Source organism: Mycobacterium paraseoulense, assembly GCF_010731655.1.
Lineage (GTDB): Bacteria > Actinomycetota > Actinomycetes > Mycobacteriales > Mycobacteriaceae > Mycobacterium > Mycobacterium paraseoulense.
This window is the reverse complement of record NZ_AP022619.1, coordinates 5598688-5654801: the sequence shown is the minus strand read 5'-3', so window position 1 is coordinate 5654801 and position 56114 is coordinate 5598688. Positions and strand designations below refer to the sequence as shown.

General features: G+C 65.9%; 57 protein-coding genes and 1 pseudogene (1 of these 58 running past the window's edge). 20 read left to right on the top strand and 38 right to left on the bottom strand.

Annotation, left to right across the window (positions count from 1 at the left end; all coding sequences use genetic code 11):
- From G6N51_RS26485 to G6N51_RS26435, 11 genes are all read right to left on the bottom strand, one after another.
- Window positions 1-1245: the 5' portion of an MCE family protein gene (locus G6N51_RS26485; protein WP_083175128.1), read on the bottom strand. It extends 195 nt beyond the left edge of the window; 1245 of the gene's 1440 nt are visible here — the first part of the coding sequence; its start codon is at window positions 1243-1245; its stop codon lies beyond the left edge, outside the window.
- A gap of 1 nt (window position 1246) precedes the next feature.
- The gene (locus G6N51_RS26480; protein WP_269475050.1) at window positions 1247-2371 is read right to left on the bottom strand and encodes a virulence factor Mce family protein; all 1125 of its coding nucleotides are present in this window, start codon (window positions 2369-2371) and stop codon (window positions 1247-1249) included.
- Window positions 2372-2382: 11 nt separating this feature from the next.
- Complete coding sequence (locus tag G6N51_RS26475) at window positions 2383-3669, bottom strand: virulence factor Mce family protein (protein ID WP_083175126.1); 1287 nt, start codon at window positions 3667-3669, stop codon at window positions 2383-2385.
- The gene (locus tag G6N51_RS26470; RefSeq protein ID WP_083175194.1) at window positions 3666-4982 is read right to left on the bottom strand and encodes an MCE family protein; all 1317 of its coding nucleotides are present in this window, start codon (window positions 4980-4982) and stop codon (window positions 3666-3668) included. The genes G6N51_RS26475 and G6N51_RS26470 overlap by 4 nt, the downstream gene beginning before the upstream one ends.
- On the bottom strand, window positions 4979-6007 hold the full coding sequence (locus G6N51_RS26465) for an MCE family protein (RefSeq protein ID WP_083175124.1): 1029 nt from the start codon (window positions 6005-6007) through the stop codon (window positions 4979-4981). Before G6N51_RS26465 ends, G6N51_RS26470 begins: the two co-directional genes overlap by 4 nt.
- A 35-nt stretch (window positions 6008-6042) precedes the next feature.
- Window positions 6043-7482, bottom strand: coding sequence for an MCE family protein (locus G6N51_RS26460; protein ID WP_163750841.1), 1440 nt, complete (start codon window positions 7480-7482; stop codon window positions 6043-6045).
- Window positions 7483-7486: 4 nt separating this feature from the next.
- Window positions 7487-8344 carry an ABC transporter permease gene (locus G6N51_RS26455; RefSeq protein WP_083172653.1) on the bottom strand — a complete coding sequence of 286 codons (858 nt, stop codon included), beginning with the start codon at window positions 8342-8344 and terminating at the stop codon, window positions 7487-7489.
- Window positions 8341-9105: an MlaE family ABC transporter permease gene (locus G6N51_RS26450; RefSeq protein WP_142275009.1), complete on the bottom strand. Its 765-nt coding sequence runs from the start codon at window positions 9103-9105 to the stop codon at window positions 8341-8343. The genes G6N51_RS26455 and G6N51_RS26450 overlap by 4 nt, the downstream gene beginning before the upstream one ends.
- A gap of 202 nt (window positions 9106-9307) precedes the next feature.
- Window positions 9308-9670, bottom strand: coding sequence for a DUF732 domain-containing protein (locus tag G6N51_RS26445; RefSeq protein ID WP_083172649.1), 363 nt, complete (start codon window positions 9668-9670; stop codon window positions 9308-9310).
- Complete coding sequence (locus G6N51_RS26440; protein ID WP_142275008.1) at window positions 9667-10164, bottom strand: CAP domain-containing protein; 498 nt, start codon at window positions 10162-10164, stop codon at window positions 9667-9669. The genes G6N51_RS26445 and G6N51_RS26440 overlap by 4 nt, the downstream gene beginning before the upstream one ends.
- Window positions 10161-10556: a SpoIIAA family protein gene (locus tag G6N51_RS26435; RefSeq protein ID WP_083172670.1), complete on the bottom strand. Its 396-nt coding sequence runs from the start codon at window positions 10554-10556 to the stop codon at window positions 10161-10163. The genes G6N51_RS26440 and G6N51_RS26435 overlap by 4 nt, the downstream gene beginning before the upstream one ends.
- A 186-nt stretch (window positions 10557-10742) precedes the next feature.
- On the opposite strand from G6N51_RS26435, the gene G6N51_RS26430 reads away from it, so the two are divergent.
- A complete protein-coding gene (locus G6N51_RS26430; RefSeq protein ID WP_083172647.1) occupies window positions 10743-12272 on the top strand; it encodes an Hsp70 family protein in 1530 nt (509 codons plus the stop codon).
- A gap of 7 nt (window positions 12273-12279) precedes the next feature.
- Window positions 12280-12945, top strand: coding sequence for a nitroreductase family protein (locus G6N51_RS26425; protein ID WP_083172645.1), 666 nt, complete (start codon window positions 12280-12282; stop codon window positions 12943-12945).
- A 26-nt stretch (window positions 12946-12971) separates the two neighbouring features.
- Here G6N51_RS26425 and G6N51_RS26420 read toward each other — a convergent pair whose 3' ends face one another.
- Window positions 12972-13436 carry a cyclic nucleotide-binding domain-containing protein gene (locus G6N51_RS26420; RefSeq protein WP_083172643.1) on the bottom strand — a complete coding sequence of 155 codons (465 nt, stop codon included), beginning with the start codon at window positions 13434-13436 and terminating at the stop codon, window positions 12972-12974.
- Window positions 13437-13752: 316 nt separating this feature from the next.
- Between G6N51_RS26420 and G6N51_RS26415 the strand changes: the two genes are divergently transcribed.
- Window positions 13753-14583 carry an oxidoreductase gene (locus G6N51_RS26415; protein ID WP_083172641.1) on the top strand — a complete coding sequence of 277 codons (831 nt, stop codon included), beginning with the start codon at window positions 13753-13755 and terminating at the stop codon, window positions 14581-14583.
- A 16-nt stretch (window positions 14584-14599) separates the two neighbouring features.
- Here the strand turns inward: G6N51_RS26415 and G6N51_RS26410 are convergent, their stop codons facing one another.
- From G6N51_RS26410 to G6N51_RS26395, 4 genes are all read right to left on the bottom strand, one after another.
- Entirely contained in the window at window positions 14600-16123 is a 1524-nt protein-coding gene (locus tag G6N51_RS26410; RefSeq protein ID WP_083172669.1) for an aldehyde dehydrogenase family protein, read from the bottom strand.
- A gap of 151 nt (window positions 16124-16274) precedes the next feature.
- Window positions 16275-17381, bottom strand: a complete 1107-nt coding sequence (locus tag G6N51_RS26405) for an NDMA-dependent alcohol dehydrogenase (protein ID WP_083172639.1) — start codon at window positions 17379-17381, stop codon at window positions 16275-16277.
- A 16-nt stretch (window positions 17382-17397) separates the two neighbouring features.
- Window positions 17398-18672, bottom strand: a complete 1275-nt coding sequence (locus G6N51_RS26400; protein ID WP_163750839.1) for a cytochrome P450 — start codon at window positions 18670-18672, stop codon at window positions 17398-17400.
- Between the two features lie 137 nt (window positions 18673-18809).
- Window positions 18810-20108, bottom strand: coding sequence for a sensor histidine kinase (locus G6N51_RS26395; RefSeq protein ID WP_232078489.1), 1299 nt, complete (start codon window positions 20106-20108; stop codon window positions 18810-18812).
- A gap of 36 nt (window positions 20109-20144) precedes the next feature.
- On the opposite strand from G6N51_RS26395, the gene G6N51_RS26390 reads away from it, so the two are divergent.
- Window positions 20145-20819, top strand: a complete 675-nt coding sequence (locus tag G6N51_RS26390) for a response regulator transcription factor (RefSeq protein WP_174814343.1) — start codon at window positions 20145-20147, stop codon at window positions 20817-20819.
- On the opposite strand, the gene G6N51_RS26385 is transcribed toward G6N51_RS26390, so the two are convergent.
- Entirely contained in the window at window positions 20812-21006 is a 195-nt protein-coding gene (locus tag G6N51_RS26385) for a ferredoxin (RefSeq protein WP_083172667.1), read from the bottom strand. The two genes, G6N51_RS26390 and G6N51_RS26385, sit on opposite strands and share 8 nt — an antisense overlap.
- A gap of 174 nt (window positions 21007-21180) precedes the next feature.
- On the opposite strand from G6N51_RS26385, the gene adhE reads away from it, so the two are divergent.
- Window positions 21181-23832, top strand: a complete 2652-nt coding sequence (gene adhE / locus G6N51_RS26380) for a bifunctional acetaldehyde-CoA/alcohol dehydrogenase (protein WP_083172633.1) — start codon at window positions 21181-21183, stop codon at window positions 23830-23832.
- Here adhE and G6N51_RS26375 read toward each other — a convergent pair.
- The 3 genes and pseudogenes from G6N51_RS26375 to G6N51_RS26365 form a co-directional block, all read right to left on the bottom strand.
- A pseudogene (locus G6N51_RS26375) lies at window positions 23820-24113 on the bottom strand (LLM class F420-dependent oxidoreductase); the annotation flags it as partial. The gene adhE and the pseudogene G6N51_RS26375 overlap by 13 nt on opposite strands.
- Before the next feature lie 81 nt (window positions 24114-24194).
- Entirely contained in the window at window positions 24195-24554 is a 360-nt protein-coding gene (locus G6N51_RS26370; protein WP_142275007.1) for a hypothetical protein, read from the bottom strand.
- A 247-nt stretch (window positions 24555-24801) separates the two neighbouring features.
- A complete protein-coding gene (locus tag G6N51_RS26365; RefSeq protein WP_083172629.1) occupies window positions 24802-25542 on the bottom strand; it encodes a sensor domain-containing protein in 741 nt (246 codons plus the stop codon).
- Between the two features lie 217 nt (window positions 25543-25759).
- Between G6N51_RS26365 and G6N51_RS26360 the strand changes: the two genes are divergently transcribed.
- Together G6N51_RS26360 and G6N51_RS26355 are read left to right on the top strand one after the other, a co-directional pair.
- Window positions 25760-26536: an enoyl-CoA hydratase/isomerase family protein gene (locus G6N51_RS26360; protein ID WP_083172666.1), complete on the top strand. Its 777-nt coding sequence runs from the start codon at window positions 25760-25762 to the stop codon at window positions 26534-26536.
- A gap of 35 nt (window positions 26537-26571) precedes the next feature.
- Window positions 26572-27867: an acyl-CoA dehydrogenase family protein gene (locus tag G6N51_RS26355; protein WP_083172627.1), complete on the top strand. Its 1296-nt coding sequence runs from the start codon at window positions 26572-26574 to the stop codon at window positions 27865-27867.
- Here the strand turns inward: G6N51_RS26355 and G6N51_RS26350 are convergent.
- From G6N51_RS26350 to G6N51_RS26330, 5 genes are all read right to left on the bottom strand, one after another.
- On the bottom strand, window positions 27864-28520 hold the full coding sequence (locus tag G6N51_RS26350; RefSeq protein ID WP_083172665.1) for an MspA family porin: 657 nt from the start codon (window positions 28518-28520) through the stop codon (window positions 27864-27866). The genes G6N51_RS26355 and G6N51_RS26350 overlap by 4 nt on opposite strands.
- 486 nt (window positions 28521-29006) lie before the next feature.
- Entirely contained in the window at window positions 29007-29966 is a 960-nt protein-coding gene (locus tag G6N51_RS26345) for a phosphotransferase family protein (RefSeq protein WP_083172623.1), read from the bottom strand.
- Window positions 29967-30740, bottom strand: a complete 774-nt coding sequence (locus G6N51_RS26340; protein ID WP_083172621.1) for an SDR family NAD(P)-dependent oxidoreductase — start codon at window positions 30738-30740, stop codon at window positions 29967-29969.
- Between the two features lie 83 nt (window positions 30741-30823).
- Window positions 30824-31252 (bottom strand): DoxX family protein, encoded by a 429-nt coding sequence (locus G6N51_RS26335; RefSeq protein WP_083172619.1) that lies wholly within the window; start codon window positions 31250-31252, stop codon window positions 30824-30826.
- Window positions 31249-32172, bottom strand: a complete 924-nt coding sequence (locus tag G6N51_RS26330) for an alpha/beta hydrolase (protein ID WP_083172617.1) — start codon at window positions 32170-32172, stop codon at window positions 31249-31251. The genes G6N51_RS26335 and G6N51_RS26330 overlap by 4 nt, the downstream gene beginning before the upstream one ends.
- 66 nt (window positions 32173-32238) lie before the next feature.
- Between G6N51_RS26330 and G6N51_RS26325 the strand changes: the two genes are divergently transcribed.
- The gene (locus tag G6N51_RS26325) at window positions 32239-32562 is read left to right on the top strand and encodes a DMT family transporter (protein ID WP_083172664.1); all 324 of its coding nucleotides are present in this window, start codon (window positions 32239-32241) and stop codon (window positions 32560-32562) included.
- A 2-nt stretch (window positions 32563-32564) separates the two neighbouring features.
- Here G6N51_RS26325 and G6N51_RS26320 read toward each other — a convergent pair whose 3' ends face one another.
- A complete protein-coding gene (locus G6N51_RS26320) occupies window positions 32565-33398 on the bottom strand; it encodes an alpha/beta fold hydrolase (protein ID WP_083172615.1) in 834 nt (277 codons plus the stop codon).
- A 347-nt stretch (window positions 33399-33745) separates the two neighbouring features.
- Here G6N51_RS26320 and G6N51_RS26315 point away from each other — a divergent pair, with 347 nt between their 5' ends.
- Window positions 33746-36181, top strand: a complete 2436-nt coding sequence (locus G6N51_RS26315) for a glycogen/starch/alpha-glucan phosphorylase (protein ID WP_142275010.1) — start codon at window positions 33746-33748, stop codon at window positions 36179-36181.
- A gap of 43 nt (window positions 36182-36224) precedes the next feature.
- Complete coding sequence (locus tag G6N51_RS26310) at window positions 36225-36842, top strand: hypothetical protein (RefSeq protein ID WP_083172613.1); 618 nt, start codon at window positions 36225-36227, stop codon at window positions 36840-36842.
- Here the strand turns inward: G6N51_RS26310 and G6N51_RS26305 are convergent.
- Window positions 36839-37660, bottom strand: a complete 822-nt coding sequence (locus G6N51_RS26305; RefSeq protein ID WP_083172611.1) for an SDR family oxidoreductase — start codon at window positions 37658-37660, stop codon at window positions 36839-36841. The genes G6N51_RS26310 and G6N51_RS26305 overlap by 4 nt on opposite strands.
- Window positions 37661-37780: 120 nt before the next feature.
- Between G6N51_RS26305 and G6N51_RS26300 the strand changes: the two genes are divergently transcribed.
- The 4 genes from G6N51_RS26300 (at window position 37781) to G6N51_RS26285 (ending at window position 43295) form a co-directional block, all read left to right on the top strand.
- Window positions 37781-39256 carry a hypothetical protein gene (locus tag G6N51_RS26300; RefSeq protein WP_083172609.1) on the top strand — a complete coding sequence of 492 codons (1476 nt, stop codon included), beginning with the start codon at window positions 37781-37783 and terminating at the stop codon, window positions 39254-39256.
- A 151-nt stretch (window positions 39257-39407) separates the two neighbouring features.
- Window positions 39408-39842: a hypothetical protein gene (locus tag G6N51_RS26295; protein WP_083172607.1), complete on the top strand. Its 435-nt coding sequence runs from the start codon at window positions 39408-39410 to the stop codon at window positions 39840-39842.
- A 217-nt stretch (window positions 39843-40059) separates the two neighbouring features.
- Window positions 40060-40458 (top strand): MmpS family transport accessory protein, encoded by a 399-nt coding sequence (locus G6N51_RS26290; RefSeq protein ID WP_083172605.1) that lies wholly within the window; start codon window positions 40060-40062, stop codon window positions 40456-40458.
- The gene (locus G6N51_RS26285) at window positions 40455-43295 is read left to right on the top strand and encodes an MMPL/RND family transporter (RefSeq protein WP_083172603.1); all 2841 of its coding nucleotides are present in this window, start codon (window positions 40455-40457) and stop codon (window positions 43293-43295) included. The genes G6N51_RS26290 and G6N51_RS26285 overlap by 4 nt, the downstream gene beginning before the upstream one ends.
- On the opposite strand, the gene G6N51_RS26280 is transcribed toward G6N51_RS26285, so the two are convergent.
- From G6N51_RS26280 to G6N51_RS26260, 5 genes are all read right to left on the bottom strand, one after another.
- The gene (locus G6N51_RS26280; protein ID WP_083172601.1) at window positions 43292-44032 is read right to left on the bottom strand and encodes an SDR family NAD(P)-dependent oxidoreductase; all 741 of its coding nucleotides are present in this window, start codon (window positions 44030-44032) and stop codon (window positions 43292-43294) included. The two genes, G6N51_RS26285 and G6N51_RS26280, sit on opposite strands and share 4 nt — an antisense overlap.
- A 341-nt stretch (window positions 44033-44373) precedes the next feature.
- Window positions 44374-44568: a long chain fatty acid-CoA synthetase Faa4p gene (locus G6N51_RS26275; RefSeq protein WP_083172662.1), complete on the bottom strand. Its 195-nt coding sequence runs from the start codon at window positions 44566-44568 to the stop codon at window positions 44374-44376.
- A 267-nt stretch (window positions 44569-44835) separates the two neighbouring features.
- A complete protein-coding gene (locus G6N51_RS26270) occupies window positions 44836-46050 on the bottom strand; it encodes an NAD(P)/FAD-dependent oxidoreductase (protein ID WP_083172597.1) in 1215 nt (404 codons plus the stop codon).
- A 7-nt stretch (window positions 46051-46057) separates the two neighbouring features.
- Window positions 46058-46246, bottom strand: a complete 189-nt coding sequence (locus G6N51_RS26265; protein WP_083172595.1) for a ferredoxin — start codon at window positions 46244-46246, stop codon at window positions 46058-46060.
- Window positions 46243-47208, bottom strand: a complete 966-nt coding sequence (locus G6N51_RS26260; RefSeq protein ID WP_083172593.1) for a metal-dependent hydrolase — start codon at window positions 47206-47208, stop codon at window positions 46243-46245. The genes G6N51_RS26265 and G6N51_RS26260 overlap by 4 nt, the downstream gene beginning before the upstream one ends.
- A 198-nt stretch (window positions 47209-47406) precedes the next feature.
- On the opposite strand from G6N51_RS26260, the gene G6N51_RS26255 reads away from it, so the two are divergent.
- The gene (locus tag G6N51_RS26255) at window positions 47407-48210 is read left to right on the top strand and encodes a DUF1906 domain-containing protein (protein ID WP_083172591.1); all 804 of its coding nucleotides are present in this window, start codon (window positions 47407-47409) and stop codon (window positions 48208-48210) included.
- A gap of 382 nt (window positions 48211-48592) precedes the next feature.
- Here G6N51_RS26255 and G6N51_RS26250 read toward each other — a convergent pair whose 3' ends face one another.
- The 4 genes from G6N51_RS26250 to G6N51_RS26230 form a co-directional block, all read right to left on the bottom strand.
- Window positions 48593-48757, bottom strand: a complete 165-nt coding sequence (locus tag G6N51_RS26250) for a hypothetical protein (protein ID WP_158086231.1) — start codon at window positions 48755-48757, stop codon at window positions 48593-48595.
- Window positions 48758-48769: 12 nt separating this feature from the next.
- Window positions 48770-49474: a phage major capsid protein gene (locus tag G6N51_RS26245; RefSeq protein WP_083172589.1), complete on the bottom strand. Its 705-nt coding sequence runs from the start codon at window positions 49472-49474 to the stop codon at window positions 48770-48772.
- A 603-nt stretch (window positions 49475-50077) separates the two neighbouring features.
- The gene (locus G6N51_RS29745) at window positions 50078-50683 is read right to left on the bottom strand and encodes an STAS domain-containing protein (RefSeq protein ID WP_083172587.1); all 606 of its coding nucleotides are present in this window, start codon (window positions 50681-50683) and stop codon (window positions 50078-50080) included.
- 500 nt (window positions 50684-51183) lie between these two features.
- Window positions 51184-51924 (bottom strand): TetR/AcrR family transcriptional regulator C-terminal domain-containing protein, encoded by a 741-nt coding sequence (locus G6N51_RS26230; protein ID WP_083172585.1) that lies wholly within the window; start codon window positions 51922-51924, stop codon window positions 51184-51186.
- Window positions 51925-52084: 160 nt separating this feature from the next.
- On the opposite strand from G6N51_RS26230, the gene G6N51_RS26225 reads away from it, so the two are divergent.
- The 5 genes from G6N51_RS26225 to G6N51_RS26200 all read left to right on the top strand — a co-directional run bounded on the left by G6N51_RS26225 (window position 52085) and on the right by G6N51_RS26200 (window position 55024).
- Complete coding sequence (locus G6N51_RS26225) at window positions 52085-52537, top strand: hypothetical protein (protein WP_083172661.1); 453 nt, start codon at window positions 52085-52087, stop codon at window positions 52535-52537.
- A gap of 89 nt (window positions 52538-52626) precedes the next feature.
- Window positions 52627-52800: a CsbD family protein gene (locus tag G6N51_RS26220; RefSeq protein WP_083172583.1), complete on the top strand. Its 174-nt coding sequence runs from the start codon at window positions 52627-52629 to the stop codon at window positions 52798-52800.
- Window positions 52801-52849: 49 nt separating this feature from the next.
- Window positions 52850-53029 carry a DUF6131 family protein gene (locus G6N51_RS26215; protein ID WP_083172581.1) on the top strand — a complete coding sequence of 60 codons (180 nt, stop codon included), beginning with the start codon at window positions 52850-52852 and terminating at the stop codon, window positions 53027-53029.
- A gap of 54 nt (window positions 53030-53083) precedes the next feature.
- Window positions 53084-53527 (top strand): hypothetical protein, encoded by a 444-nt coding sequence (locus tag G6N51_RS26210; RefSeq protein WP_083172579.1) that lies wholly within the window; start codon window positions 53084-53086, stop codon window positions 53525-53527.
- Window positions 53528-53773: 246 nt separating this feature from the next.
- The gene (locus G6N51_RS26200) at window positions 53774-55024 is read left to right on the top strand and encodes a fatty acid desaturase family protein (RefSeq protein ID WP_083172577.1); all 1251 of its coding nucleotides are present in this window, start codon (window positions 53774-53776) and stop codon (window positions 55022-55024) included.
- A gap of 268 nt (window positions 55025-55292) precedes the next feature.
- On the opposite strand, the gene G6N51_RS26195 is transcribed toward G6N51_RS26200, so the two are convergent.
- Both G6N51_RS26195 and G6N51_RS26190 read right to left on the bottom strand, forming a co-directional pair.
- Window positions 55293-55463 carry a CsbD family protein gene (locus tag G6N51_RS26195; protein ID WP_083172575.1) on the bottom strand — a complete coding sequence of 57 codons (171 nt, stop codon included), beginning with the start codon at window positions 55461-55463 and terminating at the stop codon, window positions 55293-55295.
- Between the two features lie 174 nt (window positions 55464-55637).
- Window positions 55638-55943 carry a hypothetical protein gene (locus G6N51_RS26190; protein WP_083172573.1) on the bottom strand — a complete coding sequence of 102 codons (306 nt, stop codon included), beginning with the start codon at window positions 55941-55943 and terminating at the stop codon, window positions 55638-55640.
- Between the last annotated feature and the right edge of the window lie 171 nt (window positions 55944-56114).

Here is a 56114-nt window from a genome sequence, read left to right as displayed (position 1 = left end):
GCCCGAAAGCGTCGCGTTCGGGTCGCCTTTCCAGTTGTAACCGTCGTTGAGCGGAATGTAGGTTTCGTCGCTGACGCACATCTGCACCGTCGGGGCGCGTTTGCCCGGGCGTCCCACGCACGGGGTGTTGCGAACGCCACGGACGTTCTGCGGGGAGTCCTGTGGCACCCGGCAATACAGGTCGCCCGCGGGTCGGTCCGGGTAGTCGTCCCACGACGGAACTCGCTGCTGTTGCGCCGGCAGAAAGCCGGTCAGACACGGTGGCGGCAGGTTCAGTCGCAGGTTGAAACTCAGGAAGGCGCCCTTGTAGCCCTGTTTGGTGTTCCTGTTCGGGACATTGATCGCCTGAATCGTGGCCACCGCCTGGGGAAGAAGGACCAGCAGCTGCTCAATGCCGGCGTGATAGGTCAGCGCCACCTGCCCGACACCGATCAGGTTGGCGAGCAGGACCGGCAGGGTCGGGTTTACCCGATCCAGGAGCTTTCGCACTTCCCCCACGGCGGGCCCGCCTTGCTCGAGCACCTGCCGGACGGCGGTGTCGTTTTTCTGCACCCCCCGGGTGAGGTCGGCCAGGTGCGCGGCCCACGCCTGTACCGCGTCCGGTGTGTCGGTCTGCGCATCGAGCACCGGCTTGGAGTCGTCGATCAGGGTGAGCAGCGCACCGAGATTCTTTCGCGCATCGATGGACAGCGAACTGGCGCCCGCCACGAGCCGGGAGATGTCGGGGCCGAGCCCGCTGACGGCCGTGGAGGCCTCGTCGACGACGGTCTTGAGGTCCTCACGGGGGACCGACTCCAAACCACGGTTCGCCGCATCCAACATCGTGTCCAGGTCGGGCGGCACCGACACGCGATCCGGGCGGATCACGTCGCCGTCCCGCAGCGGCGGAGAAGCCCTGCGTGGCAGCAGGGCAACGTACTGCTCTCCCACCGCCGACTGACTGTGCACCTGCGCATCGAGATCCGACGGGATGTCGATCCCCGACTTCAGCGAGAGCACCGCCACGACGCCGGTGTTGGTGAGACGCACGCTGTCGACCCGGCCGACTTCGGTGCCACGATAAGTGACGTTGCCGCTGGGGTACAGACCGGCGGCCTGCGGCAGCTCGACGGTGACGCGATAGCGGCCGATGCCGAACATGGCCGGAAGCTGGATGTAGCCGAACACCATCACCGCGCCGCCGACCAGCGCGACGACCACAAAGATCGCCAGCTGGATGAGGATTCGTCTCGACAAGGGCGGCACGTCAATGCCCCTGATCCCAATGATACGGCGCGACAAGCGGATTGCCGGCCGTGTACGGACTCGGCATCTGGCCGATCGTCCGGCCCCACTGCAGTTCCAACTCCGTCAAATTGCCCTCGAACCGAGTGCCCGTGAGGAAGGACGCGTCGAGTCGGCTGAGCGTGAGGTCGATGATGGCGGTCAGATTGGCGTAGTCCCCGCGGGCCCACTTGCTGATGGTCTCCTTCGGGAACGGATAGGTGGCGAGCAGGCTCAACGCGCGGGTCATCGCGGGGCCGGCGTTGGCCAGCGATTCCAGCACCGGCGCAAGGTCGTTGAGCTCTTTGACCAGAGTGTCCTTGGTCTGGCGTGCCGAATCGGCAACCAGCGCACTGAACTTGCCGAACTGATCGAGCGCCTCCACCAGAGTCTGCCGCTCGTCGGCCAGGGTGCGAAGCGCGGCCGGGATGGTCGTCAGCGCCCTGTCCATCACCGGCCTCTGATCCGCGAACTGACCGACCAGGTTGTTGAGGCTCTCGGCGGCGGCGATGATGTCACCGGTCTGGTCGGCGACGTGGCCCGTGAAGGTGTCGAGCTGAGTTATCAGGCTGCGCAGGTCATCGGCACGGCCGGCCAGCGCGGTGCTCAGTGCCTGGGTGATGTCCTGAATCTGCCCGATCCCGCCGCCGTTGAGCAACAACGAGATGGCGGCGAGCGTCTGCTCAGTCGACGGGTAACTGCCGGCCGACGACAGGGAAATCAGCGAGCCCTCCTTCAGCCTGCCCCACGGTGGGACGTCGGTGGGCGGCGCCAGCTCGACATGCAGGGAACCCAGCAGGCTGGTTTGCCCGATCGTCGCGGTCGCGTTGGCCGGCAGGTCGACATCGCCGTCGAGCCGGATGGTCAGCAGCGCATGCCAGCCCTGCCGCTCGATCCTGGTGACGTTGCCGACCGTGACGTCGCCGACTTGCACTCGCGAGTTCTGTTCCAGGGTGCCCACGTCAGGCAGTTGCGCCTGAATCGTGAACGCCCCGGGACCGCGTCCGGCGGTTCCCGGCAGCGCTACCGAGTTCAGACCGCGCCAACCGCAGGCCGCCGGCGCGACCATCGTCAGCGCCGCCAGCAACCCCACCACGGCGCGACGCAGGCGGGCGCCCGTCACGGTCCGTCCCCCGTCGGCAGCATCAATCCGCGCAGGCCGTCGGCGGGATTGGTCGCGTGCACCTGGGCCGGCGCGGACGGCAGGCCGGGAATTCCCATCGGATTCGGCTGCGGCGGAACGTAGTCCGGCCGCATCCAGTCCTCGCTGTAGGTCACCTCATTCGGGCGTGCCGTGGCGCCGACCACCAGGTTCTCACCCAGTGGGGGGAAGTTGTACTGACGATTCTTGATGATCGGCGCCAGGTACTGGACGCACAGCTTCGCCGACTGGTCCCATCCCAGGCGCGACGCCGCCTGTATCGCCCCGCACAGGAAGGCGACCGGATTGGCGAAGTTGGCGAATGCCGGCGCACCGCTCAGGGTGCCCTGCGCGGGCTGATAGATGTTGATGAAGTTCTGTAGCTCGGTGGGGGCGATATGCAGCGCCTGCCTGATGTCGTCGAGGCTGTTGTTCAGCGCGGTCGACACCGACGCCAGCTTGTCGGAAGTCGTGCCCAGCGCTTCGCGGTTGTCGGCCACGAAGGTTCGGACGTCGCCAACGACGTCGGAAAGTGCCGTGACTGCGTTAGCGACCTCGTTGGGATCATTGGTCAGCAGGCCGGTGACCGAGGCCAGATTCTGATTCAGCTGCCGCATCAGGTCACCGCTGCTCTGCAACGCCGAAACCAGGATCGACAGGTTCTTCACGGTGCTGAACAGATCCTTGCTGTGGTCGCCCAGCGCTGAAACCGCTTGGGAAAGCTTGACGATGGTGTCGCGGATGTTCACTCCCTGGCCGCGCAGATTGTTCGCGGCGGTCGTCACGAGCGATCCGAGCGGGCTGAGGCCGCCGCGGGTCGGCTGCAGCATCTGGGTGAGCTTTTCCAGGTCCTGACGCAGGTCGTCCCACTCCACCGGGACCGCGGTGCGCGCCTGCGGAATCACGGCGCCGTCTTGCAGCCGCGGTCCACCGGTGTAGGCGGGGGTCAGCTGGATCGCCCGCGCGGTAACCAGCGACGGCGAGAGGATCACGGCCTTGGCATCGGCGGGCACCTGGTATCTGGCCTCATACCAGAAGGTGATCTTGACGCGCTCGGGTTGCGGCTCGATCTTTTTGATGTGGCCGACGGCCACCCCCAGGATGCGCACCTCGTCGCCTACGAAGATGCCGTTGCTGTTGGCGAAGTAGGCGACGACCGTGGTCCTGCTGCTCGCCGTCGACGAGCGCCACAGCACCGAGGCGCCGGCAAGGAGGCTCAGCACCAGCACGGCGGCCAGGCCGATTCTGGCGTTGTGGCGGTTCATCTTTCACCGGCTTTCGGCGGTGAAGGCGATTCCCCCGGCGCCGGCACGTACACCGGCGACGGCGAAGGCGGCGCCGGTGGTGGGGCCGTCTGCCCCGGGGCGAGCGGTGGCGGCCCCGGCGGCGGTCCACCCGGCGGCGGCGCGGGGGGCGGCTCACGGTAGGGGTAGCGCGGGTCACCCGGCTTGCCGATGATCGCGTCCGGGAGGTTCAGCCTCGGCTCGCCGCCCTGACCGGTGCGGGGGAACGGTACCGGCAGGGCAGGTGTTCCCGGCTGGCCGACCTGCGGATCGGAGAGTTGTGACGGCAGCAGCACATTCGGGTCCAGGCCCAGATCGGAGAACGCGGCGTCGACGAAGGGCTGGATGAACTGACCAGGGATCAGGTTGGCGATGTAGAAGTTGAACCATGGACCCGTGGACATTGATTCGCCGAGCGACAGCGCATAGTCATCGAACTTCTTGATCGCCTGTCGCACTCGTTCTTTGCGGTTGTCGACGATCGCCAAGACCTCGTTGAGCTTGTCCAACGCCGGCTTGAGTGTCTGCCGGTTGTCGGCGATGAACCCCTTGATCTGCCGGCTCATCGCCGCGATGTTGCCGGAGATCTGGTCCAGCGCGCGGCTCTGGCCCTGCAATTGCACGAGCAGCGCGTTGCTGTCGGCGATCAGACGGGCTATCTGGTCACTGCGCTGCGACAACACGGTGGTCGCTTTGTTGGCGTTGGCCAAGAGATTTCGCAATTGCGTGTCCCGGTCACTCAATGTTTGTGAGAACCGCGCGACACCGGCCACCGCGATCTTCAGGTCGGCCGGGGTGTCGGAAAAGGTGTCCGCCAGTACCGCCAGTGATTCGGACAACCGGTTGGTGTCCATCCCGCTGATCGCGGCGCCGAGGTCACCGAGCGCTTCGGGCAGCTGATAGGGCGCATGGGTGTGCTCGAGCGGGATCGGCCCGGACAGCCTGCCGTCGCCGCGGGTGGTGATCTCCAGGATCTTGGCGCCCAGCAGGCTCTTCGTCTTGATCGACGCCTCACTGCGATCTCCGAGCCGGATGTGCTTGTCAACCTCGAACGTGACGAGCACCCGTGGACCGTCCAGCGCGATGCTGTCCACCGTGCCAGCTTTGACGCCCGAAACCTGCACCGCGGCACCCGTTAACAGCCCGCCCGCTTCGGCGAAGTATGCCGAGTATCCCCTGCCTGATTTGAAGAAAGGGAGCTTGCTATAGGTCAGCGACGCCGCCACCGCGCCGGCGACGACCACGACGCCGATCGCGCCGACGACGAGGGGATTGCGTTCGGAGAAGTACTTCATCGCGGTGTGCACCTTCCCGAGGGCTGGCCGATCACCTTGACGTAAACCGGTTGCCCGCCTTTGCCATTCAGCTTGAAGAGCATCTCGCACAGATAGAAACTGAAGAAGTCGCCGTACAGGCCCTGCCGGTTCAGCATCTGGTAGGCGTCCGGCAACGTGTTGAGGAAGTCGTCGAAGTAGTCTCGATCGGACAGGATGAGGCCACCCGCCCGCTCGCCGTCGCTGAGGATCTTCGTGAGGGGCGCACGGCCTTTCGCCAGGAGATCGGCGATCGAACCGGCTGCGGCATTGGCATAGGCGATCCCGTTGCTGATGTCTTGCTTGCGGCCGGCGAGCGTCGCCAGCAGCTGGGACAACGAGTCGACGGTCTTTGCGAACTGGGCGCTTTGGTCTCCGAGCGAGCCCAGAACGGTGTTGAGGTTGATGATCACCTGACCGATGAGCTGGTCCCGGTCCGCCAGGGTGTTCGTCAGCGCGGCGGTGCGCGACAGGACGGAGCCGATCGTTGCACCCTCGCCCTGGAATGCTTTGATGAGCTCGCTGGACAACGTGTTGACCTGGTTGGGATCCAGCGCGCGGAACAACGGGCGGAAGCCGCCGATCAGCGCATCCAAGTCCAGCGCCGGCGACGTCCGAGCCAGCGGAATCGTGTCGCCGGGCCTGAGTTGCCTTGTGCTACCGGGACCTTCCTGTAGGGCAAGGTAGCGGCCGCCGATGAGGTTCTGGTAGCGGACGACCGCCTTGCTGCCCTCCGTCAGCACCACGGTGCTGTCGGCGCTGAAGTCGACGACCGCGGTGCCGTCGTCCTCGACCGAGATCTTGCTGACCTTGCCGACTTCGACGCCCGCGATGCGGACGAAGTTGCCGACCTCGAGGCCGGACACGTTGCTGAACCGAGCCTTGTACGGCAGTTCGTTGCCGAACCGCAGTTGCGCGAAGATCGCCAACATCGCGACCAGGCCCAGGGTGCACACGACCATGAAGATCGCCAGGCGCCAGATCGCGCCGAGCAGGTTCTCCTTCATAGCGGTGCTCCTGGTTTACCTGAGTCGGCTGGCCGTCACGGCGCAGGCGGGGGTGGCGGTGTGGGGGTGGGCTGCAGCTGTGCGGGGGCCGGGATCACGGCCGGCTCGGATCCCGGTGGCGGGGAACCGGGTTCGGGCGGTGCGCCCGGCGGTGGCGCCGGCGGCAGACCCGGGTACAGCGGTGTCCCGTCTGGGGCGTATTGCGGCGCGCCGTACGGCGGCGCCCCCGGGTACGGGATCGGGCCGGGCGCGGGGCCGCCCGGATAGCGGATGCTGGGCGGTTCGGGAATCCCCCGGGTGACGGGCAGGTAGTCGGCGTATCCGGGAAAGGCGATTCCGGGGTTGGGCCGGATATCCAGGCCGGTCCCCCAACCGGTGTTCGTAATCAACTCACGCAGTGGCCAATTCGCGGCGACATCCGGCAGCGATCCGCAACCCGGCTTACCGCCGGGCCCGCCCCTGGCGCCCACGATCGGAAGGTTCTGCGGGTACCGGTATTGGTCTGCACCGAACAAAGGCGTGCTGTCGATGATCAGCGAGTAGCCGTTGGCGCCACCCATCGCGTCCCGGTACCCGGTATCGAGGGCGGTCTTGGCGCCGACCAACATGCACGTCAAGGCGGGGTTGTATTTCATCAGCAGGCTCGTCGTGGGTTCGAGCAGATTCACTGCCCTGATGATGTTGTCCCTATTGGGGCCAACGAGGTTGATACCGCTCCGAGAGAGGCCGATGACGCCGGTGAGCAGCGAGTCCAGGGCGGATGAGTCATCGTTGACCGTGCCGCTGGTGACGCTGGCCGCGTCGAGCACCCGCAGTATGTCCTGCGCCGCAGGACCATAGGTGTCGCCGACACGCTTGACCGCCCGCATGTCCGCGCGGACGGCCTCGGCCCGCGGATTGATCTCGCGCAGTACCTCGTTCGCGTCGGTGATGCCCTGGCCCATGATTGCGCCGCGCCCGCGCAAACCCTCGGCCAGCGCGGACAGGACGCCCTGAAGCTTGGCCGGGTCGATCTCGTCCAGCACCTTGACGAGGTTGGCGAACATGGTGTTGACCTCGGTGCCGACGTTCTCGACCCTGATCACCGCTCCGGCCGCCAGGCGCTTGGAGGCGGGCCGGCTCGGGTAGACGAGGTCGACATATTTGCCGCTGAACAACGTCGTGGCCCTGATGCGGGCACGCACGTTCGCAGGGATGTACTTGACCTGGTCCGGGTAGAGGTCCAGCCTGAGGCTGACTTGTTCCTTCCCGGTGGTGATCTCGGCGACCCGGCCCACCTGCACCCCACGCATCTTGACCTTGCCGCCACGGTCCATCACCAGTCCGGCCCGGTCGGATATCACCGTCACCGGCACATACGACTTGAACGACCCGGAGTAGAAGGCGGACGTCAACACGATGGTGCCGAGGGTGGCGACGACCAAAATCAGTGTCCACCACGCGGGATGCATGCCCTCCGAGCGCGATTCCGACATATCCCTACCCCGAGAGATTGAAGTGGCCGGACTGGCCGTGAACGGAAAGGGAGATCGCCAACACGATCAGTGTCAACACGATGAGGGAAGTGCGAACCGAGTGACCGACCGCCCGGCCGACGCCGGCCGGGCCGCCCGAGGCGGTGTAGCCGTAATAGGTGTGCACAAGCATGACGGCGCTCGCCGCGGTGATCACCGTGACGAACGACCAGAGCAAGTCGGTCGAATTGAGAAATGTACGGAAATAGTGGTCGTAGACCCCGGTGGACTGGCCATAAATGCCCGTCGTGCCGAACCGGGCCGCCTGAAACGCACATACCACCGCCACGCAATACAGCGGGATGACGACGACAACGCCCGCGACCACCCGGGTCGAGACGAGGTAGGCGACGGACCGCACCGCCATCACCTCGAGCGCATCGATCTCGTCGGCGATCCGCATCGCGCCCAATTGCGCGGTGGCGCCCGCGCCGATGGTCGCGGCCAGGCCGACGCCGGCGACCGCCGGTGAAATGATGCGTACGTTGACGTAGGCGGAGATGAATCCCGTCATCGCCTCAACGCCGATGCCCGACAGCTGGTTATAGCCCTGTACCGCGATGACCGCGCCGGTCGACAGGGTCAGGAAACCCACGATCACCACCGTGCCGCCGATCACCGCGAGCGCGCCGGTGCCAAGGCTCATCTGGGCGACGAGCCGGATGATCTCCTTCCCGTAACGAGAGAAGGCCGTCCGCATCTCGGTGACCGCCATCGAGTAGAACTTCACCTGCGCGCCAACGCGATTCCAGCCGGCGGCGGCGCGGCCGGCCGCTTGCAGCAGCCAGTCGAATCGCCGGTGTGTCGCGCTGCCGGCGGTCATTGTGGACCCGTGTAGTAGACGGCTGTCACCACGATGTTGATCACGAACAGGGCGATGAACGAGTACACGACGGTTTCGTTGACGGCGTTGCCGACGCCTTGCGGGCCGCCGCCGACGGAAATCCCCTTGTAGCAAGCGATCAGAGCGGCCGCCATCCCGAACAGCGCCCCCTTGACCAGACCGAGGATGAGGTCGGGCAGGTGGGTGAGCAGCGTCAGACCCGCTGCGAAGGCGCCCGGGGTGACGTGCTGAACGAAGACCGAGAAGAAGAACGAACCGGCCATGCCCACCAGGGTCACCAGCGACACCAGGGACACCGCGACGACGGTGGCGGCCAGCACCCGGGGTGCGGCCAGCCGGCGAACCGGGTCGACGCCCATCACCCGTAACGCGTCGAGTTCGCCGTGGATGGCACGCGCTCCCAGGTCGGCGCACATCGCCGTGGCCCCCGTGCCGGCGACGACGAGAACGGTCACGACCGGTCCGATCTGGGTGACCGAGGCGGTCGCGGCGCCCGTGCCGGAGAAGTCGGCCGCCCCGAACTCGACCAACAGGATGTTCATGGTGAAAACGACGAGCACGGTGAACGGGATCGTCAGCAACAGCGTCGGAATGATCGACACCCGCGCCACGAACCAGGTTTGGAAGAGAAGCTCACGCCATGCAAAGGGCAGCTTGAATATCGCCACGAATGTGTCGAGCGACATGGCGAAGAAATCGCCGACCGACCGGAGGGGTTTGGTGACGGACTCTGAGGACATCACGGCAAATCCCTCCCCCGGCCCGAAAATATGGCCGTCGCGACGCGCGTGCGGCCAACAGGGGGTCGCTTGTGGGGAACCGTACAACACGCGTCCAACCCGTGCGGACGAATTCGCGATGTTAGCCGCCCGGGCGCCAAATGCGCTCGGAGTAAGGATGATTCATGGCCGCACAAATGGCTGAGATATTGGGCCGGTGTTGTCATTGCGGCACGGGTCCAGTCGGCGGAACGTATCCGGCGGCCGATTGTCGTAGCTGCCAGATCTGGGCGGGGCACAATTCGCCGACGGCCTGGCTGATCAGATACGAGGCCTGGTACTCGTCGGGGTTGCCGAAGTCCTCCTTGACCTCCCTCATGATCTGCGCGTAACGCTCCCCCGCCCGCACCTTGCCGCAAATGCCGTCCCCGTATGCGAGGGCGGCGTCGGCGTTGGGAAAGTTGTAGCCCGGGCGCACCGTCACGTTGACGAGGTAGGCCACCGCATCAGCCCGGGCTGGGGGCGGACCGGTGCACAGCAGGGCCGCCACCGCCGCAGCAGGACCGGTCAGCCGGCGAAGATTCATCTCGGCGCCCGAACGCCGGGTGCGCCGTACACGGCGACCACCACGCTGCGGTCCAGGCTGTTCTCGGACCACACCCCCATCTGCGTGTAGGCACAATTCCGCATGATCGCCAGGTAGGCGGGGTTGCCGTACCACTGGTTGATGACATCGAGCCCGCTGATCGCCAGCGCCGGATTGATCGCCACGGTCTCGGCGACGCTGCCCCCGTAGCCCGCGGCAACCGCGCGGTCCTGCGGAGTCGAGCCGTCGGAACCGATGTCACCGTCGAGCGCGCGGTTGACGAGCACATCGTCGGTGTGCCATTGCGCCGCCAGTTGCAGTTGCGGATTGATCCGCACGTCGTTGGTACATCCGGCGTTGTGCTGGACGGTGTAGACGTTGGCGACGACTCCGTCGTTGAGCCGCTTGTTGTCCGCGTTCGCCAGTGGCGTGCAGGCGAGTGCCGCGCCGCCGAGGAGAACGGCGCAGCAACGAACGGCCTCGCGCAATTTCACGCGACCCCGCGCCGACCGCCGGGTTCGGAAACCCATTGGCGCGCTTGTTCAGCCTCCGCCTTGGAAAACGTACGGTACTTCCCGGGCCAGAGAAAGCCCAGAAGTTCGGTGAATTTCGCCACGTGTTTCACCCATTGCACGTCGCTGACGATCGCGCACCGGTCCCAGTCGAAATAGTGGTCGACGCCGAATTTCGAGTCGGCCCATACCGCAGTCGGGTCAAGAAGGGTTAAGTCAGGCGCGATTTCGCAATATATCCGGACTTTTTTGTGCCGGGTCAGTTTGTCTTCGAAGCTGGGTATCAGCACCGCGTCGTAATCGGCCTTGGTCACGTGCCCATGAATGGCGAACGCGGCCACGTCGTCGGGAAAGCCGTTGAGGATCTCGATCACGGGGGCCTCCTGAAACAAACGCAATCTTTTCGATGCGGTCATCGTCGCTGCGTCGAGCACGGCGGCCTAGGGGCCAAAGTCATCGGAAGAAGCGACCGGTGGCCGTCAACTCGAGGACTTGTCCGGCCGCGGCGCGCCGGCCAAAAAGCTTGTTTCAAGCCCCCAGCGCGGTCCTAAGATTGCGCGATGAGGGTCGGCATCGACTTTGGCACCACGCACACCGTCGTTGCGGCCGTCGACCGGGGCAACTACCCGGTCATCTCCTTTGATGGGGTCGACGCGTGGCCGTCGATGGTCGCGGCCAACGCCGCCGGGGAGCTGCGGTTCGGCGCCGAGGCCGCCGCGGTGCGCCACGACCCGGGGTGGTCGGTGCTGCGGTCGTTCAAACGACTACTCAACGAGGCCGGGCCCCAGACCGAGGTGAGCCTGGTCGGCCGCAGCCATCGCCTGGCCGACCTGCTCACCGGCTTTTTGGCCCAGCTGAAAACCGACCTGCTGCGCCGCTCCAACGCCAGCCTCATCGCGGGGGAAGACATCGAGGCCGCGATCAGCGTGCCGGCCAACGCCTCGAGCGCCCAGCGCCTGCTGACCCTCGACGCCTTCGTCGCGGCGGGTTTCCACGTCGCGGCGCTGCTCAACGAGCCGTCCGCGGCAAGCCTCGAATACGCGCACCGGTACCGCTCCACGATCACCGCCAAACGGGAGTACGTCCTCATCTACGACCTGGGCGGGGGCACCTTCGACGCGTCGCTGCTCAAGATGACCGGGCACGCGAACGAGGTCGTCATCAGTGAGGGCATTCAGCGCCTGGGCGGTGACGACTTCGATGAGGCGATCGTCGAGCTCGTCCTGGCGCGCTCGCAGCTGTCCGGCGTGGACGCCGCCGCCCGTGAGCTGTTGCGGGAGGAGTGCGCCGCCCGCAAGGAGGCCGTCGGGCCGCAGACGCGCCGCTTCCTGGTGGACCTGACGGGGGTCGACGGCACCGACCGGCCCCCGTTCTCGTGCCCGGTCGACGACGTCTATGCGGCGTGCGCGCCGCTCGTCGACAAGACGATGCGATTGCTCGACCGCGTCTTGCGCAATTCGGCCGGCGGCGGCCGCGACGTGACGTGGTCGGAGGTCGCCGGCATCTACGTGGTGGGTGGCGCGGGCAGCTTCCCGCTGGTTTCACGGATGCTGCGCACCACCTTCGGCGACAAGCGGGTGAAACGCTCGCCGCACCCGTTCGCGGCCACCGCCATCGGTCTGGCCGTCTTTCTCGACAAGGAGTCCGATTTCGCTCTCTCCGAACGCTTCTCGCGCAACTTTGGGGTGTTCCGGGAGGCGGAAGCCGGTGCGGGTGTCGTCTTCGACCCGATCGTGTGTAAGGACGTCCCCCTGCCCGCCGACGGGCACACCCCGCTGGTGGTGAAGCGCACCTATCGGGCCGCGCACAACATCGGCCACTTCCGATTCGTGGAGTGCAGCCGCCTGGTCAACGGCCGGCCCGACGGCGACGTGACGCCCTACGACCCGGTCCTCTTCCCGTTCGACCCTGCCCTGCACGACAGGAACGATCTCGGGCGGCAGCCGGTCGGCCGGTGGCGCGACGGGCCCGACGTCGAGGAGCGCTACGTCATCGCCCCCAGTGGCGCGGTGGAAGTGACCCTGACGACGCAGCCGGCCGGATTCAAGCGCACCTTTCGCCTGGAGCGCCACGCCTCCGCGAGCGCGTGACGCGGGCATGGAGCTCTATGACGTCATGCGAACGACTTTCGCGGCGCGCGAATTCACCGACGACCCGCTGCCCGACGAGGTGCTGGGACGCATCTTCGACAACGCCCGGTTCGCCCCGAGCGGCGGCAACCGGCAGGGCGCGCACATCACGGTGGTGCGCGACCCGGACACCCGCCGCCGGCTCGCCGAGCTGGGTAGGGCCGCCGCCCGCCGCTACTTCGCTCAACTACAGGCGGGTGAAAACCCTTGGAATTCAGTCCATCCCAGCGGTGTGCCACCGGACGTCATCGACCGGACCGAGATCCCCGATACCTTCGTCGCGCCGATCACCAAAGCGCCGGTCGTCCTTGTGATTTCGGTCGACCTGACCGTCGTCGCCTCGATCGACCAGGACTTGGACCGTGTCGGCCTGGCCGGCGGCGCATCGGTGTACCCGCTGATCTGGAACGTTCTGCTGGCCGCCCGCAGCGAGGGGTACGGCGGCACCATCACAACCATGGCCATCGCCGCCGAAGACCAGCTCCGCCGCCTGGTGGGAATCCCCGACCTGCACGCGGTCGCCGCCGTTGTGCCCCTTGGCAAGCCGGTGCGCCAGCCGACCAAGCTGCGCCGCCGCCCGGTCGCGGAATTCGTGACTCACGACCGCTTCGACGGTCCGGCATTCGAGGGCTGAGGGCCTGTCGCCGGGCCGGTCAGTCCTTATTCGATGACATCGACATAGATGTCCAGGAGCCGGAACCTTGTCGCATCGAGATGCTCTCCGAGAACCGCGATCACACGCTTCTGCAGCTCGTACCCGAGTTCGTGGTCCTGTTCGCACTTGTCGCGCAGGCACTTGCCGTCGAAACCGATGGCGCGCGTCGCCTCAACCGCGCGTGCGTCGAACCGCGAGTTGTACGGCGGCACCAGCCACGACCATCCAAGGATGTCTCCGTCTCCGAGTGTCTGCACCGTCAGGCTGCCACGGCCCAGAACGGGGGTTTCGAGCGCGATCCTGCCGGCGCGGATGAGGTAGAAGTGATTGGCGGGGTGGCCCTCGCGGAAGATCAACTCACCCGCGGTGAAGCGCATGTTTGCCGCACACCCGACCGCCAACTGCAAATAACGCGGGTCCATCCCGCCGAAGAACGGGTGTCTGGCCAGAACGCCTTCTAGCGTCCGCACTGCCTTCTTCCTTCACCGGTGCCTGATGAGTTCCTTGAGTCGGACCATAGTTGATGATGAAGGCCCCCGTCCCGCGATCGAAGGGAAGAATTGCCTGCCGAAAGCCAACGCCGGCGTCCGACGTCGACATCGACGAGCTCGGCGTGATCGCGACCGGGCCGGTCCGCGTACCCCCCACAGCTGGCGCGATTCGCACGCCTGCAGTGGCGGCGATATCGACCTCAGCACGACAAGTGACCCGACGCGAGTCAGTGCCGTAGTCTGACAACACATTTCACGGTACTAGTTGCGTCTCGGCGAGGAGGGGTCATCCCGCATGTCCACCTGGCTCATCACCGGCTGCTCGAGCGGACTCGGCCGCGCGCTTGCCGAAGCCGTCATCGAGGCCGGCCACCACGCGGTCGTGACCGCGCGCGACGTCGCGAAGGTCGCCGACCTGGCGGGAGGCGCACCGGAGCGCGTGCTCGCGGCCGCCCTTGACGTCACCGACCCCGCACAGGTCGCCTCGGTCGTGGGCCAGGCCCACGACCGGTTCGGCCACGTCGACGTTCTGGTGAACAACGCCGGTTACGGTTACCGCGCCGCGGTCGAGGAGGGCGACGACGCCGAGGTGCGCGCCCTGTTCGAGACGCACTTCTTCGGCACCGTCGCGATGATCAAGGCGGTCCTGCCCGGCATGCGGGCGCGCCGCAGCGGCGCGATCGTCAACATCTCCTCGATCGGCGCGACGGTAACTCCGGTGGGCTCTGGCTACTACGCGGCCGCCAAGGCCGCCATCGAAGGCATGAGCGGCGCGCTGCGCGGTGAGCTCGCGCCGCTGGGCATCTCGGTGACCATCGTCGAGCCCGGTGCGTTCCGCACCGATTTCGCCGGGCGCTCGCTCGTCCAGTCGGCCACCGTCATCGACGACTACGCGGCCACCGCCGGGCAGCGACGCAAGGAAAACGACACCATGCACGGCAACCAGGCCGGCGACCCCGCCAAGGCGGCCACCGCGATCGTCGCGGCGGTCGAGTCCAGCGACCCCCCGGGATTCCTGCTGCTCGGCCCCGACGCCCTGGCCTTCTACCGCTACGTCGCGGACGCGCGCGCCACCGAGATCGCGAAATGGGAGCGGCTGACGAGCGGCACTGACTTCGGGCCGTGACCGTCCGCCGGCCGGGTCAGGTCGTGCCCGCCGCCGCGGTCGACACCACGACGGCATACACCCGCTTGGCACGGTCGTTGGTCAGGTCGATATGCACGAACTTCTGCTCGGTGTACTCGTCGAGGGCGCCGGGCCCGAGTTCGCGGCCCAGGCCGCTTTGCTTCATACCGCCGAATGGGAACATCGCGTTGACCATGTGCCAGTCGTTGATCCACACCGTGCCCGACTCCAACCCGCGGGCGATGGCCAAGGCCCGTTCGTTGTCTGCGCTCCACACACCCGCGGACAGTCCGTACTCGCTGTCGTTGGCGATCGCGACCGCCTCGGCGTCGTCGGCGCACTTGATCACGACGAGCACCGGCCCGAAGATCTCCTCCCGGGCCACCCGCATGTCGTTGGTGGCCCCGGTCAGGATCGTCGGCGCAACCCAATGACCGTCGGCGAGTCCGGCTTCGGCAGGCACCGTGCCCTGGAACGCGATCTTGCATCCCTCCTCTTGCCCGAGCGCGATGTACTTCTCCACCCGTGCCTTCTGTTTGGCGGATATCAGCGGACCGACGTCGGTGGCCGGGTCCATCGGATTGCCCACGACGAGCGTGGACGCGCGGGCGACCAGCCTTCGCAGGAACTCGTCGTGAATCGAGGAGTGCAGCAACAGCCGTGTTCCGGACTCGCAGGCCTGGCCGCACATCAGCAGGAACCCGAACAACGTGCCGTCGACGGCCAGGTCCAGGTCGGCGTCGTCGCAGACGATGTTGGCGCCCTTGCCGCCCAACTCGAGCGTGACCTTCTTGACGTTGTCCGCGGCGGCGCGCATCACGGTCTTACCGACTTCGGTCGAGCCGGTGAACGCCACCTTGCGAACATCGGGGTGTTCGGCGAGGCGGGCGCCGACGACCGGGCCGGGCCCGGTGACCACGTTCAGCACTCCCGCCGGCAGCCCGACTTCGTCCGCGGCCCTGGCTAATTCGAACAACGTCAGTGGGGTCTGATCGTCGGGCTTGAGCACTATTGTGTTGCCGGCCGCCAACGCGGGCCCCAGCTTCCACACCGCGAGCAGCAACGGGAAGTTCCACGGCACGATGCCGGCGCAGACCCCCACCGGTTCTCGGCGAAGCACGCCGGCGGCCAGGGTGGGCGCTTCCATCAGGGGCCTGGTTTCCTCGAACGCATATGACCGAGCCAGCGCGGCGAAGCACTTCAGGTGAGCGATCGAGTAGCCCAAGAGAAATGCGCCCGCGGACCGTGCGGTGGCACCGTTTTCGCGAACCTGCAGCACGGTCAACTCGTCGAACCGTGCGGCCAGGTTGTCGGCGATCGCGTCGAGGAAGCGGGCGCGTTCGGCGGGCGGCGTCGACCGCCAGATCCCGCAGGCATGTGCTGCCTTCGCCGCGGCGACGGCCTCGTCGGCAATGGCGACATCGCCTTCGGCAACCGTCGCCACCAACTCGTTGGTCGCGGGATCACGTACCTCTAACCTGCTTGACGTGTCGCGCCAACGGCCGTCGATGTACATCGAATAATGCGGAATGGCGGTCATGTGGTCCTCGCTCTTGTTCGTCGGATTCCCCGAAGCCGTCGCGCCGCGCTTGTCCATCGGTCGGCGGCGTGGTGCGCGACGCTGACCCCGGCCGGGATGCCCAAGGGGGCCGCAATGATGACGGCGATGGTGATGAGACTCATGGGACGGTTCAGAACCGGATCAGCCCGCGGAGATTCACGCCGGCGTGTAGGTCGGCGTAGCCCGTGTTGATCTCCTCGAGGGTGTATTCACGGGTGACGAGTTCGTCGAGCTTCAATCGGCCGGCGCGGTACAGGTCGAGCATCCGGGGTATGTCGTGCCGTGGGTTGGACGATCCGAAAAGCGAACCGCGAACCTGCTTTTCGTACAGGGTCAAATCGAACAGCGACAGGTCGACGCTGGTGTCGGTCGGGTGTGGGATCGCGGTCATCACGACCCTGCCGCGCTTGCCGACGAGGCTCAGCGCCTGCGCCACATAGCTTCCCTCGGCCGAATCGGTGCTGACCACGCAGACGTCGGCCATCTGACCGCGCGTCAGGTCGGTGATCAGGGCCTGTGCCTCCTGCACGGTCGCCGCGGTGTGGGTGGCCCCGAACTCGAGGGAACGGGAGCGTTTGTACTCCACGGGATCGAGCGCGACGATGACGCGCGCGCCCGCGATCCGTGCGCCCTGCACCGCGTTCATGCCGATCCCGCCCACACCCATGACCACCACGGTGTCGCCGTCACGCGCTTCGCCGGTACGCACCATGCTGCCGTAGCCGGTGGTGACTCCGCACCCGACCAGCGCGGCGGTGTCCAGCGCGGTGGACGGATCCACCTTGATCACCGAGGCCAGTGGCACCACCGTGTATTCGGAGAATGTTCCCAGCACGCACATCTGGCCCAGCCCTTGGCCTTTGGCGTGAAATCGGAAGGTGCCGTCGAGTTGTGGCCCGGCGATGATGGCGGCGCCGAGCACGCACAGGTTGCTCATGCCGCGCGAACACGGTTCGCAGCGACCGCAGGCCGGGATGAAGCTCAGCGCCACCGAATCGCCCGGGGCGACCTCGGTGACTCCCGGGCCGACGTCGACGACGACGCCCGCGCCCTCGTGCCCGCCGACCACCGGCAGCTGCATCGGCATGTCGCCGGTGATCAGGTGGTCATCGGAGTGGCACAGCCCGGCGGCGGCCATTTTGACCAGGACCTCGTGCTCCTTGGGCCCGTCGAGGTCGACCTCTTCGACCTCCCATTTCTGGTGCAGCCCCCAGAGCACCGCGGCTTTGGTTTTCATCGAGAACTCCTTGGATTCAGCGCTTCTCGGGTGTCCAGGTGGCCGGCAGGCTGTTGACGCCGTTGATGAAGTTGGCCAGGGCGTAGTTGGGCTCCGGTGCCGAAATGTCCGGGATGCGGGTGTAGACCTCGGTCAGCAACGCCTTGAGCATGGTGCGGGCCAGCGCGGCGCCCAGGCAGAAGTGCGGGCCGCCGCCACCGAAGGCGATGTGCGGGTTCGGGTTTCGCAGGATGTTGAACGAATGGGGATCGTCGAAGACGTCCTCGTCGCGGTTGCCCGAGTAGTACCACAGCACGACCTTGTCGCCGGCCTTGATCTCCGAGCCGCGCACGGTGATGTCCTGGGTGGCGGTGCGGCGCATGTGCAGCAACGGCGATCCCCAGCGCAAAACCTCCTCGACGGCGGTGCCGACGCGGCCCTCGACGTCCTCGACGAGCAGTGCGCGCTGGTCGGGGAACTTCGAGAGGGCGGCGATGGCGTGGGCCGAGGCGTGCCGCGTGGTGTCGTTGGACGCGACGCCCATCAACACGAAGAACGCCTTCAGCTCGTCGTCGGTCATCTTCTTGCCGTCGAACTCGGCCTGCACCATCCAGGTCATCAGGTCGTCACCGGGATTGGCCCGCCGCTCGGGGATCAGGACCGTCGCGACCTCGTGCAGGTCCATCACGGCGCCCATGAACAGTTCGAGTTCGCTCTGCTCGCCGCGGATGTTCGGGTCCGTCCAGCCCACGAGCCGCTGGGCGGCGGTGACGGCCTTGTCCCGCAGTTCGCCGTCGGGCAGCCCGAAGAAGCTGCCGAAGATCCGGCCGGGCAGTTTCACCGACACCAGCTGGACGAAGTCGCCCTCGCCGAGGTGGGCCATCTCGCTGACCAGGTCGTGGGCGTGGCCCCGGATCCAGCCTTCCAAGCGGCGCACGTTCTTGGGCTTGAAGGCCTCCGTCGTGATGCCGCGCAGCTGGGTGTGCCGCGGGGCGTCCATCGCGATGAACGACTGCGCGATCTCCACCGCCTCGGGGGCGAAGTCCTCCATCGTGATGCCCTGCGCGGAGGAGAAGATCTCCGGGTGGCGGCTGGCCATGCGGATGTCGTCTTGTTTGGTCAGCGACCAGAACCCCCTGGTGTTGAGCTCGGGAGGCAACAGATCCGACTCCGCCGGGCGGCTCCACGGCACCGGGTTCTCCGCGCGCAGGACGGCGAAGGCGGCGTCCCGCTCTTCGGGGGGTTTCGCCCAGAACGCGCGGGCGCTCAGGTCGATGTCCCTGTGGGTGGGGGCGGTCGTGGGTGCGGTCATCAGGAGTCCCTTTCTCGCGCGGTGCTGTGGTGCACGTCACCGCGGTTCTGCAACCATGCTGGCCAGCGCGGCGGCGGCGCGGTACAGACGCGAGTGCCAATCACTGGCCTGTGCGGGCCAGCGGATGGAACCGGCGATCAGGCGATGGGTGCGCGGAAGCTGGCGACCAGGCCGCCGCCGTCGCGCGCGGCGAAGTCGACCCGGCCACCCATTGCTTCGGCGATCTGCTGCACGATCCACAGGCCGAGGCCGGCGGTGCCACGTTGGCCGCCGACGCTGACGTACTTGGCGGTCAGCTCCCCGAGGTTTTCGGCCGGGATACCCGGCCCGCGGTCGGCCACGGTGAACACCAGCTCGTCGCCTTCGCGCGAACAGGTGACGTCGACCGGCTCACGTCGGCCGTGCCGGGAGGCGTTCTCCAGCAGGTTGGTCAGCAGCCGGCGCAGCCCTTGGGCGTTCACGGCCACGGCCCCGACGTCGGCGCCGACGCTCAGCCGCAACCGCGGCGCCGCCAGGCCGACGGCGTCGGCGGCGGCGACGATGAGGTCGGCCACGTCGACGCGGCGGACCCGGCCCGCCGAGAATGTCGGACGGCGGCTCAGCGCGACGTCGGAGAGGGCGTCGAGCATGTCGGTCAGATGGTGCACGTGCCGGGCCACCAGCTGCAGACTCGTGTCCCGGTCGGCCGGCGACATCGGCTGGTCCGCAGTCAGCGCCTCGGTCAGCGCCTCCAAAGACGTGACGGGAGTGCGGAACTCGTGCACAAGCACCTGAAGTCCATCCTGCTGCGACTGGTAGGACCGCAGCAGGCGGGCCCGAAGGTCACGTTCCTCATCGGCGGCGGCGTGTTCGGCCTCGGCCTCGACCAGCGCGCGCACCCGGGAGCGATGTTCACGCTCGGCGAGCGCGGACAGCCCCGCGGTTATGATCGCGACGAAGATCAGGTACACAGCCGACCAACCGGCCTGGAGTGCCGGGGCCGCGGTGACCGGAAGCCTCGGCGACGACGTCAGCGCCACGGGGATGTACGCGGCGCCCAGAAGGACCGCGACCAGCAAGGTTTCCCTGAACGAGAGCCGCGCCGCCGAGGCGATGACCGCCAGCGCCAACACCGCGACCACCGGGCTGTAGACGCCTCCGCTCAACGCGATGACCGCTAGCGTGAACGCCGAGTCGAAGCCGGTCACCAGCCATGCGTACCGAGTGCGACGAACCTCCATCTGTGGATAGGCCATCACTATGGCCGCGTAGACGAGCGCGGCGCCCAACACCGCGACGGTGGCCACCGTGTGCTGACGGACCCATTGCGGGCCGATCGCCAGCAGCACGCCGATCGAGATGACCACGGCGACCCGTACCGCAACGACGGTGCGGGCCAGCCCGTAGTCCTCGCCGTCGAATTCCACCGTGGTTTCGAGCTGATCGCGCCGTCTCACCCAGCTGACCATAGGGTTGGGGCTAGCATCGCGGCAATGACCCGCTCGCCGTACGTCGTGGTGATCGTGGACGACCATGAGCTGTTCGCCCAGGGCCTTGCCCTGTTGCTCAGCCGTGAGTGGGGCGAACTGTTCACCGTCGGTGGCCAGACCACATATGTGGAGGAGGCCGCCGACCTGGTGGCCCGCTGCGACGCCGATGTCGCCATCATCGACCTGTCGATGCCGCCGCTGGGCGGGGTGGCCGCCATCCGCCACATCAAGGCGCGCCACCCGAAGACCCGGGTGCTGGCCCTGTCGGGGACCGAGGACCTGGCGCTGGCCGAAGAGGCCTTGCGGGCCGGCGCGGACGGTTTCCTGCCCAAGACGGCGCGGCCCGAGGCGCTGGCGGGGCCGCTATGGACGATCGCGGAGGGCCTGCGCGTCATCGACGGCACGCTGCTCGATGCGTTGCTGAGCAACACCCGAAAGCCGCCGTCGGAGCTGCTGGACAGCCTCAGCGCCCAGGACCTCCAACTATGGACCCTGCTCGCGACCGGCATGGAGACCGGCGACATCGCCCAGCGGATGCTGGTGTCCGAGCGAACGGCCAAACGCATGGTGGCCGCGCTGCTGCACAAGCTTCGGGTCAGCAACCGCACTGCCGCCGCCGCGTTGGCCGGGCGTTACCGGCTGCTCGACGACATTGCCGAAACCGGCCGGATCAGTTGAGGATTCGGATCGCCTGTGCGGGGCACATGGCGGCCGCCCGAAGCAGGCGTTCGCGGTCGGCCTCGGGCGGGTCCGGCTCGAGCACCACGACTTGTTCGGCGCCGTCGGGAATGTCGAAGACGTCGGGAGCGGCCAGCAGGCACTGCCCGTGCCCCTCACACAGGTCATAGTCGACGGTGATGTGCATGAGCGCCAGTATCGGACGCGTCTGGGCGCCGCGGAGGGTCCGCACGCGCCAGATGTGGCCTGCCCGGGCCAGTCCGTCGAGGGCCTTTCAGCTCTACTTTGCATCGACGCGTACGGCGTAGCATCTGCTCATTCTGGAGACCCCAGTGTCCCTTCCTGAGCCGAGAACGCGACCATGACCACAACGCAAACCGAGTCCGCCTCCTCCACCGACGCACCCACGCTCGCCGAGGAGCGCAGACGCGAAGTCGATGCGATCGTCGACAGGGCGGCCGTGGCGGCCCGAGCCTTCCGCAGCCTCGACCAGCAGCAGGTCGATGCGATCGTCGAGGCGATGGTGCGCGCCGGGGTACGCGCCGCCGGGGAACTGGCGGCCGTCGCCATCGAGGAGACGGGTTTCGGTGTGTTCGAGGACAAGGTGGTCAAGAACTATGTGGCCACCGAGTTCCTGCACGACTACCTGCGTGACAAGAAATCGGTGGGGGTCATCGACGAGGACGTCGAGCACAACATCGCCTACCTGGCCGAGCCGATCGGGGTCGTGCTGGCGATCACCCCGGTGACCAACCCGACGTCGACGGTGCTGTTCAAGGCGATCGTCGCCGCCAAGACCCGCAACGCGGTTCTTTTCCGACCGTCACCGTATGCCGTGCGCTGCTGCGAGCGCAGCCTGGAGATCATCCGCGCGGCGGCCGAGGCGGCCGGGATGCCACCCGGTGCGCTGCAGGTCATCCCCGACGCCGCGCATGAGGTGACGCACTATCTGTTCAAACACCCAGGAGTCGATTTCATCTGGGTGACCGGTGGACCGAAGATCGTCGCGCTGGCGAATTCGGCCGGCAAGCCCGGCCTGTCCGTCGGTCCCGGCAATGCACCGATCTACCTTCACAAGACGGCCGACCTCAAGGGCGCCGTCGTCGACATCCTGATCTCGAAAACCTTTGATTCGTCGGTCATTTGCCCGGCCGAGCAAACCTGCGTCATCGACGACGAAGTGTATGACGAGGTGATCGCCGAGTTCGAGCGGATGGGCGCCCGGTTGCTCACCCCGGATGAGGCGAACGCTCTGGCAGAGTTCGCGTTTGGCTGCGGCGACAAGATCGCGCACGAGGCGGTCGGACAGAAGGCGTCGGAGCTGGCCGCCCGAGCAGGCTTCAGCGTGTCACCGACGGTGAAGGTGCTGCTGGCGCCGCTGCCGGCCGACCTGGAGGAACTCGCCTCGCACCCGCTGGTGCAGGAGAAGCTGATGCCCGTGCTCGGGGTGGTGCGGGCGCGCAGTGTCGAGCACGCCATCGACGTCGCCGTCCTGGTCACCGAGCACGGAGGACTGGGCCACACCTCGGCGATCTACGCGAATGACGACGGCGTCATCGAGGCATACAGTCTGGCGGTGCGCACCGGCCGCATCCTGGTGAACGCACCCACCGCGGTCGGAGCTCTCGGCGGGGTCTACAACGACCTGACCCCCACCTTCTCGTTGGGTTGCGGCACCTGGGGTGGGTCGAGCACGACGGAAAACGTCAACTACCGGCAGCTGCTGAACATCAAGACCGTCTCACGGCGCCGCACGCCGCCGCAGTGGTTTCGCGTGCCGGCCAACACCTACTTCAACGAAGGTGCACTCGACAACCTGCGTGAGCTCGACTGCGAAATCGTCGTGGTGATCACCGATGCCCTGACCGAAGAGCGCGGCGTCGTCGACCTGCTGCGGGGCAAGTTGCGCACCAAGCACGTGCAGGTGTTCAGCGAGGTGACACCAGAGCCCGATGAGACGACCATCCGCCGCGGCGTCGCGCTGCTGGAGCGGGTCCAGCCCGATCTGTTGATAGCCATCGGCGGCGGCTCGGTGCTCGACGCCGGCAAGGCGATCAGGCTGTTCTACGAACACCCGGAGAAAAGCATCGACGAATTGACGATGCCGTTTCTCGACCCGCGCAAGCGCGTCGCCGACTATCCGACCGACCGTCACCGGGTCCAATTGGTCGCCGTCCCAACGACATCGGGCACCGGTTCGGAAGTCTCGCCGGCGGCGGTGCTGACGGTACGCGGCAAGAAGGAGACGCTCGTCGACTACAGCCTGGTGCCCGATCTCGCGATCGTCGACCCGGTCCTGACCTCCTCGATGCCGCAAAAGCTGACCGCCGACACCGGTATCGACGCGCTGACCCACGCCCTGGAGGCGGTGGTCTCGATCTTCGCCTCGCCTTATACGGACGCGTTGTGCGCCCAGGCGGCGCGACTGATCTTCGACGCGCTGCCGAGATCGTACGACCATCCCGACGATCTATCCGCGCGAACCAGCATGTCCAACGCGGCAACCCTGGCGGGGCTCGCCTTCTCGAACGCGTTCGTCGGGACCAACCATGCGCTCGCCCATGCCGTCGGCGCCAGATTCGGGATCTCGCATGGCCGGGCGAACGGGATATTCCTGCCGCATGTGCTGCGCTACAACGCAAGCCTGCCGAGCAAATTCATGCCCGCGCCGGGATATTCCGCCTACGTGGCGCCGGACAAATACGCGCAGCTCGGCCAGTTGATCTTCGGTGGTCACGAGCCCGAGGACTGCCGAGCCCGGCTGTTCGGCGGGGTTGACGATCTGCTCGTCCGACTGAACATGCCGCGATCGCTGCGGGAGTACGGCGTCGACGAAAAGGAGTTCCTGGCGGCGCTGCCCGCGTTGGCGATGACGGCGTTCGAGGACCTCAGCAACCGCACGAATCCGAGGATGCCGTTGGTCAGCGAGATCACCGCGTTGCTTCGGGTGGGCTTCTACGGCGATGCCGTTCTCGGGCAATCACCCCCGCGAGTTGAGGCTCAGCGCAGCTGAGGCAGCACGTCGCGTTCCCACGCCGCGAAGAACCCGTCCATGTCGGGGCCGATCTGTTGGACGTGCACCTCGTCGATGTCGGCGTCGAGGTAGGTGCGCACCCGCGCGACGTGCTTCTCCGGGTCCGGCCCGCAGGTGATGGTCTCGGCCACCTGCTCCGGCGTGACGAGCGACATCAGGGCGGCGAAGTCCTTGGGCCGCGGCAGCGTCTGCGCGGACTGCCCGGGCAGCGCGTCGTTGGCCCACAACCGATGCGCCGCCTTCAGCGCGGGGTTCGCGTCGGGCCGGTGCTCCCCAAAACCATTGCCGCAACATAGGAACCACGCAGACGAAGGGCCGGCGTGACGAACCGGTTTGTCAGCTCACCGGGACGCCGAGTGTGGTGGTACCGGCGGGAGGGTGGACCCCAGCTTGGGCCCCACCGGGATGTCCGGAGTGACTCCGTTGCGGTCCATAGCCGCCGTACACACATGCGTGTTCTGGTTCCAGGTTCCGTGGGCCCAGAGGCAGCAAGCCGCGTGGTAGGTCTCTTCAGAGTCCTCGGCGTGCGGCTGGTGCATGCAGTTGTTGTACGTATTCCAGTTGAATTCGGCGCTGGCGATCGCGATGTGTCCGAAGGCGTTGGCTGCGAGGGCGATCGCCCCGGCGAGTAGGGCGGCACGTGAAATCCTGCGCACTCCTGTGGGACGTGCGATGACCATGGTCGAGTTACCGATGTTCATGAATATTCTCCTTCGGTGTTCGCAAGCCCGGTTGGCTGCATTCACCAGCTAGGAGCGACCAGGAACCGAAGCGGTGACACATTTCTGTCGACCATTGCCGCAACATGGGAGCATCTGTGTATCCGGTGCCCTCCCCACCGAACGTCGTTGCTCACTAAAACTGATGTACGGCAGTAACTTTCATCGCCGAGTCCGCATCAGGCCCCCGACGCCCCCGGGTGTTGCCGCCGGCGGGCGGGCCTCCCCACTAAGGGATCTTCTTCGCGATCCGCTTGGCGATCTGAGCACCCCGATCGTCGACGTGGTCGGCGCAGGCGCTCACATCGACGACAACGTTGTTGGCCGTAGTCAACGCTCGCTGGCACGCCCAGCCCTCCGAACCTTCTTCTTGGACCCGAGTGATCGTCAAGACTCCGTCCGCGACGCTGGCCTTGCTCAGCGACCAGTAATGGGCGTTCGGGTCGCCCGGGTCATGAAGGTCGACACGCCGGTTGTCGCAGTTGGCCCAGCCGGTCACCTGGCTGGCATAGAAATCATGGGCGCCCAGAGCCCCGGGGAACGCCACCACCGCCTGGTAGGCGATGTGGTCCGCACGATCGCGGTGGTCCTTGAGCTGCTGCACGCGCACAGCTGTCCAGCCGCTGCCTTGGTAGGAGTATTCCTGCGCTTCGGCCCAAACCAGGCACCCATCCTCGAGGGGACGGTTGGTGTACATCGTGTCGCCGGAGTCAACGACCTCCATGTGAGCATCCATGATGGTGCCGATATCGCCGGTGTCGAGCAACAATCCCGACAGCTCACTCGGCGGCAGCGGTGGCGGGGCATGACCCAACGTCGGAGCCGCAACCACCCTCCCGTCGGTCGTTACGGTGCACCCCGCTGCCAGCGCGGACAGCAGCAGGACCGCCAGCGCGCGCCGCATGCTCGCTATCCTCGACTGGCGCTCCTCGACATCGACGCCGACCACAAACGTGCCCCGCTCACGCATGTGTAAATCGTAGGGTTGAGCTCGGCGGGACGCGGCGTGAGTGGACCAAACCCAACGCTTGGAGAATCGCTTCGCCGATTCGGAGAAGATAGTTCTCCGAACTCGAGAGACGAATTACGATACCGGTGACCCGTGAGGTCCCGCCCCCAATGATCGGAGTCGTCATCGACACCTCGATTCTCGCCGCGGTGCGCGCGCCCGGTGGCCGGGTGTGACCATGCCGAGCGCACTGGAACTCGAGCGGCCCTGCGACGGAGTCGCCGTGCTGCGCCTGAACCGCCCCGAGCGACTCAACGCCATCAACGAGGCGATGCAAACCGAACTGGCCCGGTCGCTCGCCGAGCTGGCCGCCGACCGCTCGGTGCGTGCCGTCGTGCTGACCGGGGCGGGGCGTGGGTTTTGCGCCGGCATCGACGTGCGCGACTTCGGTCCGTCGATGCTGGAGGCCACCGCACCCGCGCTGGACCGGATGCGCTTCCAGGAGCGGATGGCCGCCCTGGCGGAAGCCGTCCGCGCGCTGCCGCAACCGGTCGTCGCCGCGGTCAACGGCCCCTGTGTCGGCGCCGGACTCGCGCTATGCCTGGCGGCCGACATCCGAATCTGTTCGCACAACGCATCGTTCGGCAACGCCGCCATCCTGCTCGGCCTCTCGGGCGCCGAGATGGGCATGAGCTACCACCTACCGCGCATCGTGGGCACCAGCGTGGCCGCCGACTGGATGCTCACCGGCCGCACGGTGTCTTCCGAGGAAGCCGACCGGCGCGGTCTGGTCAGCGAGGTGACCGAACCGGGCCGGCTGCCCGAGCGGGCCCTTGAGTTGGCGACGCTGATCGCGAGCCATCCCCCGCTGGGCGCCCAACTGACCAAGCGCGCCCTGCAGGTCAACGCCGACGCCCCGAGTTTCTCGGCGGCGCTGGAGCTGGAGAACCGCAACCAGGTGATCTCCCACGCCACGGACGAGGCCGCCGAGCGCCGCAAGAAGTGGTCGTCGTGAGCGACTCAACGTGAGCATCGACGAGAGGACGGCGCATGTCGTGGAACTTCTCCACCGACCCGGAGTGGGCGCGGCAACTCGAGTGGGTCGAGGACTTCGTGCGCGAAGAATGCGAACCGATCGACCTGATCGTCAAGGAGTCGCACGACCTTAACGATCCCGTGCGCCAGGCGCTGATCCCGCCGCTGCAGGAGGTCGTCAAGGAGCGCGGCCTGTGGGCCACCCACCTCGGTCCGCATTTGGGCGGCCCGGGCTACGGGCAGGTGAAGTTGGCGCTGCTCAACGAAATACTGGGCCGCTCGGAATGCGCCCCGATCGTCTTCGGCTCCCAGGCCCCCGACTCGGGCAACAGCGAAATCCTCGCGCATTACGGCACCCCGGAGCTCAAATCCCGCTACCTCGAGCCGCTGCTCGACAACCGGATCGTTTCCTGCTTTTCGATGACCGAGCCGCAGGGCGGCGCCGACCCGAAAGTCTTTCGCACCACCGCGCTACCCGACGGAGACCACTGGATCATCAACGGGGAGAAGTGGTTCTCGTCGTTCGCCTCGATGGCGTCGTTCATCATCGTGATGGCCATGACCGACCCCGACGCGCCGCCCTATCAGCGGTATTCGATGTTCGTGGTTCCCGGCGACACTCCCGGCATCAACGTGCTGCGCGACGTGGGCCTGGGTTATCAGGCGCCCGGCGGCGGGCGGGAGGGTTACGTCCGCTACGAAAACGTCCGTGTGCCGGCCAACCATATGCTGGGTCCGCGGGGCGGGGCCTTCGTTGTCGCACAAACCCGCTTGGGCGGCGGGCGGATTCATCATGCGATGCGCACCGTCGGCCTCGTCCGCCGGATCTTCGACATGCTGTGCGAGCGGGCGGTGTCGCGGTACACGCAGGGCGAGCCGCTGTCCCACAAGCAACTCGTTCAGGAGATGGTCGCCGACTCGTGGATGGAGATCGAGGCCTTCCGCCTGCTCACCCTCCAAACCGCTTGGAAGATTGACCAATTCAACGATTACAAGGCGGTGCGGGCCGACATTTCCGCGGTGAAGGCGATGATGCAGAAGGTCCTGCACGATGTGTCGTCGCGGGCTTTGCAGCTGCACGGGTCGCTGGGCACCACCCACGAGATGCCGTTCGTGCAGTACTTGGTGGAGTCGTTCGTACTGGGGCTTGCCGACGGTCCGACCGAGGTGCACAAGGTGACGCTGGCCCGCTTGCTGTTGAAAGACCGCCAGCCGGCGCCCGACCTGTTCCCGTCCGAGCACTTGCTGCGCCTGCACGCGGCGGCCGAGGCGAAGTTCGCCGACAAGCTGGCGGGCATTCCCCGCGGCTAGACCGATTTGGTGACGCCGACGTAGGACAGCACCACGTCGGACAGGTCCGTCATTCGGGTCAGCACCGCATAGGAGCGGATGAACGACTGCCCGACGCACCCGTCGATCTTGATGTGAAAGTTGCTGATCATGACCCAGGGATTTGCGCCCTTGAATTGTTTCTTGATCACCGGCACCGTGAGGACGAGGCCGGGTTTCATGCCGATGCTCATCACGCCGTTCAAGGGAGTCGAAACAAACGGCAGCAGAGGCGGCAATGTACCGGTGGTGTCGAAGGTGGGGCTGACGCCCGGGATGATGCCGGCGCCACCCTCCATGATCACGCCGTTGGACGTACTCATATCGATACCGCAGCCGATCTGATAGCCCACTTCCAGGATTCCGTGGGGCTCTTCCGATCCTTTCAGCGAGCCGACGAAGATGCCGCTGGCCATGTATTCGCGCGACGCTACGGAGGTGGTCAGCGGTGCCACCGGGACTTGCGCCTCGTCCTTTGCGCCCAGCCCCAGGGTCCAGCCGTCGGGAGTGTTGAGGATGACGGGGGGATTCGAGGGCACCGCCCCCCCGGCCGGTGCCGACGCTGCAGCGGCGGGCTCGATCTCGGGACCGTCATCGGGATCGGCGGTCGCCGCCGGCGCCGTGACCACCGACATGACGAGGCAAACGGCGACCGCCAGCGCGCGACGAACGACCACCGCTACCGGCCTCACGAACGACAACGTACGCACTTGCCGTTTCGAGTCGCGAAATTTGCTGGGCCGCCGATCAAAGTTGTTGTGTGTTTGTGACTCTTATGCGATGTAGACACCGTAGGTAGAATTAAGCTCTGCTTAGCGGCGGTTCAGGCAGACGACGGAAGGGCCGCGATGATGAAGCGTAGGTATGCTGCCCTGGTTGTCGTGGGTTTGACGGCCGTTGCCGTTTTGACGGGCGGCACCGGATTTTCGGTCGGAAGGGCGCTCGCGTCTCCGGACCCGGGCCAGGTGGACGACATCCCGACGATCGACGAATGGCAGATTCAGTACCCGACCACCATGACGAACCCATACGAAGATTCAGTCGGCTCGGGGGGTGACTGGGGTGGCGTCGGAATGTGGTGCCAGAATCTCCACGCCAACTGCAGCTGATCGGGTGCCCCGTTAATCCAGCAGTGACCGCGCCCGAGCCAGCAACCCCGGAAGCGTTGCCGCCATGGCCTCGAATTCCGCCCGCGGCGAGCGCCTTCGCCGGTTGTGCTTGACGATCAGCGCCCAGGTCGCCGCCGACTTGAAGCACGCCAGCGCCATGAACCAGGCCAGGTCGGTGACCCCGCGGCCCAACCCTTCTCGGTAGATCTCGGCGAGCTCGGCCATGGGCGGCACCGTGCCCGCCGCCACCGGAACACGCCGGTAGGTGTCCGGGTCGCAGTTGATCAGAAACCAGCCCGCGTCGATGCGCGGATCGCCCACCGACCAGATTTCCCAATCGATGACCGCGTTGATGCGGGGCCCGACGGCCATCAGGTTGCCCAGCCGGAAATCACCATGCACCACGCTCGGCGGCACAGCCGTTGGGGCGCAATCCAACAACGCGTCGCGCAATTCCGGCCAATCGGGCACCAGCGCCGCGTCGACGGTCCGCAGCGTTTCGCACCATCGCCAGACTTCGGCAACCGCATCGACGACCGGTTCGGCGGCTAAGCCGAGCCCGCTCGGCGAGAGACTGTGCAGCGCGGCCATGACCCGGCATGCGTTGCGGTACCGCTCGAGAAGGGCGCGGGAACCGGCGCAGCCGTCGAATAGCGGTTCCACACAGGTGCCGTCGACGTGTGACATCACGAACAAGGGCGGCGTGCGCGGCGGGTCGCCGGAGTCCTCCCACAGCACCTCGGGCACCGGAACACGCGTCCCGGCAAGCGCTTTGATGATGCGGGCCTGCCGCAGCACGTCGCGATGGCCGATCGGTTCGACGCCGGGCGGTGCGACCTTGATCACCACGGGATGGCCAGCCAAGGCGCCTTTGAACGTGAGGCTGGACGCGCCGCCGGTCAGGGGGGCGACGCCGGTGACGCCGCGGTCATGCAGTCGTCGCCGCAGCTCCTCCGAATCGAGCTCGGCCATTCAGCGGGCGGGTTGGGTCCACCCGACCTCGGCGAGGAAGGGCCGGGTGTGCGCGATGCGACCGGTCAGGGTCTTCGGATCACCGGTACACAGCCGGAAGGCGGTCTCGGTGATCAGTTCGATGTCCTCGGTGTCGGTCTTGGCCAGGTCCAGCGCGCCGGCCCCGGGCGTGGCGACCGGATTGCTGGGGGCGGCGGCGTTGACGGCGATGCCGTCGTCGTACAGTTCGGCCGCAAGGCTTTTCGTCAGCCGGTTCAACGCTGCCTTGACCGTCCCGTAGATGCCGAAGCCCGCGGTGCGATCGAACTCCGAGAACGGCGGCCCCGGCGGCAGATCGCCACCCACCGAGGTGAGGTTGAGGATCCAGCCGCGCCCCCGCTCGCGCATCGCCGGAATGGCCAGCTGGCTCAACTGGAGGGGGCCGAGAACGTGCATCTCGAGCATCACCCGGGCCCGCCGTTCGGGAAACGCGTCCAGGGGACGCAGGAAGGTCACCGCGGCGTTGTTGACCAGGATGTCCGGGGCGCCGACCGCGCCGACCACTTCGGCGAAAAGCCTTGCCCGATCTTCGGATTGGGACAGGTCCGCTTGGACCGCGACGGCCTTTCCACCGGCGGCGACGATCTCGTCCAGGGTCTCGCTCAGCGACCCCCGGTATTTAGGATCGGGGTCCATCGTGCGGGCGGTCAGCGCGACGGTGGCACCGCGGGCGGCGAGCCGTGCGGCGATCGCCTTGCCCAGCCCGCGGCTGCTGCCGGTGACAAGCGCCACCATCCCGTCGCACCGTTGGTCAATGCTCACCTGCGGCCTCCTACGGAAATGGGTTCTCCGTATCAGAGAATGCCATTATCCCCGGTCTATCGGAAGGCCCGTCCGCGCAGGGCGTCGATCGAGTAGCTTCCGCCCCCGGTGAAGACCAGCAGGAAGAATGCGAAGCAGAAAAGGACCGCCAGCGTCCCACCGTTGCCCGCCGGCGGATCGGCGACCGGCCAGAGCCCCTGGGGTTGGTGGATCCAGAAGTAGGCGACCGCCATCTGCCCCGAGGCCACGAACGCGGCGGCGCGGGTGAACAGTCCGGCGGTGATGAGCAGACCCGCAACGACCTCGATCAACCCGGCATACCAGCCGGGCCAGGATCCGAATTCGATGCGAACCGGCGACCGGACGGGCCAATCGAACAGGCTCCTCGAACCGTATGCGGCGAAGAGCAAACCGTAGACGAGCCGAAACAGACTGAGCACCGCCGGCGCGTAACCGTCCAGTCGCCGATCCAAGTCCCTTGTCACGATCGCAAGGTTACGGTCGCGGCCCAGCCGAGCAGACGTCGCCAAAGCCGGTGGCGGCTCGACGCCATGTTGTGGCAATGCGCGCTGTCGGCCACCACCAGGGTGGTGATGTCCGGGCAACTGCGATACACGGCGGCCTCGGCGCGCGGATCGGGTGAAACGTCGACGGCACCGTAGCCGATCAACACCGGGACGTCGATCAGCGCCGCGTGTTCGGCGACGACACCGGGGATCATGGCGGTGCCGAACACCCGCGGCACCATCGACGTTGCGACCACGCGGTCCGCCGCCACCACGCCTGCCGGAACATCGCTGAGGTGGAACCAGCTCTGCAGGTGCTCGCGCGGCCCCTCGAAGTAGGGCCGCTGAAGGGCGGCAAGTATCTCCCGGGCGAGCTCGGCGCGCCCCCGCGGGGTTGCCGAGCGGGCGATGAATGCCGGGTCCAGGTTCAGCGGCGCCACGTGTTGATTGGTGCACCCGAGCAGGGCCAGCGCGGTGAAGCTGGAAAACAGCGCCTGCTGCGTGATCGCCAGGTAGCCGCCGAGGGAATGGGCCATGGCCACCGCGGGTGCCTGGATTCCGATGGCGCTCGGCAACTCCGAAACCGCCTGCGCGAGCGTGGCGGCGATGTCGCTGAAGTCGAAATCGCGTGCCGGCTGCGAGCTCTCGCCGGTACCGAGCGGGTCTATGGTCACCACGGCGTAGCCGTTCCCGGTGGCGAAATCGGCGAAGCTATACCCGTGATGGCCGGGGATGCGCAGGTCCCAGTAGTCGCGACTGTAGGTGCCGCCCGGCAGGCAGACCAACAGTCCCAGCGCCTTGGCGCCGGTGCGCGCGGGGTAGTACGTCGCCGCCAGCGACGCCTGCTCCCCGACCACGTCGCCCACGTCGAACCGCAGCGGTTGGGCGGGACAGGTCATACGACGCGATCCTGCCACGACAGTCCTGTACACACATACATGTACGTCCGCACGCGAGGAGGCGTCTTGACCTATCTGCTTCTCTTCTGCGCCATCTTCGCGGAGGTCATCGCGACCAGCCTGCTCAAGAGCACGGAAGGCTTCACCCGCCTGTGGCCGACGGTCATCTGCCTCACGGGTTACGCCATCTCCTTTGCGCTCCTGGCAGTGTCGATCTCGCGCGGCATGCAAACAGACGTCGCTTACGCGTTGTGGTCGGCGATCGGCACCGCGCTCATCGTGCTCATCGCGGTGCTGTTTCTCGGCTCGACGGTCTCGGTCGCCAAGGTCGTCGGGATCGCGCTGATCATCGCCGGCGTGGTGACGCTGAACCTGTCCGGCGCGCACTGACGCTAGGCGCGGGCCGTCAGCGGTGCACTCAGCAGGCTGAGTAGCGCGGCGCTCACCTCGTGGGGGCGTTCCTCCATGACATAGTGGTCGGCGCCCGGCAGCCGAATCAGTGTGGCGCGCGGAATGGACGCGGCCAATTCGCGCGCGGTGCTCAACGGGATATAGGGATCGCGGTCACCCCAGATCACGGCGACCGGGCACCCTATCGTGCCGAGTCCCTGCGCAAGCCACCCGACGGCGGGCACCGGGTAGTGCGCGAAGAAGTTCCAGAACGTGCGCTTTCCTTCGGGCGAATTCATCCAGCCCAGATACTCTGCTTCGAGCGTGGCATCGAAGCAGCCGAGTCTTCGGTAGCGGGTCAGCGCCACATGGTGCAGGGTGGCCAGCGGAAGACGTTGTGCGGCTTGAGACGGAGCCGGGTGGGTGGCGATCCAGTGTTGGCCTCGCGAAAAGCGGTAGAACCATGGGCGAAAGATGCCGTGTGCGCGGGTGTTCAGCAGTGCGAGTCGCAACACGCGCCCGGGATGGCGGATGGCGTAGCCGAGGCCGATGAAGCCGCCGTAGTCATGCGCGCAGAGGTTGAACCGTTGCCATCCCAACTCCTCGACGAATCGTTCGATCCGCGCTATCTCGTTGTCGTAGGTGGGTGCGGTCGGCGGCGGATCGGAGCGGCCGAAGCCGGGCCAATCCGGCGCCACGACGTGGTGGCGTTCGGACAGCGCCGCGATCTGGTGGCGCCAGCAGGATGCGCTCTGCGGGTAGCCGTGCAGCAGCAGCACTGGCTCTCCCCTTCCGGCGGCCTCTCCGAACACGTTGCATCCGTCGATGTTCCACATGGTCGACAACCTATTCGCAGCCGAGGTCGCGCTGCCCCTCGCTTTGAGACACACGGGGCTCGATTCCCGCCACCGTGAGCTCCTGCGCCGGCGCGATAGCTCTTGCTCTCAACGCCGTTTCGTCGCCGGCCCGTGAGCTGGTGTTTACGTAACAGCCTTCGACCGCGCGCCTGGTGTGCAAACATCGCTGCCAGACTGACGGTCTGCCGCCCCCGGGCGGACAGGTTGATTGCGGCAACCTCGAGGGAGTAGGACCCACCATGACCGATGTCGAGCAGACGCCTCCCGACGGACTGTCTCCCTCCGCCCCCGCGCGGGCGGACCTGGTTGAGCACTCCCGCACCGGGATGAGCGCGGCCGCGCTGCAGCGGGCCATCAACGACCACCTGCGCTATTCGATCGGCCGCCCGGCAGCGGCCCGCCGTCCCGAGCACTACTACCGGGCGCTGGCGCTGGCCGTGCGCGACCGCATGCAGGACCGCCGCGTGGTCTCGACGCAGACCTCGCTCGATCTCGGCCGCAAGGTGACCTGTTACCTGTCGGCGGAATTCCTGATGGGCCCGCAGCTGGGCAACAACCTGCTCAACCTCGGCATGGAACGGGCGGCCCGCGAAGCACTGTCGGCGATGGGCCAGAACCTGGACACGGTCCTGGCCTGCGAAGAGGAGCCGGGCCTGGGCAACGGCGGCCTCGGACGACTCGCCGCCTGCTACCTGGACTCGCTGGCCACCCTGGAGAGGCCGGCCATCGGCTACGGGATCCGTTACGAATTCGGCATTTTCGATCAGGAGATTCACGACGGCTGGCAGGTCGAGCAGACCGACAACTGGCTGGACCACGGGAACCCTTGGGAGATCGCCAAACCCGACGTCAACTACTTGGTCAAATGGGGCGGCTACGCCGCTCACTACACGGACGAAGCCGGAAAAGACCGCGTCCGATGGGTGCCCGGACGGGTGCTCAAGGGCGTCGCCTACGACACGCCGATTCAGGGCTACGGCGTCAACACCTGCAACGTGCTGACGTTGTGGAGCGCGCGGGCCGTCAAGTCGTTCGCGTTGGAGGCCTTCAACACCGGCGATTACTACGGGGCCGTCGAGGACGAGGTGATGTCGGAGACCGTCACCAAGGTGCTCTATCCCAACGACGAGCCGGAGGCGGGCAAACAGCTGCGCCTGCTGCAGCAGTATTTCTTCGTATCGTGCTCGCTGCAGCATGTGCTGCACATCATGGATGATCTTGCCGACGTCTCGGTGAAGGAACTCCCCCAGCGTTTTGCGTTGCAGCTCAACGACACCCATCCGTCGATCGGCGTCGCAGAGCTCATGCGGTTGCTCGTTGACGAACGCGAACTCAACTGGGACGAGGCGTGGGAGATCACGGTCGCGACGTTCGGCTACACCAACCACACGCTGCTGCCGGAGGCGCTGGAGACCTGGCCGCTGGAGATGTTCGCCGAGGCGCTGCCGCGCCATCTGCAGATCATCTACGAGATCAACCGCCGGTTCCTCGACGAGGTGCGCGCCCGGTTCCGCGGTGACGAGGAGCGGGTCAGCCGGATGTCGCTCATCGGCGAGAACGGCGGCAAGAGCGTCCGGATGGCGCACCTGGCCACCGTCGGTAGCCACGCCATCAACGGTGTCGCCGCGCTGCACTCGGAGCTACTGAAAAGCAGTGTGCTCAAGGACTTCTACGAGATGTGGCCCGAGCGATTCAGCAACAAGACCAATGGCGTCACACCGCGCCGCTTCCTGGCGCTGGCCAATCCGGGATTGCGGGAATTGCTGGACCGCACCGTCGGTGACGGCTGGCTGACCGATCTGGGTCGACTGCGCGGACTGGAGCCATTCGTCGACGACGCCGCGTTCGGGCGGGAATGGCGCGACATCAAACGCAACAACAAGGCGCGTCTCGCCAAGTACATCCGCTCGGTGGCCGGCGTCGAGCTCAACCCGGACTGGATGTTCGACGTCCAGGTCAAGCGCATCCACGAGTACAAGCGGCAACATCTCAACGTCCTGCATGTGATCGCGCTGTATCACCGGCTCAAGCGCGATCCGGGCCTGTCGATTCCGCAGCGGGCCTTCATCTTCGGGGGCAAGGCCGCGCCCGGGTACTTCATGGCCAAGCGGATCATCAAGCTGATCAACGCCGTCGGGGAGACCGTCAATGCCGACCCGGACGTCAACCCGTTCCTGAAGGTGGCGTTCGTGCCGAACTTCAACGTGCAGAACGCCCACATGATCTACCCGGCCGCCGACCTGTCCGAGCAGATCTCCACCGCGGGTAAGGAAGCGTCGGGCACCGGGAACATGAAGTTCATGATCAACGGCGCTTTGACGGTCGGCACGCTCGACGGCGCGAACGTGGAGATGCGCGACGAGGTGGGGCCGGAGAACTTCTTCCTGTTCGGCCTGACCGAGCAGGAGGTCGAGGCGGTCAAGGCGGGTGGATACCGGCCGGCCGATTACATCGACGGCAACGACGAGCTGTGCGCGGTGCTCGATCTCATTGCCGGCGGCACGTTCTCGCGGGGCGACACCGAGGTGTTCCGGCCGCTGGTGGACAACCTGCGCCATGACGACCCGTTCCTGGTGTGCGCCGACTACGCGTCCTACGTGAACTGCCAGGAGCGGGTGAGCGCCGCGTGGCAGGACAGGGAGTCGTGGACGAAGATGTCCATCCTGAACACCGCTCGCAGCGGTAAATTCTCATCGGATCGGGCGATCGCCGAGTACTGCGACGACATCTGGAACGTGTGGCCGCTGACCGTCAAGATGTGAGAAACCGGCGGATAATCGCGGTGCCCGGGCCTAGGATCTCGGCATGTCAATTCTCGGCGATGCCACGGTCGTCCTCGCGCGCCTGACGAGGTCGACGTCCAACGCGCTACGGGTCGAGCTCTCCACCCCCGACGGTGCCGAATTGGCGCGCGCCCAGCAAAAGGGCGGTGCCGGAGTGCTATTCGGCTTCAAGAACGGCGGCAAGAGCGAGTACACGCTGTCGGCGGCCGACGGTGATGAACTCAAGATCGCGGTGGCCGGAACGACAACCATCACCAGGCAGGGCACGCCCGTCGGGAAGATCGTCCCCGCCGACGGGGCGGCGCGCCTGGAAGACGGTGGCGGCATCGTGCTGGCGGTGGTACGACCGCACACCGGACACAAGGCCGACAGCGCCTGGCACCATCGCGTGTTGTCACCGTCCGGTGAGGCGCTCGGCGTCCTCACCCTGATGACCGTTCACACCGGTTGGAGCGACATCGAATCCGAAGCCATTCAGCTGTTGTTCAACCGCAACGTCGCCACCCTGAAGGCACCATCGGCCGGTGCGATGCTCAGCCTCGCCGCGCCGGTTCACCCGCTATTGGGCGACGTCCTGGCCGCGGCGTGCGTCGACTTCTCGGTGCTGCCCCGCGGGTACATCGAACAAAGCCAGACCTAGCGGTAGCCGGGCAGGTCGGGCACTCCTCTGGCGGTCAACCATCCGCCGCCGTCGACCACGAGCGTCGCCCCGGTGACATACGACGCCGCATCACCGGCGAGGAAGAGCACCGCTTCGGCGACCTCGGTGGTCGAGCCCGGCCGCCGCAACGGATTTTGCGTGGTGCGATGCGAATCGTCACCGGCGACCCTCTTCACTCCCTCGGTGCCCGACATCGCCCCGGGTGCAACGACATTGACCCGTACCCCGTCGGGTCCCCACTCGATGGCGCAGGCGCGGGTGAACGCATCGACGCCGGCCTTGGCCGACACGACGTGGGCCTGCAAAGCCATACCGCGATACTGGGTCGCCGCGCTGATGTTCACGATCGATCCGCCGTGATCGCGCAGCCATAGTTCGTAGGCCGCCTTCGACACGTTGAACGTCCCCACGAGGTCGATGTCGACCACGGCCTTGAATCCGCCTGTGCTCAGGCCGCTGACGGGCACGGGAAAATTGCCGGCGGCGTTATTGACGACAATGTCCAGGCGGCCGCAGGTTCGCACCACGTCCCCGACGACGGCCGTCACCTGATCGTGGTGCCGGACATCGCACACGCCGTAGCCGGCCTCGACGCCCGCCTCCCGTAACGCCGCAACGGCCGCCGCAAGGTTGGCTTCCTTGCGGCTGCAGATGACGATCCGGGCCCCGTGGTTGCCCAGCACCCTGGCGATCTCCAGGCCCAGACCGGTGGCTCCGCCGGTGACCAACGCCACCTTGCCCTGCAGCAGATCGGCCCGAAACGGGCTGCGCCGGGCGCTCACGCCGTTCGCGTGCACCGCTTGACCTGTCCGTTGCTATCCATCGCCACAGGCTACGACGGGTGGACGATCGGTCGACAGTGGACGTTTTCGCTGACCACCGCAAGGATCGACATCGTGACCCCTGGCAGGAGGAAAGTGACCCTACGATTCCGTCGGCTTGCGCTGGCCCCGTTGACCGTGGTGCTGGCGATGCTGCTCGCGCCGTCCGCTTCGGCCGACACCTACACAGATCGGCTGGTGGGCAGGTTCAATGCGCAGACGCACGTGCTGGCCGACCCGGCGGCGAATCCGCCGTTGCAGGACCCGGACAGGCTCAACGACCAGATCCTGAGCAGCCGATGGACGTGGAGTTCCACGCCGCCCATCTGGGTGGCGGCGGTCGCCCGCAGTCAGACCGGCATCACCACGCCGGATGCCATCCACAACGTCATCCTCGGGCGTGATCCCGCGTTCAGCGGGATCATTCTGGTCATCGACGCCAAGGGGTATCACGTGCGCGCCTACAACGTGCCCAAGGCGATCGCCGACAGCGTCGATCCGTTGATGAGCCAGTCGGCCAGGGCCCACCGAAACGACCCGCAAGGCGCGACCAGCGAATTCGTCAGCAAGTTGACCAAGGTGGACGTGTCCTCCGGGGGGCCGGCGGCCACCACCTCCCCCGTCGTGCACAAGAACCCCGACCGCTGGGCGTGGCTGTGGAGCTTGCTGGTCTTTGTCGCCGTCGCGTTGAGCGTGGTCAGCCTGATCTGGTTCGCTGTGGGCCGAAATCGTAAGCGCCGCAAGGACGCAGAGGCGCGCGAGCAGATCAAGCAGCAGTTGATCACCGCCGAATCGGAGATCAGCGACCTCGACAACGCGGTGCTCACCAACAGCGAAACGGACGTCAGCGCCGAATCGACGAAGGCCAACGCCAGCCTGTACGACGCCAGAAAGGCCTACGAGACAGGCGACTACGGCGCCGCGCGGGCGCACCTGAAGGTGGTGGAGTCGACGGTGGCCAAGGCCAACCAGAAGCTCTATCCCGGCCGGCCCGCGCCCAACGTCGCCGCCCTCGACGCGGTGCCCGAGGACGACCGCAAGCAGGCCTCGGTGCGGGCCAAGAATCCCGACACCGGCGAGTACGTGACGATCAACAACAACAACTACAGCACCACCCCACAGCCCGGTTATCCGCACTATTACGGGGGTGGCTACTACAACGGGATGTTCTTCTACCCGGGCTACTACCCTTACGCGTTCTGGGGGGCGGGCTGGGGCTGGGCGCTCACCGACGTCCTGCTGATGGATGCGCTGCTGGACGACCATTGGGGCGGCGGCGGGTTCGAGCGCGGCTTTGAGGCCGGCCGAGACTCGGCGTATACCGATGCCGGCTATGACAGCTCTGACAGCGGCCAGGGCGCCGGCTACGACAGCCAGCAAACCGATGTCGGATTCGGTGGCGGTCATGACTCGGGCGGCGACACCGGCTTCGCAGGCAACGGCGGCTCGTACTCCGGCGGTGGCGACGTTGACTTCGGCGGCGGCTGGGACTCCGGCGGTTGGGATTCCGGCGGCGGGTCGGATTTCGGCGGCGGCGGGTCGGACTCCGGCGGCGGCGACTTCGGGTTCTGAATGCCCAGAAGTATGGTTTTCCGGGTGAGCACGCACAGGAACCCCGGCATCCTGCTCGCCATGGTGGCAATCGGGGCGAGCGCGTGTACGGGTTGCGATCATCCGCGACGCGGTGGATAACCGGAAGCGGTGACGCAGAAGGAGGGCGATAGTGACAGAGGGATTGTTCGGTCTGCTGACCGTTGTCGCCTTGGGTCTGGCGTTGACGCTCGCCGCCGTTGCCGCCGCATACGTCAGGCGGTTGGAGAGGCGGACGACCAGCCCGAGAAGCGAGGAAATCGGCAGCGCCAAGGAGGTCGTGCGCAAGCTGCGCAAACGCGAACCGATGTCCCCGGACGAACTGGATTACGCCCGGCAAGTCGTCGCCGACCGTAGCTCCTTCATGGCGTTGTGCATCCCCGGCGCCCTGTTCATGCTGGGCTGCTTCTACGTGTTCGGCAGTCTGTACCACTTGCATGGAGCCACTCCCTCCGAGCGCACGTTCCTCGGGGTGATTCCCATGTTGACATCGACGAACCTCGCCCTACGGCTGCGTAGTAGCGCGCGGCTGAAGAGGCGTCTACGCAGCGCGCCCATCGCGTCATGACAGGGCCGCGACCGAGGATCGGCACACCCGGATCGCGCCGGCCGCCCGGCTGCAGTAGTCTCTTTACCGACATATGTCAACCTTGTTGATATACGACGAGCTGCTGACCGTCCTGAGGTGGAGCGGAGATGAGGCGGGAACGGTTTAGCACTGGGGCGCGAAAGGTGATGGAGTGAGCCGTCGTTCGGTCGGCAGGACTGCCCTGGAACGGGGCTGGATGCCGCTGGTCACCGTCATCGCGGTCGGCGTGGGCCTGTTGTGCATGTACAAGGTGCACCAGTTCTCCGAACCGGAGCCGGTCATCACCGTCAACGGTCCGCAGGCGCCCGAGCAGTTCAATCTCAAACGCATTACCTATGAGGTGTTCGGCTCCGCCGGCAAGGGCGGGAAGCTCGTCTATATCGACATCGACGGTCATCCGCATCAGGTCGATTTCACGGCCCTGCCGTGGTCCCACACGGAGACCACCACGCTCTCGGTGGCGTCCGGAAGCATCTCGGTGCATGTTCGCAGCGGTCGGGTGAGTTGCCGGATGCTGGTGGACGGCGTGGTCCGCGACGAGCAGTCGGACGACCATCCGGACGCCGACGTCGAGTGCAGGGTGAAATCGGCATGACCGAGCATCGCCTCGACGAGCCCCGGGTCAAACGCCCCTTCATCCCCAGGATGGTCCGGGCTTTCGCGATACCGATCATCTTCTTCTGGGGTCTTCTCGCGGTCGCCACGAATACCTTTATGCCCCAGGTGGAACGGGTCGCGGAGGAACTCGCCGGACCGATGGTGCCGCACTACGCGCCCTCACAGCGGGCGCTGCTGCACATCGGTGAGAAGTTCCACGAATCCAACTCGACCAACCTGACCATGGTGGTGTTCGAGGCGAACCGACCGCTGGGAGACGCCGACCACCGGTACTACGACGACCTGATGCGCCGCCTTCAGCACGACACCCGTCACGTGCAATACGTGATGGACTTGTGGGGCAAGCCATTCACCGCGGCGGGGGCACAGAGCGTGGATGGCAAGTGCACTTACGTGCTGTTGCGCCTCGCCGGCGACATCGGCCAGATCCAGGCCAACGAATCCGTGGCGGCCGTCCGCGACATCGTCAAAAAGGACACGCCACCGCCCGGCCTCAAGGTCTACGTCAGCGGCGCGGCCCCGCTGGCCTCGGACACGCTGGCCATTGCGAACGCGAGCCTGAACAACGTCACGATCGTCACGATCTGCCTCATCGTCGTGATGCTGCTGCTGGTCTACCGCGCCCCCTCCACCCTCTTGGTGCCCCTACTCGGCGTGCTGATCGAGATGCTGGTCGCGAAGGGAATCATCTCGACACTGGGACATCTCGGCTACATCGAACTCTCGTCATTCGCGGTGAACATCGTCATCGCGCTGACCCTGGGAGCGGGAACGGATTACGGCATTTTCTTGATGGGCCGCTATCACGAGGCCCGGCAGGCCGGCGAAAGCCGGGAGGACAGTTTCTACATCGCGTACAAGGGCGTCGCGCCCATCATCATCGGCTCCGGACTGACGATCGCCGGCGCGTGTTACTGCTTGACGTTCGCGCGGCTGAACTACTTCCACACCATGGGACCGGCCGTCGCGATCACCATGCTGTTCACCATCGCCGCGGCGATGACGCTGGGCCCGGCGGCGTTGACCGTCGGCAGCCTGTTCGGGATGTTCGACCCGAGGACCAACGCCAAGGGATATCTGTATCGGCGCATCGGGGCGAGCGTGGTGCGGTGGCCGGTGCCGATCCTGGTGGCCAGTTCGGCCGTCGTCATGCTCGGGGCGATCTTCGTTCCCACCTACCGGCAGAACTACGACGACAGGCAGTATCAGCCGGCCAGTGCGCCCGCCAATCTGGGTTTCCAGGCGGCCGACCGGCACTTCCCCAAGAGCAAGCTCTTCTCCGAGATGCTCATGGTCGAAACCGACCACGACATGCGCAACTCGGCCGACTTCATCTCGCTCGACCGGGTCGCCAAGGCGCTGATCCGCCTGCACGGTGTGGCGATGGTGCAGGGCATGACGAGGCCGTTGGGGCGGGCGCTCGAGCACGCCAGCATCCCCTACCTGTTCACCACACAGGGCAGCGGCAACGGGCAACAACTCCCGTTCAGCAAGGAGCAGAACTCCAACACCGATGCGCAGGCCGACATTCAGGCGCACTCGGTCGAGGTCCTGCGCAAAGAGATCGGCTTCTTCCAAAAGGTGTCCGACGAGCTGCACCAGACCGTGCTCACCGTCGAAGACCTGCAACGGGTCAGCGACGACATCAGAGACGAGGTCTCCAATGTCGACGATTTCTTCCGGCCGATCAAGAGCTACTTCTATTGGGAGAGGCACTGTTTCGACATCCCCATCTGCTGGACGTTTCGTTCGCTGTTCGAGACGATCGATCAGATCGACAAGTTGGCCGACGACATCGCGGACGCCAAGGTGTCCCTCGAGGAGGTGGACAAGGCGTTCCCGCAGATCATCGCCCAACTGAAAGCCACCGCCGACGACACCGAGGCGCTGCAGTCGAAGTTGGTCAACAGTTACGGATCTGCGGATCTGCAGACCACCCAGACCGCGCAAACGTTCGATGATCTGATCAACGTCGGCAACGACTTCGACAAGTCCCGCAGCGACGACTACTTCTACATCCCGCACGAGGGCTTCGACAACGACGACGTCAAGACGGGAATGAAGTTGATGATGTCGCCGGACGGCAAGGCGGCCCGGTTCATCGTCACCCACGAGGGCGACGCGATGGGCCCCGAAGGCGTGGAACACGTCAAACAATTTCCCGACGCGATCAAGACGATCCTCAAAGAGACCTCCTTGGCCGGCGCGCGGATCTACATCGGCGGTTCGGGGTCCAACGACAAGGACATCAAGGAATACGCGATGTCCGACCTGATGATCGCGGCGATCGCCGCCTTCGTGCTGATCTTCTTGATCATGATGTTCATCACGCGAAGTCTGGTGGCGGCGTTGGTGATTCCCGGCACGGTGGCGTTCTCCTACGCCGGCGCGTTCGGGCTGTCCATACTCGTGTGGCAGCACCTGATCGGCCTGCACCTGCACTGGCTCGTGCTGCCACTGACCTTCATCATCCTGGTGGCGGTCGGGTCGGACTACAACCTGTTGCTGATCAACCGGGTCAAAGAGGAGCTGCACGGCGGAATCCACACCGGCCTGATCCGGGCGCTGGGCAGCACCGGCGGCGTGGTGACGTCGGCCGGTCTGGTCTTCGCCTTCACCATGCTGGCGATGCTCACCAGCGACCTGCGGACGATCGGTCAGGTGGGTTCGACGGTGTGCATCGGCCTGCTGCTCGACACGCTGATCGTGCGTTCGTTCGTGGTGCCGTGCATCCTGCGGATCCTCGGACCGTGGTTCTGGTGGCCGACCTTGGTGCGTACCCGTCCGCTGCGGCAGGCGGCCGCCCCGAGCTAGCCGGCGCCCTTCCCGTTGTCGACGCGATAGACCGCGCCGTGCACGGCGGCCGCGGCATCGCTGGCGAGGAAGGCGATCACGTTCGCCACGTCACGGGGTTGCATCATGCCGCGCGGCGACGCCGTGCGCATGATCAGGTCGTAGTTCGGGTTCTCCGGCGCGCTGAAGTGTTCGAGCTGCGGGGTCAGCATGCCGCCCGGGCACACCGCGTTGACGCGCAAGCGGTCCGCGGTGTATTCCACCGCCAGAGCCCGAGTCAGCCCGACCAGGCCGTGCTTGGCGGCGCAGTAACCGGCCGAGTACGCCTGGCCCTCGACGCCGGCAATGGAGCCCACGTTGACGATGTTGCCACCACGCTCCAGCAGGTGCGGCAGCGCCGCCCGGCACAGGAAGAACGGCCCGTTCAGGTTGACCGCGAGGTCGTGCGCCCAGTCCTCGTCGGTCATCGACTCCGTCCGCCGCATCTGGTGTTGTCCGGCAACGTTGACCAAGACGTCCAGCCCGCCGAACGCGCGCACGCACTGCTCGACCGCCTCGCGGCAGGCCTGTGCCGAAGCAACGTCCACCGATGCGTAGGAACCGTTTTGGACGTCGGCGAACACCTCGGCCAGGCGGGCCGTATCCCTGCCGAGGCCGAAAACCGTTGCGCCCTTGCGGGAGAACAATCGAGCCGTCTCAGCGCCGAGACCCGACGACGCACCGGTCACCAACGCGACCTTGCCCTGCAGTGCCGACACAACCGTCCTTGTCAGTAGGAACGCATCCGCGCAAAGCTACCGCGCAGCAGCCCCAGGGGAGCAACAAATCTCGGCCCCCACAGGGTCATCGCACGGCGCGCGGTCAGTAACACGATCAGACTGATCGCCATCCTCCCGAGGGCGACCCGACTGGTTCGCCTCTTCCAAGTCGGCGGCGCCGAACCCGCGCGCCGGCCGAGGTAGTAGCCGACGCATGTCGCCATTGCGAGAGCCACGATTCCGGCAACCACCGTCATGGTGATGAGCGTGTCGCGTCAGCGTCGCGGCGAGGTCACACACGAGACACACCTTGGCCAATACGGCCGCCGATGGGTGGGGCGCTAACCGATCTCGCTCACCACATGGACGGCGACATAACCGATGGGGATGCCGGTCCAGGTGGCGATGCACTTGCGCGCCGCCAGCTCCACCGCTCCGCGGAGGGTGGTGCGGGTGACCCTGCTGATCTCGGGAATCCGAATCATCCACCCGTCGGCGTCGCGAGTGACTTCGATATCGAAGCACTGGCCGACCATCGGGCACTTCACGCGAGGAACCACCCGCGACGCGCGGGAGCTGCGCAGCGATTGGCGGCGCAGCAGGCTGGGCTGAGTGGGCATGGCTGCTTTCGGAGAGTCGCAATCGAACCGCGGGCAAGATTAATGCGCATCGCGGCGAAAACCTAATCGGCAGCCAGACCGGCTCATGGCTGAGGCACAGTCTCTACCAAGTCGTTGCCTGGACTTAACGTTTGAGGGCGAGCGCGATGCCCAGCTCCGATGAGCAGCGAACGTCCGCCCTTGCTAATCCGGTCGGCTCGGCGGAAATTCCGCGCGCTTCTCGATGGCCTCTCGATAGGCATATACCCGGCCCGAGATCGTCCCGAGCACCGCGATGGTGCGACCGCCCCGCCCGTACGCGGCGACGAACTCCCAGGTGTCCGGATTGCCTTCGACGATCTTGACGGCGTCGTAATCAGTTGGCACGCCCAGCATCTGCAACTTTACGTCGTATTGATCGGACCAGAAGTAAGGCACCTCGTCATAGGGCTCCGCATCCTGCGGTCCCGCCAGCAGAGTCCGCGCCGCAGCCGCACCCTGGCGGCCCGCGTCGTCCCAGTGCTCGGTACGCAGGTGCCGCTCGTACAGCGGGTGCCACCAGCGCGCGACGTCACCGGCGGCGACGACGGTGACCTCGCCGGTGCCGCCCTCGGCCACCCCGGTGGCATCGCAGATCACGCCGTCGTCGACCCGCAGTCCGGAGCCCTCCAGCCAGTCGGTGGCGGGAGTCACCCCGAGCCCGACGATGACGAGGTCGGCCGCAACCCGCGAGCCGTCGGTGAGCCGAACACCCTCCACCCGGCCGTTGCCCACGAAGCCATCGACGCCCACGCCGACCCGCAGGTCCACGCCATGTTGGCGGTGGAGGCCGGCCCAGCGCGACGCCAGCTCCTCACCCAACGCGGAAAGCAATGGGCCGCTTCCCTTTTCGATCAGCACCGTCTCCAGGCCGATCGACCGGCAACTCGCGGCTACCTCGGCGCCGATGAACCCGCCGCCGACAACCACGACCCGCGGACGCGAGCCCAGCCGGTCCCGGATGGCCAGGCAGTCGTCGACGGTGCGGAGCATCAACACGCCGTCGGGCACCGCGCCGCCCGGCCATTCGCGGGGCACCGCACCGCTGGCGATCACCAGTCCGTCGAACGGCAGCGAGAGGTCCTGGCCGTCGCCACGCACGGCGACGGTGCGCGAGGCCATGTCCACCGTGAGAGCCGATGCGCCGCGCAGAACGCGCGCATCCATATCGGACTGGGGCGCGAGGTCGACGCCGGCCCGGTGCACCTTGCCGGTGAGGAACTTCTTGGACAGCGGGGGGCGATGGTACGGGGCGTACCGCTCGGCGCCCACGACGGTCAGTGCGCCGTCATAGCCCTCCTGCCGCAGGGTCTCCGCCGCTCGCGTGCCCGCCACGCCGGCACCGACGACGACAACGTTTCTGAGCTGGCGACTCGGCATCGGTCCGTCAGTCCTTCACCGTGATTGCCTGCGTGGGGCACGACACCTGAGCGCCGATCAACTGCTGGCGCAGCTCCTCCGGCGCCTCGTCCTGCAACACGTGGAGACCGTCCTCCCGCACGTCGAACACGTCGTGGCAGATGCTCATGCACACGCCGTTGCCATCGCAGGTGTCGAGATCGACCGATACTTTCATCGCGCCTCCGCCTTTCGTGCTCCGTGGCCCGAGGTTTGGATCCCTTTCGTTTGATCCGGGGACTTGCCGTGGGAGCGCGCCCGCTCCCGGGCGTCCTTCGCCGCCGGCGAGTACTCCAGGTAGTCGATCGCCATCTGGGTGTCCGCCTCGTCGTTGGGGTGATGGCTGGGCCGCATGTAGCGGACGGGCGTCGTGACCAGAAGCTTCCACGGTCCCGGCAACCGGTATTCGCGGGCGGCCCAGAGCCAGTCGCGCCAGCGCCACTTTTGATCGATAGTCGGGTCGTGAGCCATCAGGTACTTGGCTCCGGCGACCCACCACCCGATGAACAGCGGCGCGGTGAACAACATCGAGAACGCTCGGATGAAGTAGTTCCCGCAGACGTGTTGGTAGACGTCGAAGACCAGCGAGCGGTGCTCGACCTCCTCCGCGCCGTGCCAGCGCAGCAGGTCAAGCATCATGGGGTCGGTGCGCGCATAGTCCAGGCCCCGGTTCGTCAGCACCCATTGGCCCAGCATCGCCGTGAAATGCTCCAGCGCCGCCACATCGGCCAGCCGCCGGTAGAGCCACCACCGCTTCAACGGCGGTGGGAAGAACTTGGGTGGATCACCCAGTGTCAGCGACAGCATTTTGCCGAGCCGGTCGGTGTACGGCTTGGTGTCGATGCCCTGTTGTGCCAAATGGTCCAGCACCACCTGGTGCGCCCAGGCGTGCCAGGACTCCTGCTGGATGAACGGCTTGATCGCCGCCTCCAGCTCCGGGTCGTCGACCAGCGAGGACGCCTCGAGAACAGCTTTGATGAAGTGCCGCTCCCCTTCGGGCAGCAGCAGATGCAAGACGTTCATCATGTGGGTCGAGAACGGGTCGTCGGGCACCCAGTGCAGTGGCGTCTTCGACCAATCGAACCGGACCATCCGGCGATACAGGGGGTGTCCCTCGTGGTGAAGTTGGACCTCGGGCATCAGCAGCTCCCTCCCGACTACTGCGAACAAGCGTTCACTCGCCCGCGTACCCACACGGGTGGCTGGTTATGCGTACCGGCGGTACGAGGTTTGTGGCTTCCAGCGATTGACTCGACACGATGAACCGCAGGACCCGATTTGATATCGACTGCGACCCGCCACTTATGTTGACAAAAGTCACAAAATTAACATCACGCGATGCAGGAGTTGTCGGTGAGTGCGCAGCGGTCGCGCCCTCTCCCCCGGCGCGACGTATTGCGCTACGCCATCGCTATCTCTGCCCTGCCGGCGCTGTATGCGGCATCGACAACCGCCACGGCCCGCGCCGTCGTCGGCGCCACCCCCACATTGGTCGACTTCGCCGCGCGCCAAATTCCGGCGCAGCAGATCAGAGCCGCCGGCCACTCCGGGGTCATCAACTACGTCTCGCTGTCGCGTCCCGGCTCATCCATGGGCGCCAAGCCGATCACGCGGTCCTACGCCGAGCAGCTGACCGCAGCGGGGCTCATCATCGTCAGCAATTACCAATACGGGAAGCCGGGTGGGACGGCGCCATCGGACTTCAGGCGTGGATTCGAGGGCGGCGTTGCCGATGCGCGCACCGCCTGGAAGCTGCATACCGAGGCGGGTGGTGGCCAGAGCGCCCCGATCTTCTTCAGCATCGACGAGGACATCAGCCACGACACCTGGAAGAATTTGGCGCTCAAGTGGTTTCGCGGCATCAACTCGGCGCTCGGGGTGCAGCGCACCGGCGTCTACGGCGGGATTGATGTGTGCCGATGGGCCGCCGCCGATGGCGTTATCGGGAATTCAAGCACCCCCGGCCACCGATGGGCCTGGCAAACCAAGGCCTGGTCCCGCGGGCAGGTCGACCAGGCCGCCGTTCTCTACCAACGCGTGGTGAGTACGCCGTCGAATCCCGGCCCGGTAGTCGGGGGGCTCCAAGTCGACGTCAACGACGTCCTTGCCGCGGATTGCGGTCAGTGGAACCTACATCGGTGAGCCCGATGTTGTGGCGCCGCCGAATATCCGGTGGAGCTAAGGGGACTCGAACCCCTGACCCCCACACTGCCAGTGTGATCGAGTGTGTTCGCTGGTGTCCGCGTATGTCGCGTTTGCGCAGCTGAACGGCTGTATCTGTACGTCAGCGAACATTGCCGAACATGGGCGGATTCGATGCTGGTTTGGGTAATCGTTTGGGTACGGTTGCGCTTTGCTGGCGTCGGTCCCGGCGCTGGGCGCTCCGCTCACTCTCACGCTGGAGGTTGTGATCTAGGCCAGTGATCGAGTCACACTCCGGCTACAGCACGTGCCAGCGGACCGGCACGGGATGGCGGTCGACTCACCGCAGTGCGACTCGTTTGACACCCAGCGCCGGGAAGCCTCACCTGCGTTTCGGTGATCGCTCCTGCTGCGCTACCTCGGACGCCCAACCCTCGGTTAGCCACCGCTGTGCCACCGCCTCGGGTACGTCGGCAGTGTCGCCACTGTCGAACACTTCGCCCTCGTGGACGCACTGGAACTCTTGTCGCACTTCGACTTTTGCCATAATCCAATCTCCTTACGCTGTCGGCAGTCCGGTCAGCGACAGCACCGCGCTCAGACGTTCCACCGCGAGATTCAGTCGCTCCTCGCAGACGAACCGGACAATGTTGGACGTGAAGTCGTTACCGTCCGACCCGGTGCGCAACACGATAGCCTCACGCAGCACGACGAATCCAAATTTGTTGGTGTCCAACACAAGCGTGGTACTCGCCGCGATCTGCGTGGTGGCGACAACGTCGATCCCCCAGACCTGATTGGCCTGCTCGGCGCTCGGGTCCGCGTTCAATAGGTAACGACCCTGTGAGTCTTTCGACCTTCGCACAGCGCAGAACGTAGACGGGTGCATCACAACAAGATTCGCCTCGGCCAGTGCCGCACCGGTTCGCAGCGACGCTATCTCCTTCTCCACCGCATCAAGGGCCGTGTCGGTGCCGATCGTCGCGGTGAGGATGCCTGACGAGGAAAGGAATCCGGTGAGATGTGTTGCGGTGCCGTCGCCCAAGATCAGCTCGGAGTTTTCGACGTTGATAACCTGCCGGGTCAACTCCTGCTGAACGTAGGTGACGAACCTGTCCCAATCGCTCAGAATCTCCCACGACACGCCGGTGTGTGCCGCGAGTTTCTTTGCGGCAACGGTGATTGGTCGGTCGTGTAAACAAGCTCGGGCTTCTGCGCACCCTCGGCGACAATCGCCGGTGCCCTGGTTGTCGCTGTGGCGCACATACTCGAGTGACGGTGCCGAATCGGTTGCACGGGAAGGTCAGCCGATTGATTGCATGGATGCGATGGAACAAGTGATCGACAGGTGCGCCGGGCTGGACGTGAATCGCGACACGGTGGTCCTCGTCTTGGAACTTGCCCACCCGTACATCGGCGACACTGCGGGGTCCCCGGAGCCGCTGGACGCGGTTATCCAGGTCTCTCGGCCCCTCCGGCGTAGTCGCCGTGCACTACGGGGACCGCGCGGTGATCGGCATCTGACGTTCCTCAGATCGCCCGCCGCTGTCTGCGCACTCAAGCAGCGAAAAGCAGCGCTTTGGTGGCGTCTCCTCGCCTCAGAGGCTTGCCGCGAAGTCGTGGAGGCTGGTGACGGTCTCCTGGTATGCGTCGGGCATGTGCGCCGGCAACATCATGTAGGCGGCGTGGCAGGCGCCCGGAACGGTCCGCAGACTGGCTGCGACTCCAGCGCTTGAGCTTGTGGTAGTAGGCGACGCCCTCGTCGCGAACCGGATCCAGCTCGTTGACCGAGATGAGATGCGTTGGTAATCCGGCTAATTCATCGATGGTGGCACGAGCAGCCGAGGCGGCGCCGCACTCGACAACCTCAGATCTCGCATCTTCGAACTCCAGGGTCAACCACCGTCAACGCAGGACCATCGAGCTTGGCGATCGCCTCTGGCAAGGTCCGCTGTTCGTGCCGGACCTGTTGTGTACCGCCGCAGACTAAGCACACCGTGCGTTCGCATCTCGAGGATTGCCCGGGTTCCCTACGGCTCGTGATGGGCTGTGGTGGGCGGTGAGGCTGGTCTTGGACGATGGCCATCGCTGCCTCAAGCGTGCTGGCGGCGGGCAGCAAGCCCTGTGGGTCGCCGATCCGCAGCATCCGGGAGACGGCCTCACCGGATACTATTGCCCAGCCTATGCCGGCGCGCCCGCAGTAGACAGAGACCCTGTGCAGCGCCAAGAAACCTTCGGTTCCAAAGAAATTCAGGTCGCGCAGATCAAGGATCAGCCCGCGGCAACGCATCAGATGCCCGAACGTGTACTCGGTCAGAGTGTCAGCGTTGGATGCGTCGATGCCGCCGTAAGCTCTGATGACAGCTACGGACGACCTGAGGCGACGACTGGCTAACTGTGCGGAACGACCCTCCCACGGCTGGGAAAGAAAGCCGCTGTCCGGCAGCGCGGAGGGGGCGAGAAAAGTATTCATGGTGATTCCCGATATGCGGTTGCCACCGAATGTGTCCGGCGGGAGCCAATGCTCAGCGAGGACAGCGGCGGACGGCTGACCCCATCCCGAACTGGTTGAGAGTCTCAACATGATTGACGCTTCACCCTGCCGGAGCAATTGTCAACACCCCGTGGACCGCATCTTGGGGTGCGGCCACAACGAACCGTCGATCGGAGATCGTCACCATCTGCGTGACATCGTCGAACTGGGTTTGTTGGACGGTCCCGAATCCCCGGCGGGACGGCCGCCATTCTTCGGAGTGGGTGCGGAGATGCTTAGTCCAAGCGAATCGGGAAGCGTGGCGACAATGGCGGCGGTGCGTGCGCGAACTGTCGTGGCGAGCAGCGGGCCGCGTTGGTCGTGCAGGATTCGGTAGCGTCGGCGCCCCGGTTCGATGTAGGCGAGCAAGTCGATGACGAAGCGTCCCTTTCGACTTGGGGTCGGACGCAGTCGGTGAGCTGACCAACGGCGCATGCATCTCAGATGGTTGGGGGTTGTCCGTCGCGGCCGGTGAGGGTTGCAGTCATGCCGGGGAGTAGCAGATCGAGGAAGCGGTCCAGTTCGGCGGCGCCGTCGTAGGAGGCTAGGGCGGGTGCCAGGGCGCGCAGTTGAGGGAATTCGGTGATCGCGAGTCGGTGCAGGCCGAGCCGGAGCACATCGTCGGTTTCCTCGGGGCGCTCGATAACCTCCTGCAACTCATTGAGGATGTGGCCGTGCAGGTAGCCGAACAGCACCCGGTAGATGTGCAGGGCATCCTCGCCGGTGAAGCCGGCAGAGGTGAGCAGTGCGAGGACGTCCTCTAGTGGCCGCAGCATTCCTGGTGGCCGCTGCCCGAGCGGGGTGGCCAACGGTCGAGTGACCAGCAGCGGAACCACGTTGGGATGCGACAGGGCCAATTGACGGAAGTCGCGCGCGACGGTACGCAGCTGACCGGCCCAGTCCGGATCGGTACTGTTCACGGTTAGCTGTGCGAGCACGATCTCGGCGATACCGTCGAGGACTGCGGCTTTGTTTGGGACGTGCCGGTAGAGCATCACCGGATCTTTGCCCACCGCTTCGCTGAGGCGGCGCATCGACAGTCCGTCCACACCGTCGCGGTCCACGATCCTTAGCGCGGTCTGCAAGATCACGGATCGGTTGAGCTGACCGTTGTCTCTGCCGGCGGCGAACGGGTCCTCGTCGTCAGCGCCCCCATCGGGCCTGGTCGACTGTCTCGCCATCGCCTCAGCACTCCCCTTCTGCCTCATCATCAAAGCGGCTAACCGTCCCAAATCACCATCGGTCGTCAACGATATTAGTTATCACTGTGAGTTTACACTGTTGACACTAGCCTGCGTGGGGGGTGTAATGGATTTTGGGACTGCGATTGGGGACCTCGACATGATTGTCATCGTTGGATTGGTTGTTCTACTCGTCGCCGTCATCGTCGGGTTCCTCGGCGTGCTGAACAATGCGGGGGCCGCTCACCCGCTGACCGAGAACTTCTCGGTGTTGGGCTATCACGTCACCGGGTCGACCGGCACTTTGTTCCTCTTCGGGATCGTGATCGGCGCGCTGGCGATGCTAGGTCTGAGCGTGTTGTTGGCCGGTGCACAGCGCACCGCGGGCCGCGGGCGCGATGCCCGCCGCGAACTTCAACGGTCGCGGCGCGAAGCGGAATTTGTGAACCGAGACCGCGATTTCCAACACCAGCCCGTCGGGGCGGCCGCCGGCTCAACGGCGAACTCGGAATTGGCCACGACCCGACCGAGGAGGATGAGGGATTCCTTCCTCGGTCGCCGGTCGTACGGTCGACAACCGACCGCACCGCGCGCCGTCGGCAGACGCCGGTAGGCGCCGGTTCCAGTCGACAGAGGTGAGTTCTCAGTCGCGGTCTGCGATGACTGAAACGAAGAATCCGCAACGAACAGAGGTCAGAAGCAATGAGCATAGGTAAGAAGATCGCCCACAAGCTCGAAGGGGCCAAGGGCGTCACCAAGAAGATCTTTGGCCGGGCCACGGGTAACACCCGCCTGCGCACCGAGGGACGCGCCGATCAGTTCAAGGGCAACACCAAACAAGCAGGGGCAAAGATGAAGGACGCCTTCAAACACTGACCCGGACAATCCTCGTCCCAAACATCGACACAGAAACTAGGTAATCGTCATGATCATTCTCGGAATCATCCTTATCGTCCTCGGGCTGCTCCTGCCTAGCCTCGTCCCTACCTTTGCCTTCGCCCATATTTGCTTGGTCATCGGGGTCATCCTCCTCGTCGTCGGCTTGTTGCTGATGGTCGCGGGACGGATGGGACACGCCGTCGGTGGCCGGCGCCACTACTACTAACCGACGACCTCTGGTTGAACCATCGATTATGTTCAACCAACTCAAGGAGCCAACATGACTACCAGCACTATCGTTTGGATCGTCGTCGTGGCGGTCGCGGCAATTCTGCTCATCGCCGCAATCGCGTGGGTGGCGCGCAAGAAACGCACCGAACACCACCGCGTCCAAGCCGGCGACATCCGCGAGAAAGCTGTCGAACAGTCCCATGAAGTGGGGCAACGCGAAGCGCTTGCCGACGAGACGGCAGCCAAGGCCCGCGCTGCGCAAGCCGAGGCCGAAGCCATGGCAGCGCACGCGGCCGGCCTACAACACCAAGCGCAGGCACGTCGCACCGACGCGGCTACCTCCCGCAGCGAGGTGGACCGAGAGTTCGAGCGCGCCGACAAGATCGATCCGGACGCGCCAACCAGCGATACCCCGCGCGGAGATGCCGCCGATACCCCGCGCGGAGATGCCGCCGGCCGGCAAGACCCACCACGGATGCATAAGGCCGGGTGACTTTTCCGACGCCCTGGAGTTGATTGGGGCCGGTGCTACATCGCCTGAATCGGGCCCGGTTGCTTGAGGCACGCGCCCCAGGTGCGGCGCGTGCCGCCCAGACCATGGATGAGCAGCACTGCTGGCCCGGTTCCGGCCTTCGTGTAGAAGATCGCGCGAGTTGCGCCGACCCGGTTGAGGCCCGCCATCCCGCGGTCCCGTCCGTGCCCGGGCACGCATCTCGTCCGATCATCTGGTGAGGCACTGATGGCCATCGCAGACGTCGCCGAATACGCCCATCTGAGCGCCGCGGACGTCGAGGCACTCGCCGTCGAGTTGCACGCGATCCGTCTCGACATCGAGGTTTCGCGCGGCGAAAAGGACAGGATCTACATCCTGCGCACCATCGCTATTCAACGCTGCCTCGACCTCGCCGCCCGTGTGGTGATCGGTGCCGGCCGCAGCAGGACCGGGTGGGTGCTCGGGACGCTCGCGCTGGCCGCGGCGAAGAGCATCGAGAACATGGAACTGGGCCACAATATCGGCCACGGTCAGTGGGATTGGATGAATGACCCCGAAATCCACTCCACCACCTGGGAGTGGGACATGGTGGGGCTGTCCTCGCAATGGAGGTACTCCCACAACTACCGTCATCACGTGTTCACCAACGTCGTGGGCGTCGACGACGACCTCGGGTACGGCGTTCTGCGGGTCACCCGCGACCAACCGTGGAAGCCCAGCAATCTGCTGCAGCCGCTGCGACATCTGTTGTTGGCAGTTACTTTCGAATCGGGTATCGCACTGCACGATCTGTACTCCGAACATGAGCGCGCGGGGACTGACGCCGAAAAATCCGCTCACACCCGAGCTTTGCTCCGCAAAATCGCCCGCCAGGCAGGCAAAGACTACCTGCTCTTCCCCGCGCTCGGCGGGCGGCGCTGGCGGCGCGTCTTATTCGGAAACGCGCTCGCCAACCTGCTGCGAAACCTGTGGGCGTATGCGGTGATCTGCTGTGGCCACTTCGCCGACGGAGCCGAGAAATTCACCCCCGATGCCCTGGAGGGTGAGACCAAGCCGCAGTGGTATCTGCGACAAATGTTGGGTAGCGCCAACTTTCGCGCCGGGCCGGTGATGGCGTTTATGAGCGGGAACCTCTGCTACCAGATCGAACACCACCTTTTCCCTGATCTGCCGAGTAACCGCTACGCGCAGATCGCCCAACGGGTGCAGGCGCTCTGTGCCAAATACGACCTGCCCTACACCACCGGCCCGCTCGCCTACCAGTACCTACTCACCCTGCGAACGATCATCAAACTGGCCCTGCCCGACCGGTTCCTGCGCGCCACCTCCGACGACGCGCCCGAAACCGCCTCCGAGGACAGATTCGGCAGCCTCATGACACGGCCCGGTCTGGGGGGCGCCAACCCCATCGCATGCCGACGCGGACTGGCCACCGCGATCCGCCGCAACCAACGACACCCATCATCATGCCGCCGAGTCGCCGCGAGTGCTCGATGACTGCCGCCGTCACTGATTCCTCGGGCAGAACGTTGCGGCCTACGGCGTCTGTGCGCCGCAACACGATTCGTGGCTTCTTATCGACGCCGTGACCAAGGCCGCCGTCTCTGCTGGGCGGCACGTTCAAATAGCCGGTGCCGGGGCTTGGTGGTGACATGCGCGACCTCGAGGTGATCGACTCCGAGCTCAGCGAATCATCTTGTCGTGCTGAGGCTTTAAGGGATGGTGGCCTGCCGCCGCGGTCGGCGGCAGGCCACCGCAATAACGCTTACTTGAATGCGTCCTTGACGTTTTCGCCGGCCTTCTTCACGCTGGACTTGGTTTGGTCCTTCTTGCCTTCGCCCTCGGTGTCCTTGTCGCCAGTGACCTTGCCGGCCTGCTCCTTGGCTTTACCCGCGACGTCCTGAGCGGCATTCTTGACCTTATCGGTTACTCCCATGGGTGTGTCCCTTCAGTGGTGGTCAGCCGCGGATCGCGGATGACCGTGGAACGACCCCGAGGTGGGGTCGCCTTGGACCCGCACCCGGTTCAGCCCGGGTGCGAGAGATCGGGTAAGTCCTTATGCTGAGCGAATTGCGGGCACGTGGACTAACGTTGTTGCGACGAGTTGCGATTAGACGTCGCCGTGATGGCGGCTGCCCGACTTCGCAAGCCCGCGGCTGACCATGTAGCCGACGCTCAGAATCACGACGTACAGCCACGCCTTATCGGCCAGGAAATAGTCGCCGCGCCCGTCAGTCGCCTGAACCAAGTACGAGGCAAGCAGAACCCCGGCGGTCGCGACGATGAAGACCATGAATTCGGTCGTCTTGTAGAAAGCCTTCGTCTCGTTGCCGCGCCGGGTGATGACCCGAGTGGGGCCATTGGTGTTCGGCGCGTCGCCGGTACGCACTGTGGCGGGATTGTTGATGGTGGTCATTAGTGCTCCTTCTGACGCGGTCGAAGCGTGTCGACCGCATGAATTGGGATGCGCTACATAGAAGAGGTAGCGGCAACTCCTTGAAAGACGGCCCGTATCGAGCCGCGCGTGAGAGATAGACCCAGCCGCCGAGCGATGCTCGTGGCATATGAAGGTCGAAACCCCCGGAGA

Coding starts and splice junctions, on each gene's coding strand:
- G6N51_RS26475 (WP_083175126.1), bottom strand. CDS start 3,669: ATGAACCGCCACAACGCCAGAATCGGCCTGGCCGCCGTGCTGGTGCTG.
- G6N51_RS26470 (WP_083175194.1), bottom strand. CDS start 4,982: ATGAAGTACTTCTCCGAACGCAATCCCCTCGTCGTCGGCGCGATCGGC.
- G6N51_RS26465 (WP_083175124.1), bottom strand. CDS start 6,007: ATGAAGGAGAACCTGCTCGGCGCGATCTGGCGCCTGGCGATCTTCATG.
- G6N51_RS26460 (WP_163750841.1), bottom strand. CDS start 7,482: ATGTCGGAATCGCGCTCGGAGGGCATGCATCCCGCGTGGTGGACACTG.
- G6N51_RS26455 (WP_083172653.1), bottom strand. CDS start 8,344: ATGACCGCCGGCAGCGCGACACACCGGCGATTCGACTGGCTGCTGCAA.
- G6N51_RS26450 (WP_142275009.1), bottom strand. CDS start 9,105: ATGTCCTCAGAGTCCGTCACCAAACCCCTCCGGTCGGTCGGCGATTTC.
- G6N51_RS26445 (WP_083172649.1), bottom strand. CDS start 9,670: ATGAATCTTCGCCGGCTGACCGGTCCTGCTGCGGCGGTGGCGGCCCTG.
- G6N51_RS26430 (WP_083172647.1), top strand. CDS start 10,743: ATGAGGGTCGGCATCGACTTTGGCACCACGCACACCGTCGTTGCGGCC.
- G6N51_RS26425 (WP_083172645.1), top strand. CDS start 12,280: ATGGAGCTCTATGACGTCATGCGAACGACTTTCGCGGCGCGCGAATTC.
- G6N51_RS26415 (WP_083172641.1), top strand. CDS start 13,753: ATGTCCACCTGGCTCATCACCGGCTGCTCGAGCGGACTCGGCCGCGCG.
- G6N51_RS26410 (WP_083172669.1), bottom strand. CDS start 16,123: ATGACCGCCATTCCGCATTATTCGATGTACATCGACGGCCGTTGGCGC.
- G6N51_RS26405 (WP_083172639.1), bottom strand. CDS start 17,381: ATGAAAACCAAAGCCGCGGTGCTCTGGGGGCTGCACCAGAAATGGGAG.
- G6N51_RS26400 (WP_163750839.1), bottom strand. CDS start 18,672: ATGACCGCACCCACGACCGCCCCCACCCACAGGGACATCGACCTGAGC.
- G6N51_RS26390 (WP_174814343.1), top strand. CDS start 20,145: ATGACCCGCTCGCCGTACGTCGTGGTGATCGTGGACGACCATGAGCTG.
- G6N51_RS26385 (WP_083172667.1), bottom strand. CDS start 21,006: ATGCACATCACCGTCGACTATGACCTGTGTGAGGGGCACGGGCAGTGC.
- adhE (WP_083172633.1), top strand. CDS start 21,181: ATGACCACAACGCAAACCGAGTCCGCCTCCTCCACCGACGCACCCACG.
- G6N51_RS26370 (WP_142275007.1), bottom strand. CDS start 24,554: ATGAACATCGGTAACTCGACCATGGTCATCGCACGTCCCACAGGAGTG.
- G6N51_RS26365 (WP_083172629.1), bottom strand. CDS start 25,542: ATGCGTGAGCGGGGCACGTTTGTGGTCGGCGTCGATGTCGAGGAGCGC.
- G6N51_RS26360 (WP_083172666.1), top strand. CDS start 25,760: ATGCCGAGCGCACTGGAACTCGAGCGGCCCTGCGACGGAGTCGCCGTG.
- G6N51_RS26355 (WP_083172627.1), top strand. CDS start 26,572: ATGTCGTGGAACTTCTCCACCGACCCGGAGTGGGCGCGGCAACTCGAG.
- G6N51_RS26350 (WP_083172665.1), bottom strand. CDS start 28,520: ATGTCGGTGGTCACGGCGCCGGCGGCGACCGCCGATCCCGATGACGGT.
- G6N51_RS26345 (WP_083172623.1), bottom strand. CDS start 29,966: ATGGCCGAGCTCGATTCGGAGGAGCTGCGGCGACGACTGCATGACCGC.
- G6N51_RS26340 (WP_083172621.1), bottom strand. CDS start 30,740: ATGGTGGCGCTTGTCACCGGCAGCAGCCGCGGGCTGGGCAAGGCGATC.
- G6N51_RS26330 (WP_083172617.1), bottom strand. CDS start 32,172: ATGACCTGTCCCGCCCAACCGCTGCGGTTCGACGTGGGCGACGTGGTC.
- G6N51_RS26320 (WP_083172615.1), bottom strand. CDS start 33,398: ATGTGGAACATCGACGGATGCAACGTGTTCGGAGAGGCCGCCGGAAGG.
- G6N51_RS26315 (WP_142275010.1), top strand. CDS start 33,746: ATGAGCGCGGCCGCGCTGCAGCGGGCCATCAACGACCACCTGCGCTAT.
- G6N51_RS26310 (WP_083172613.1), top strand. CDS start 36,225: ATGTCAATTCTCGGCGATGCCACGGTCGTCCTCGCGCGCCTGACGAGG.
- G6N51_RS26290 (WP_083172605.1), top strand. CDS start 40,060: ATGCCGCTGGTCACCGTCATCGCGGTCGGCGTGGGCCTGTTGTGCATG.
- G6N51_RS26285 (WP_083172603.1), top strand. CDS start 40,455: ATGACCGAGCATCGCCTCGACGAGCCCCGGGTCAAACGCCCCTTCATC.
- G6N51_RS26275 (WP_083172662.1), bottom strand. CDS start 44,568: ATGGTCGGCCAGTGCTTCGATATCGAAGTCACTCGCGACGCCGACGGG.
- G6N51_RS26270 (WP_083172597.1), bottom strand. CDS start 46,050: ATGCCGAGTCGCCAGCTCAGAAACGTTGTCGTCGTCGGTGCCGGCGTG.
- G6N51_RS26265 (WP_083172595.1), bottom strand. CDS start 46,246: ATGAAAGTATCGGTCGATCTCGACACCTGCGATGGCAACGGCGTGTGC.
- G6N51_RS26260 (WP_083172593.1), bottom strand. CDS start 47,208: ATGCCCGAGGTCCAACTTCACCACGAGGGACACCCCCTGTATCGCCGG.
- G6N51_RS26255 (WP_083172591.1), top strand. CDS start 47,407: ATGCAGGAGTTGTCGGTGAGTGCGCAGCGGTCGCGCCCTCTCCCCCGG.
- G6N51_RS26250 (WP_158086231.1), bottom strand. CDS start 48,757: ATGGCAAAAGTCGAAGTGCGACAAGAGTTCCAGTGCGTCCACGAGGGC.
- G6N51_RS29745 (WP_083172587.1), bottom strand. CDS start 50,683: ATGAATACTTTTCTCGCCCCCTCCGCGCTGCCGGACAGCGGCTTTCTT.
- G6N51_RS26230 (WP_083172585.1), bottom strand. CDS start 51,924: ATGGCGAGACAGTCGACCAGGCCCGATGGGGGCGCTGACGACGAGGAC.
- G6N51_RS26225 (WP_083172661.1), top strand. CDS start 52,085: ATGATTGTCATCGTTGGATTGGTTGTTCTACTCGTCGCCGTCATCGTC.
- G6N51_RS26220 (WP_083172583.1), top strand. CDS start 52,627: ATGAGCATAGGTAAGAAGATCGCCCACAAGCTCGAAGGGGCCAAGGGC.
- G6N51_RS26215 (WP_083172581.1), top strand. CDS start 52,850: ATGATCATTCTCGGAATCATCCTTATCGTCCTCGGGCTGCTCCTGCCT.
- G6N51_RS26210 (WP_083172579.1), top strand. CDS start 53,084: ATGACTACCAGCACTATCGTTTGGATCGTCGTCGTGGCGGTCGCGGCA.
- G6N51_RS26200 (WP_083172577.1), top strand. CDS start 53,774: ATGGCCATCGCAGACGTCGCCGAATACGCCCATCTGAGCGCCGCGGAC.
- G6N51_RS26195 (WP_083172575.1), bottom strand. CDS start 55,463: ATGGGAGTAACCGATAAGGTCAAGAATGCCGCTCAGGACGTCGCGGGT.
- G6N51_RS26190 (WP_083172573.1), bottom strand. CDS start 55,943: ATGACCACCATCAACAATCCCGCCACAGTGCGTACCGGCGACGCGCCG.